Annotated in this window: 55 protein-coding genes, 1 pseudogene and 1 riboswitch (2 of these 57 cut by a window edge); of the genes and pseudogenes, 42 read left to right on the plus strand and 14 right to left on the minus strand. The window is 47.7% G+C overall.

Features of this window, described 5'->3' with window-relative positions:
- The 3 genes from dnaI to uvrC form a co-directional block, all read left to right on the plus strand.
- Nucleotides 1-563: the 3' portion of a primosomal protein DnaI gene (gene dnaI / locus BN1546_RS16495; RefSeq protein WP_013372880.1), read on the plus strand. 385 nt of this gene lie to the left of the window's left edge; only the last 563 of its 948 coding nucleotides appear in the window; the start codon falls outside the window, past its left edge; it ends in the stop codon at nt 561-563.
- A 125-nt stretch (nt 564-688) separates the two neighbouring features.
- On the plus strand, nt 689-1,006 hold the full coding sequence (gene trxA / locus BN1546_RS16500; protein WP_010347861.1) for a thioredoxin: 318 nt from the start codon (nt 689-691) through the stop codon (nt 1,004-1,006).
- A gap of 159 nt (nt 1,007-1,165) precedes the next feature.
- Entirely contained in the window at nt 1,166-3,250 is a 2,085-nt protein-coding gene (gene uvrC / locus BN1546_RS16505; RefSeq protein ID WP_090738343.1) for an excinuclease ABC subunit UvrC, read from the plus strand.
- Here uvrC and BN1546_RS16510 read toward each other — a convergent pair.
- Nucleotides 3,219-4,949 carry a CPBP family intramembrane glutamic endopeptidase gene (locus BN1546_RS16510; RefSeq protein ID WP_090738345.1) on the minus strand — a complete coding sequence of 577 codons (1,731 nt, stop codon included), beginning with the start codon at nt 4,947-4,949 and terminating at the stop codon, nt 3,219-3,221. The genes uvrC and BN1546_RS16510 overlap by 32 nt on opposite strands.
- Before the next feature lie 261 nt (nt 4,950-5,210).
- Nucleotides 5,211-5,363: riboswitch (cyclic di-AMP (ydaO/yuaA leader) on the plus strand.
- Between the two features lie 409 nt (nt 5,364-5,772).
- Here BN1546_RS16510 and BN1546_RS16520 point away from each other — a divergent pair.
- Together BN1546_RS16520 and BN1546_RS16525 are read left to right on the plus strand one after the other, a co-directional pair.
- Nucleotides 5,773-7,113 carry a TrkH family potassium uptake protein gene (locus BN1546_RS16520; RefSeq protein WP_090738349.1) on the plus strand — a complete coding sequence of 447 codons (1,341 nt, stop codon included), beginning with the start codon at nt 5,773-5,775 and terminating at the stop codon, nt 7,111-7,113.
- A gap of 18 nt (nt 7,114-7,131) precedes the next feature.
- The gene (locus BN1546_RS16525) at nt 7,132-7,809 is read left to right on the plus strand and encodes a potassium channel family protein (RefSeq protein WP_013372875.1); all 678 of its coding nucleotides are present in this window, start codon (nt 7,132-7,134) and stop codon (nt 7,807-7,809) included.
- A 5-nt stretch (nt 7,810-7,814) separates the two neighbouring features.
- Here the strand turns inward: BN1546_RS16525 and BN1546_RS16530 are convergent, their stop codons facing one another.
- Nucleotides 7,815-8,720 (minus strand): LysR family transcriptional regulator, encoded by a 906-nt coding sequence (locus tag BN1546_RS16530; RefSeq protein ID WP_058711984.1) that lies wholly within the window; start codon nt 8,718-8,720, stop codon nt 7,815-7,817.
- Between the two features lie 226 nt (nt 8,721-8,946).
- Between BN1546_RS16530 and BN1546_RS16535 the strand changes: the two genes are divergently transcribed.
- The 9 genes from BN1546_RS16535 to BN1546_RS16575 all read left to right on the plus strand — a co-directional run bounded on the left by BN1546_RS16535 (nt 8,947) and on the right by BN1546_RS16575 (nt 16,968).
- Nucleotides 8,947-9,621, plus strand: coding sequence for a succinate dehydrogenase cytochrome b558 subunit (locus BN1546_RS16535; protein WP_025674087.1), 675 nt, complete (start codon nt 8,947-8,949; stop codon nt 9,619-9,621).
- 93 nt (nt 9,622-9,714) lie between these two features.
- Nucleotides 9,715-11,460 carry a succinate dehydrogenase flavoprotein subunit gene (sdhA, locus tag BN1546_RS16540; RefSeq protein ID WP_013372871.1) on the plus strand — a complete coding sequence of 582 codons (1,746 nt, stop codon included), beginning with the start codon at nt 9,715-9,717 and terminating at the stop codon, nt 11,458-11,460.
- A gap of 19 nt (nt 11,461-11,479) precedes the next feature.
- On the plus strand, nt 11,480-12,247 hold the full coding sequence (gene sdhB, locus BN1546_RS16545; protein WP_013372870.1) for a succinate dehydrogenase iron-sulfur subunit: 768 nt from the start codon (nt 11,480-11,482) through the stop codon (nt 12,245-12,247).
- A 169-nt stretch (nt 12,248-12,416) separates the two neighbouring features.
- Complete coding sequence (locus BN1546_RS16550; protein WP_013372868.1) at nt 12,417-13,226, plus strand: AAC(3) family N-acetyltransferase; 810 nt, start codon at nt 12,417-12,419, stop codon at nt 13,224-13,226.
- A gap of 68 nt (nt 13,227-13,294) precedes the next feature.
- On the plus strand, nt 13,295-14,239 hold the full coding sequence (locus tag BN1546_RS16555; protein WP_090738351.1) for a metallophosphoesterase: 945 nt from the start codon (nt 13,295-13,297) through the stop codon (nt 14,237-14,239).
- Between the two features lie 105 nt (nt 14,240-14,344).
- Nucleotides 14,345-15,085 (plus strand): metallophosphoesterase family protein, encoded by a 741-nt coding sequence (locus BN1546_RS16560; protein WP_090738353.1) that lies wholly within the window; start codon nt 14,345-14,347, stop codon nt 15,083-15,085.
- 52 nt (nt 15,086-15,137) lie between these two features.
- Nucleotides 15,138-15,746 (plus strand): GNAT family N-acetyltransferase, encoded by a 609-nt coding sequence (locus BN1546_RS16565; protein WP_013372865.1) that lies wholly within the window; start codon nt 15,138-15,140, stop codon nt 15,744-15,746.
- 293 nt (nt 15,747-16,039) lie between these two features.
- Nucleotides 16,040-16,315: an MFS transporter gene (locus BN1546_RS16570; protein WP_013372864.1), complete on the plus strand. Its 276-nt coding sequence runs from the start codon at nt 16,040-16,042 to the stop codon at nt 16,313-16,315.
- Between the two features lie 233 nt (nt 16,316-16,548).
- Nucleotides 16,549-16,968 carry an alpha/beta fold hydrolase gene (locus BN1546_RS16575; RefSeq protein WP_058830432.1) on the plus strand — a complete coding sequence of 140 codons (420 nt, stop codon included), beginning with the start codon at nt 16,549-16,551 and terminating at the stop codon, nt 16,966-16,968.
- A gap of 2 nt (nt 16,969-16,970) precedes the next feature.
- On the opposite strand, the gene BN1546_RS16580 is transcribed toward BN1546_RS16575, so the two are convergent.
- The 3 genes from BN1546_RS16580 to BN1546_RS16590 all read right to left on the minus strand — a co-directional run bounded on the left by BN1546_RS16580 (nt 16,971) and on the right by BN1546_RS16590 (nt 19,675).
- Nucleotides 16,971-17,711, minus strand: coding sequence for a GTP pyrophosphokinase (locus tag BN1546_RS16580; protein ID WP_013372861.1), 741 nt, complete (start codon nt 17,709-17,711; stop codon nt 16,971-16,973).
- A gap of 191 nt (nt 17,712-17,902) precedes the next feature.
- Nucleotides 17,903-18,712: a histidinol-phosphatase gene (locus tag BN1546_RS16585; RefSeq protein ID WP_090738354.1), complete on the minus strand. Its 810-nt coding sequence runs from the start codon at nt 18,710-18,712 to the stop codon at nt 17,903-17,905.
- A gap of 60 nt (nt 18,713-18,772) precedes the next feature.
- Complete coding sequence (locus BN1546_RS16590) at nt 18,773-19,675, minus strand: LysR family transcriptional regulator (RefSeq protein ID WP_013372859.1); 903 nt, start codon at nt 19,673-19,675, stop codon at nt 18,773-18,775.
- A 424-nt stretch (nt 19,676-20,099) separates the two neighbouring features.
- Between BN1546_RS16590 and BN1546_RS16595 the strand changes: the two genes are divergently transcribed.
- The 5 genes from BN1546_RS16595 (at nt 20,100) to BN1546_RS16615 (ending at nt 24,882) form a co-directional block, all read left to right on the plus strand.
- Nucleotides 20,100-20,558: a chemotaxis protein CheX gene (locus BN1546_RS16595; RefSeq protein WP_025365744.1), complete on the plus strand. Its 459-nt coding sequence runs from the start codon at nt 20,100-20,102 to the stop codon at nt 20,556-20,558.
- 40 nt (nt 20,559-20,598) lie between these two features.
- Entirely contained in the window at nt 20,599-21,378 is a 780-nt protein-coding gene (locus BN1546_RS16600) for an SDR family NAD(P)-dependent oxidoreductase (protein WP_013372857.1), read from the plus strand.
- Between the two features lie 121 nt (nt 21,379-21,499).
- Nucleotides 21,500-22,891, plus strand: a complete 1,392-nt coding sequence (locus tag BN1546_RS16605) for a DEAD/DEAH box helicase (RefSeq protein ID WP_040102951.1) — start codon at nt 21,500-21,502, stop codon at nt 22,889-22,891.
- An 18-nt stretch (nt 22,892-22,909) separates the two neighbouring features.
- On the plus strand, nt 22,910-23,656 hold the full coding sequence (locus BN1546_RS16610; RefSeq protein ID WP_013372855.1) for an ABC transporter ATP-binding protein: 747 nt from the start codon (nt 22,910-22,912) through the stop codon (nt 23,654-23,656).
- Nucleotides 23,657-23,658: 2 nt separating this feature from the next.
- A complete protein-coding gene (locus BN1546_RS16615) occupies nt 23,659-24,882 on the plus strand; it encodes an ABC transporter permease (protein ID WP_013372854.1) in 1,224 nt (407 codons plus the stop codon).
- Nucleotides 24,883-25,003: 121 nt separating this feature from the next.
- On the opposite strand, the gene BN1546_RS27605 is transcribed toward BN1546_RS16615, so the two are convergent.
- The gene (locus BN1546_RS27605) at nt 25,004-25,120 is read right to left on the minus strand and encodes a hypothetical protein (protein WP_013372853.1); all 117 of its coding nucleotides are present in this window, start codon (nt 25,118-25,120) and stop codon (nt 25,004-25,006) included.
- A gap of 206 nt (nt 25,121-25,326) precedes the next feature.
- Between BN1546_RS27605 and BN1546_RS16620 the strand changes: the two genes are divergently transcribed.
- Entirely contained in the window at nt 25,327-26,604 is a 1,278-nt protein-coding gene (locus BN1546_RS16620) for an ATP-binding protein (RefSeq protein ID WP_090738355.1), read from the plus strand.
- Nucleotides 26,605-26,708: 104 nt separating this feature from the next.
- Here the strand turns inward: BN1546_RS16620 and BN1546_RS16625 are convergent, their stop codons facing one another.
- The gene (locus BN1546_RS16625; protein ID WP_025674060.1) at nt 26,709-28,007 is read right to left on the minus strand and encodes an aminotransferase class I/II-fold pyridoxal phosphate-dependent enzyme; all 1,299 of its coding nucleotides are present in this window, start codon (nt 28,005-28,007) and stop codon (nt 26,709-26,711) included.
- A 180-nt stretch (nt 28,008-28,187) separates the two neighbouring features.
- On the opposite strand from BN1546_RS16625, the gene BN1546_RS16630 reads away from it, so the two are divergent.
- A complete protein-coding gene (locus tag BN1546_RS16630; protein ID WP_090738356.1) occupies nt 28,188-28,973 on the plus strand; it encodes a helix-turn-helix domain-containing protein in 786 nt (261 codons plus the stop codon).
- A 141-nt stretch (nt 28,974-29,114) separates the two neighbouring features.
- Here BN1546_RS16630 and asd read toward each other — a convergent pair whose 3' ends face one another.
- Both asd and BN1546_RS16640 read right to left on the minus strand, forming a co-directional pair.
- Nucleotides 29,115-29,912: an archaetidylserine decarboxylase gene (gene asd / locus BN1546_RS16635; protein WP_025679164.1), complete on the minus strand. Its 798-nt coding sequence runs from the start codon at nt 29,910-29,912 to the stop codon at nt 29,115-29,117.
- A gap of 88 nt (nt 29,913-30,000) precedes the next feature.
- Nucleotides 30,001-31,128 carry a YheC/YheD family endospore coat-associated protein gene (locus BN1546_RS16640; RefSeq protein WP_090738357.1) on the minus strand — a complete coding sequence of 376 codons (1,128 nt, stop codon included), beginning with the start codon at nt 31,126-31,128 and terminating at the stop codon, nt 30,001-30,003.
- Between the two features lie 206 nt (nt 31,129-31,334).
- On the opposite strand from BN1546_RS16640, the gene BN1546_RS16645 reads away from it, so the two are divergent.
- From BN1546_RS16645 to BN1546_RS16660, 4 genes are all read left to right on the plus strand, one after another.
- On the plus strand, nt 31,335-32,498 hold the full coding sequence (locus tag BN1546_RS16645) for a glycosyltransferase family 4 protein (protein ID WP_090738358.1): 1,164 nt from the start codon (nt 31,335-31,337) through the stop codon (nt 32,496-32,498).
- Nucleotides 32,499-32,612: 114 nt separating this feature from the next.
- Nucleotides 32,613-33,395, plus strand: a complete 783-nt coding sequence (locus BN1546_RS16650; protein WP_058830438.1) for a WIAG-tail domain — start codon at nt 32,613-32,615, stop codon at nt 33,393-33,395.
- A 335-nt stretch (nt 33,396-33,730) separates the two neighbouring features.
- A complete protein-coding gene (locus BN1546_RS16655; RefSeq protein WP_090738359.1) occupies nt 33,731-34,321 on the plus strand; it encodes a sensor domain-containing protein in 591 nt (196 codons plus the stop codon).
- Nucleotides 34,322-34,325: 4 nt separating this feature from the next.
- On the plus strand, nt 34,326-36,116 hold the full coding sequence (locus tag BN1546_RS16660) for a helix-turn-helix transcriptional regulator (RefSeq protein ID WP_090738360.1): 1,791 nt from the start codon (nt 34,326-34,328) through the stop codon (nt 36,114-36,116).
- A 165-nt stretch (nt 36,117-36,281) separates the two neighbouring features.
- Here the strand turns inward: BN1546_RS16660 and BN1546_RS16665 are convergent, their stop codons facing one another.
- Nucleotides 36,282-38,060, minus strand: a complete 1,779-nt coding sequence (locus BN1546_RS16665; protein WP_090738361.1) for a M4 family metallopeptidase — start codon at nt 38,058-38,060, stop codon at nt 36,282-36,284.
- 556 nt (nt 38,061-38,616) lie between these two features.
- On the opposite strand from BN1546_RS16665, the gene BN1546_RS16670 reads away from it, so the two are divergent.
- The 17 genes and pseudogenes from BN1546_RS16670 to BN1546_RS16750 all read left to right on the plus strand — a co-directional run bounded on the left by BN1546_RS16670 (nt 38,617) and on the right by BN1546_RS16750 (nt 53,869).
- On the plus strand, nt 38,617-39,555 hold the full coding sequence (locus BN1546_RS16670; protein WP_090738362.1) for a glycosyltransferase family 2 protein: 939 nt from the start codon (nt 38,617-38,619) through the stop codon (nt 39,553-39,555).
- Nucleotides 39,552-40,487 carry a glycosyltransferase family 2 protein gene (locus BN1546_RS16675; RefSeq protein ID WP_090738363.1) on the plus strand — a complete coding sequence of 312 codons (936 nt, stop codon included), beginning with the start codon at nt 39,552-39,554 and terminating at the stop codon, nt 40,485-40,487. Before BN1546_RS16670 ends, BN1546_RS16675 begins: the two co-directional genes overlap by 4 nt.
- The gene (locus tag BN1546_RS16680; RefSeq protein ID WP_013372837.1) at nt 40,484-41,284 is read left to right on the plus strand and encodes a glycosyltransferase family 2 protein; all 801 of its coding nucleotides are present in this window, start codon (nt 40,484-40,486) and stop codon (nt 41,282-41,284) included. Before BN1546_RS16675 ends, BN1546_RS16680 begins: the two co-directional genes overlap by 4 nt.
- Nucleotides 41,281-42,012, plus strand: coding sequence for a sugar phosphate nucleotidyltransferase (locus tag BN1546_RS16685; protein WP_090738364.1), 732 nt, complete (start codon nt 41,281-41,283; stop codon nt 42,010-42,012). The genes BN1546_RS16680 and BN1546_RS16685 overlap by 4 nt, the downstream gene beginning before the upstream one ends.
- Nucleotides 42,013-42,084: 72 nt before the next feature.
- Nucleotides 42,085-43,547 (plus strand): annotated as a pseudogene (locus BN1546_RS16690) (glycosyltransferase family 2 protein).
- Nucleotides 43,548-43,665: 118 nt separating this feature from the next.
- Complete coding sequence (locus tag BN1546_RS16695; RefSeq protein ID WP_013372834.1) at nt 43,666-43,953, plus strand: hypothetical protein; 288 nt, start codon at nt 43,666-43,668, stop codon at nt 43,951-43,953.
- Nucleotides 43,954-43,982: 29 nt separating this feature from the next.
- The gene (locus tag BN1546_RS16700; RefSeq protein ID WP_013372833.1) at nt 43,983-44,315 is read left to right on the plus strand and encodes an alpha-helical endospore appendage domain-containing protein; all 333 of its coding nucleotides are present in this window, start codon (nt 43,983-43,985) and stop codon (nt 44,313-44,315) included.
- Nucleotides 44,315-44,665 carry a hypothetical protein gene (locus BN1546_RS16705; protein WP_013372832.1) on the plus strand — a complete coding sequence of 117 codons (351 nt, stop codon included), beginning with the start codon at nt 44,315-44,317 and terminating at the stop codon, nt 44,663-44,665. The genes BN1546_RS16700 and BN1546_RS16705 overlap by 1 nt, the downstream gene beginning before the upstream one ends.
- The gene (locus BN1546_RS16710) at nt 44,613-44,972 is read left to right on the plus strand and encodes a FliH/SctL family protein (RefSeq protein ID WP_155617182.1); all 360 of its coding nucleotides are present in this window, start codon (nt 44,613-44,615) and stop codon (nt 44,970-44,972) included. The genes BN1546_RS16705 and BN1546_RS16710 overlap by 53 nt, the downstream gene beginning before the upstream one ends.
- A gap of 181 nt (nt 44,973-45,153) precedes the next feature.
- Nucleotides 45,154-46,245, plus strand: coding sequence for a CgeB family protein (locus tag BN1546_RS16715; RefSeq protein WP_090738365.1), 1,092 nt, complete (start codon nt 45,154-45,156; stop codon nt 46,243-46,245).
- Nucleotides 46,246-46,278: 33 nt separating this feature from the next.
- Nucleotides 46,279-47,412: a CgeB family protein gene (locus BN1546_RS16720; RefSeq protein ID WP_090738366.1), complete on the plus strand. Its 1,134-nt coding sequence runs from the start codon at nt 46,279-46,281 to the stop codon at nt 47,410-47,412.
- Between the two features lie 59 nt (nt 47,413-47,471).
- Complete coding sequence (locus BN1546_RS16725) at nt 47,472-49,097, plus strand: glycosyltransferase (RefSeq protein ID WP_090738367.1); 1,626 nt, start codon at nt 47,472-47,474, stop codon at nt 49,095-49,097.
- A gap of 145 nt (nt 49,098-49,242) precedes the next feature.
- Nucleotides 49,243-50,334, plus strand: coding sequence for a non-hydrolyzing UDP-N-acetylglucosamine 2-epimerase (gene wecB, locus BN1546_RS16730; RefSeq protein WP_040102964.1), 1,092 nt, complete (start codon nt 49,243-49,245; stop codon nt 50,332-50,334).
- On the plus strand, nt 50,327-51,313 hold the full coding sequence (locus tag BN1546_RS16735; RefSeq protein ID WP_013372825.1) for a polysaccharide biosynthesis protein: 987 nt from the start codon (nt 50,327-50,329) through the stop codon (nt 51,311-51,313). Before wecB ends, BN1546_RS16735 begins: the two co-directional genes overlap by 8 nt.
- A complete protein-coding gene (locus BN1546_RS16740) occupies nt 51,310-52,164 on the plus strand; it encodes a dTDP-4-dehydrorhamnose reductase family protein (protein ID WP_040102965.1) in 855 nt (284 codons plus the stop codon). Before BN1546_RS16735 ends, BN1546_RS16740 begins: the two co-directional genes overlap by 4 nt.
- Nucleotides 52,125-53,153: an NAD-dependent epimerase/dehydratase family protein gene (locus BN1546_RS16745; RefSeq protein WP_090738368.1), complete on the plus strand. Its 1,029-nt coding sequence runs from the start codon at nt 52,125-52,127 to the stop codon at nt 53,151-53,153. Before BN1546_RS16740 ends, BN1546_RS16745 begins: the two co-directional genes overlap by 40 nt.
- On the plus strand, nt 53,150-53,869 hold the full coding sequence (locus BN1546_RS16750) for a glycosyltransferase (RefSeq protein WP_090738369.1): 720 nt from the start codon (nt 53,150-53,152) through the stop codon (nt 53,867-53,869). Before BN1546_RS16745 ends, BN1546_RS16750 begins: the two co-directional genes overlap by 4 nt.
- Nucleotides 53,870-54,017: 148 nt before the next feature.
- On the opposite strand, the gene BN1546_RS16755 is transcribed toward BN1546_RS16750, so the two are convergent.
- The 4 genes from BN1546_RS16755 to BN1546_RS16770 all read right to left on the minus strand — a co-directional run.
- Nucleotides 54,018-54,407 (minus strand): hypothetical protein, encoded by a 390-nt coding sequence (locus BN1546_RS16755; protein WP_040102968.1) that lies wholly within the window; start codon nt 54,405-54,407, stop codon nt 54,018-54,020.
- 211 nt (nt 54,408-54,618) lie between these two features.
- On the minus strand, nt 54,619-56,013 hold the full coding sequence (locus BN1546_RS16760) for a glycosyltransferase family 2 protein (RefSeq protein ID WP_090738370.1): 1,395 nt from the start codon (nt 56,011-56,013) through the stop codon (nt 54,619-54,621).
- A 12-nt stretch (nt 56,014-56,025) separates the two neighbouring features.
- Nucleotides 56,026-56,742, minus strand: a complete 717-nt coding sequence (locus BN1546_RS16765; RefSeq protein ID WP_090738371.1) for a glycosyltransferase — start codon at nt 56,740-56,742, stop codon at nt 56,026-56,028.
- Nucleotides 56,743-56,986: 244 nt separating this feature from the next.
- Nucleotides 56,987-57,671: the 3' portion of a glycosyltransferase family 4 protein gene (locus BN1546_RS16770; RefSeq protein ID WP_176702336.1), read on the minus strand. The gene runs 518 nt beyond the window's last position; the window shows 685 of its 1,203 coding nt (coding positions 519-1,203); its start codon lies off the right edge, out of view — the gene reads right to left on this strand; its stop codon occupies nt 56,987-56,989.

Genomic DNA, 57,671 nt, shown 5'->3' on the forward strand with positions numbered 1-57,671 from the left:
TGTTGGAAGGCTATAATGCCGTTGAAATTGCGCGCAAGGATTTGCAACGCGTGCCTGCAGTAAATCAGGTATTCCGCTATATTGAGGAAACCAAAAGTCAGGGTTTATTAAAAAAAGGGCTGTACCTGGAAGGTACGTTTGGTACGGGAAAAACCTTTTTGATGGGCTATCTGTTGCACGAGTTGGCTCTGTCGGGTTTCAACGGTGTGATTGTGTACATGCCTGATTTTGTGGAGGACTTAAAATCCATGATTCAGGATGGACAGAAGCTCAAGGAAACGACTGAAATGCTTAAAAATTGTGATCTACTTGTATTTGACGATATTGGTGCTGAAAATTTGAGTCCATGGGTACGGGACCATGTAATGGGCTCCATTTTGAATTACCGAATGAACCGCAAACCGACCTTTTATACTTCCAATTACTCGCTGCAAGGGCTAGAGAAGCATCTTAGCTTTACAAGCAAAGACGGAGAGGAAATGTACAAGGGACAACGCTTGATGGACCGGATTCGTCCTTTTGTAGATGTCATTACCGTCAAGGGGAAAAATCAGCGAGGATAAGCGGTCATCTGCCTACTCTTTTGATATCTTACAATTAAAAGACTATTGTGATATAATTAAAAGGTGTCGAAACAGACATTACAGGTTATAATAATGTTGACTTTTCTATAAAGGAGGAACATACAATGGCAATTGTTAACGTGTCCGATCAATCCTTCAACGCAGAAGTCGAAGGCACAGGAACCGTTTTGGTTGATTTTTGGGCGCCATGGTGCGGTCCTTGCAAAATGATCGCTCCAATTCTGGAGGATCTGTCCACAGAAGTTGGCGATAGTGTCAAAATCGCGAAGGTGAACGTGGATGAAAATCCAGAGTCTGCTTCCCGTTTCGGCGTGATGAGTATTCCTACCCTGATCGTCTTCAAAGACGGACAGCCTGTTGATAAAGTGGTAGGCTTGAACTCTAAAGAAGCATTGAAAAGCATGCTTACTAAACACCAATAATCATGGAATGTGACCCATGCTCCTGCGGGGGCTTGGTGGAGCGCCATGAACAGTCAATGCCTCCGGTTATATATACCGGGGGCGTTTTTGTGCATTATTCCTATATAATATAAGTAGTTAGTTGAGCAGTCATTAAGAATGGAAGGAGGAACCGGGCGAATGAAATCCTATGCGGAGGACTTGCAGAACCAGGAGAAGGCGCTGGAGAATATACGGCACAAATTAGCATTGCTGCCGGATGCATCAGGCTGTTACCTGATGAAGAACAGCGAAGGCACCATCATTTATGTCGGCAAGGCCAAAGTGTTGAAAAACCGGGTCCGTTCCTATTTTACAGGTAGCCATAACGGCAAGACGCAACGACTGGTTGCCGATATTCGTGATTTTGAATATATCGTTACAGGCAGCAATATGGAGGCGCTCATTCTGGAGTGCAACCTTATTAAAAAGCACCAGCCGCGTTATAACGTGCTGTTGAAGGATGATAAAACCTTTCCGTACTTGAAAATTACGAACGAGGCACACCCCAAGCTGGAGGTAACCCGTCGCGTTCTGAAAGATAAAGCGAAATATTTTGGACCGTACCCTAATTCCTACGCGGCACATCAGACGAAAAAACTGCTGGATCGTATGTATCCGCTACGCAAGTGCGGTGTGATGCCAAAAGAAGTGTGTCTGTATTATCACATGCATCAGTGCTTGGGACCTTGTGTGAAAGAGGTTGAGAAGGAAACATATGACCAGATCAGTCAGGAGATTGGTTCCTTTTTGAGTGGAGGACATGAGGAAATTAAAAAGGATCTCCAACGTAAAATGCAGGAGGCCGCAGAGGAATTGTACTTTGAGCGTGCCAAGGAGCTGCGGGATCAGATTATTAGCATCGACGCGATGATGGAAAAGCAGAAAATCACCACATCTGATGCGAAGGACCGGGATGTATTCGGCTTTTCGGTAGATAAGGGCTGGATGTGTGTACAGATTCTATATGTCCGTAAGGGTAAAATGATCGAGCGCCATATGTCGACTTTCCCTTTCTACGGTGAAGCTTACAGTGATTTTATGTCCTATGTGACGCAATATTACAGTGACAACCCGGCAGTGCCGCAGGAGATATTGTTGCCGGATTCTCCTAAGCTGATGAAAGCAAAATCGGCTGATGTTGATCAACCGATTGCAACAGAAACTGAGCTTTACAGTGCAACTACAGCTGAGACTACCGGGATTACAGATGAGGAAGCAGTACAAACGGAGTCAGACCGTTCTGCTGACCCACTGCGGGTAGCCGAAGCACGAGCAGCTTATGCAGAAGGAACGAATCAAGCTCAAGTTGGTGACCAAGAAACCGGGGAAACAGAAACAGAAACTCAACTATCCGGTGGATTGGAGGACCCATCTGCGGCAGCTCTCGCTCTGGCTGAATGGTTGGATATAAAAGTACTTGTGCCACAACGTGGGTTGAAAAAGCAAATGACAGGTATGGCGACGGAAAATGCACGTGTTGCTCTGGATGAGAAGTTTAAGCTGATCGAGCGGGATGAGGAACGGACATCCAAAGCTGCAAGTAATCTGGGACGTGCCATTGGGCTGGATAGTCTGCATCGGGTAGAGGCGTTCGATAATTCCAACATTCAGGGTTCTGATCCAGTCTCGGCTATGATCGTCTTTATTGATGGCAAGCCTGCCAAGAAGGAGTATCGAAAATACAAGATCCGTTCTGTGCAGGGACCAGATGATTATGAGACGATGCGTGAGGTTATTCGGCGTCGATATGAACGTGTGCTGAAGGAAAATCTTGAACGTCCCGACTTGATCATTGTCGATGGTGGGCGTGGACAAATTAGAGCGGCAACCGATGTATTGGAAAATGAGTTGGGTTTGTTTATACCTGTGTGTGGTTTGGTGAAAGATGCCAAACACAGAACTTCCCAACTACTGATGGGAGAAACATTTGAGGCCGTGACACTTGCACGCAATAGCGAGGAATTTTATCTGCTGCAACGGATCCAGGACGAGGTTCACCGTTTTGCCATCACGTTCCACCGCGAGCAGCGCGGCAAATCTATGGTAACTTCCCAGTTGGACTCCATTCCAGGCATCGGCGAGAAACGGCGTAAGTTGCTGCTTAAGCATTTTGGATCGCTCAAAAAAATAAGAGAGGCCAGCGTCGAAGACTTCCGGCCTCTCTCTATTGGGGATAAGCTTGCTCGTCAGATTATAGCTGCCCTTCGGGAGGAGGAGTCGTAGAATACGGCTCCTCTTTTTTCATGGGTTCAAACATGATTCGATTAGGTTTTTTGGGACTAAACCAGTAAATGATGTAGCCTACAATAGCCGGAAGTAAGATCCAGAATAGGCCGGCGCTCACATTCACGGTGTCTCCCAGACTTATCACACTAAGCCCCATTAATATGCTGTCAAAAATAACGTGGCTGAACATGGCAGCGATAAAGCCGTAACGCAGGAACACGAAACTAAACAGCAAACCAAGAAAAGTCAGTTCAATAGGTCTGGAAATCACCGGATAGATCGGATAAAGCGTATGTCCCAGTGCCCAAATAAGCGTAGTGATCAGACAAGCAACAAACGTATTCTTGACTATTTTTTTTACCATCGGAATACCAAATAGACGGTAAACAGTTTCTTCTCCAATACCTGCCATCCAAGCCATAATCGGCAATAGCCATGGATAAGCCATATTGTAAGGGGACTGCGTGGCGTCTGTAGTGGAGAACGTATTAAATGTGCGCTCCAATACAAAGAACAAAATGGATTGTACGCCCAGTAAAATGAAGGCCCACAAGTAACCGACATACATACTGCGAAGCACATACAATCCGTAGCCCGGCTCTTTAGCACGTGGCCATGCATTTAGTCCAACCTGACGCATAAGCCCGTCGCCGCCTACCAAGGAGAAATAGAGGGCTACAGCCATGAAGAAGGTAACACCAACCTGGAATACCATAAGAAATATAAGCATGCCCTTACTGCCTGCTTCAGCTTGCAATAAAGGCAGCATGTTCATTGTCCCAGCTATACTAGCAATAAAGTATACAATGGACAGAATAATACCGCGCACAAATGAAGTATGTCGTCGGGTGAGTGACGCATATACAATGGCAAGTACGCTCAGGACAAAGCTAAATAGGGCATAACCCGCATAAGTCATCCAATTCGCCCAGTATGTTTGCTTTTTAACATAGTCGGTATAGGACGAAGGGGCCGAAAAGCTTTGGGTAAACGAGCGAACATCCCCGTCTTCAAAAGTAAAAGCCAGCGTAAGTACCGAGGCGCCGATTTTCTTTCCGTCCACGGTATATTTTAATCCACCTTCCCCCTCAGTGGTCGCGAGCTTCAATTCAGATGGCTTAAAGCCAAAGCGTTTGATCCATATTGCTGCAGCCTGTTCCTTGGCTTCGAGCGTCATGTCACCCTCAGCTACACGTACAAGTCTGCTTCGTGCTTGTTCATCTGTAGAAACATCAGCCTGTGTGTAATTGGTGCTGGAGGTGATCCGTTTAAAGCTAACGACCTTCCCAGTGGATAAATCCACATGAATTTGCAGCTTGCCCTTCGCCGAGGAGTCAGGCAAATCAACCCGAAAGGTTTCATATGGATAATTTTTTTTCCATGTACGATCGTACTCTTGAACCAATTTTTCTCTGGATAAATAACCGTACAAATCTGTTTCAGCCTGATAGGTTACGACGGGCTTCTCTGGCTGTGATTCCGTATAGCCCAACTCGGAACGGGCGAAGTCCAGGGCGTGTATGACCGCTTCTTGTTTGCTGATGACCTTTGCATTCATCAATGATTCCGGACTTGGATTGCTAAGCGAGGGAATAAGCAATTGAAAGATAAAAAAGCAAATCAGGCCAACCCCGCCCAGCAAGCCTAATTTTTTGAAGTTGGCCGTGAGCACGACCGGTTTCCCGATAGGATTCATGAGTTTCCTCCTTAATCTGTAAATAAGAACATCCATTAAAGATATCATACTGCACAGGTTCCCGCCAACAGACCAGCGATATTCATGAAAACAGAGTGAAAGCACTTTAAAGTTTTAATAAAATTAGATAAGCTGTGATTAACCGATGTCTATTCGCGAATTAAAGCCAATTTCACGTTTTTTCGGCGAAATCGATTTTGTGATCTGGATAGAGAAGGATTATAATCTTGAGGCAATGCCTATGAAATATATGGGTAATGATATACATTTAAGCCGAATTTCTATGAGAAAACGGGGGAACCATGTTACTGGGGTGAATTTTACAGCCGATCCTGATGGACCGGAAGTGTAAATAGGGCATACTGTGCTGTCCGAATCCGTCAGCTAACCTCGTAGGCTGTGGGCAGGAACCAAGTCAGGCACTCGGTTTTCCGGTGTCTTTTTTTGTGTGTATAAAAGTGTTTGGATTGGTTAGACCGCTGCGGGTTCAGATTATTCTTCCGTTTGCTGTTATCCCCGGATTTTTTTTGATTGTATAAACCCTTTAATGGTTAAAATCCGGAGATAAAGGCAAACGCTTCGCTTCTTCAGAACAATTCTGCCCCCTTCGCTGCTGCTCGCCAATAGCACAGGGAGCCGAGTAGTGTTTGACATGCATTCTTCCTGTATTCAGGGAATGTTAATTATAGCTACTTAAGGTTTGGAAAATCAAAAAAATCAGGGGCAACGACGATCGGAAGATAAATGGAACGCGTAGCGGGCTTACACCGTATTAAGTCACTGTTTTTATAGTTTTAAGGATTAGGAGAGAAGTGATGAATAGATGAATCCCAATGCACGCTGGCTTCGGCTTTCTCCACCGCAGATATTCGTTGCAGGCTTTGCCATTATCATTCTAATAGGTAGTTTATTGTTAATGCTGCCCATCTCTAATACAACAGGAAGACCACTTGCGTTTATAGACGCTTTGTTTACTGCCGCGTCCGCGACCTGTGTAACCGGGCTTGTCGTTAAGGATACAGGGCTCTTTTTTACAACCTTTGGTCAAATCGTTATCGTTGCGCTGATCCAGATCGGTGGTCTTGGCTTTATGACCATGGCTACCTTGATTGCGCTGGTGTTCAAACGTCGCATTTCCTTGCGGGAGCGCCTTATTTTGCAAGAAGCGATGAATCAGACCTCTGTCGAAGGAATTGTTGGATTGATCCGCAAGGTGCTATGGTACTCGCTGATGATTGAGGGAGTATGTGCAGCTATTTTTTCGATTCGCTGGTCATTTGATATGCCTGTCGGCAGGGCGATTTATTTTGGAATTTGGCATGCCATTTCCATGTTTAATAATGCTGGTTTTGATTTATTCGGTGAATTTCGCAGCCTGACAGGTTATGTATATGATCCGATTGTTAATTTTACAGCCATGTTTCTCATTATTTCGGGTGGTATTGGTTTTGTAGTGATGTCAGACCTGGCAGATTATCGTAAGCGTAAGAGACTATCCTTACATACCAAGGTGGTACTCAGCATGACAGCTGCTCTGATTGTCGTCGGGACGCTCGTCATTTTTGTATTTGAGTTTACGAATCCAAAGACGCTTGGCTCGCTTGATTGGGGTGGTAAACTGCTGGGTTCTTTATTCCAGTCCGTTACTCCACGTACCGCAGGTGCCAACACGCTGGACATTGCAGGCTTGCGGCAGGCTACGCAGTTTTTTATCATCATACTCATGTTTATTGGAGCTTCGCCTGGCTCCACTGGGGGCGGGATTAAGACCACTACATTTGCCCTGCTCATTGGAGCGGTGTTTTCGATGCTGCGGGGACGGGAAGATATTGTGCTGTTCCGGTACCGACTTGCGCAGGCACGAATTTATAAGGCTTTGACCATTACCTTGCTGGGGCTGCTGTTCGTGATTGGGGTGACGATGATTCTGTCCGCAACCGAAGATCATCATTTTCTAATGATCTTGTTCGAGACAGTGTCTGCATTTGGTACAGTAGGGCTGTCTATGGGGCTTACACCTGATTTGTCAGTTGTAGGCAAGCTGGTGATTACTCTGACGATGTTTGCAGGCAGGCTGGGTCCACTCACGCTAGCTTATGCACTGGGACCGAAAAAGGGTAAGGAATTGTATCGTCATCCAGAAGGTAAAATAATTATAGGGTAAGGGAGTTTTCGAGTAGATATGAAAACGCAGCAGTTTGTAGTCATTGGCCTGGGACGGTTTGGCTCAAGCCTGGCTTTGCAATTGGTGGATATGGGGTGCGAGGTGCTGGGCATTGATCGGAATGAGGATGTTGTAGACAGTATGAGTGAGATCCTGACACATACTGTCGTGGCGGACGCTACAGATGAGGATGCGTTGCGGTCACTGGGCATCCGTAATTTCGATTGCGGCATTGTTGCAATTGGTGATGATATTCAGGTAAGCATCCTGACCGCCATTTTGCTGAAGGAGCTGGGTGTGAGAAAAGTCGTAGCCAAAGCTATATCTGTACTGCATGGGCGTGCGTTAGAGAAGCTTGGGGTGGACCGAGTCATTTATCCGGAACGAGATATGGGTATTCGGGTAGCGCATCAGCTGGTCACGCCTAATCTGCTCGATTATTTGGAGCTGTCCAAGGAATACAGCATTGTGGAACTCAATGTGCCTGCATGTCTGAATGGCAAAACGTTAGCAGAATTAAATGCTCGTACCCGCTTTGGTTGCAGCATCGTGGCACTTCATACGGCGAATGGTATCTTGATCGCGCCGACAGCTATGGATCGGCTGAAAGCAGACGATATTATGGTCATTATCGGCTCCAATGACAATATCGGCCGCTTTGAGGATGAGGTCGTTAATGTCAATGAAGAGGGTTAAATTCTCTACACCATACGGTAGCCTGCAAACGAAGCGCGTGTCTCGCTAATCCAGCGTCGTGCTGTCGGGCCGAGATCGGCCGTTTCTGAGTATATGAGGGAGGTCGTTCGGCGTGTCTCCTTCAAATCAGGCAAGTACAATGCAGTAAGTCCATTATCTCGCAGCAGTTCGCTGCGCAAGTAGGATTTGGGCAGCAAAGCGGATGCCTTGCAGGTTGGAAGCAGGCGTACAATCGCCTCGAAGGAGTCGATTTCCATGCGGATATCCGGCATAATGCCGCTGCGCTGGAACAAGTCATCCGTCAGGCTGCGGTACCAGGTTCCTTTGGAGAAAATGATCATCGGCAATCCTTGCAGGTCCTTCATTGAAGCCGTTCCTGTCTTGACAGTTAATTCATGCCCGATGGGGACGACTAGCTCCAAATGATCGTCAAATAACGGAATGCAGCGTAATCCAGCTTCATGAATGGCAGACCCGACAACGCCGGCGTCTGCTTTTTTGTCGCGTACAAAGGCGACGATTTCATGCGTTTTGCCGGTGAGCAGCTTTAGCTCAGTCTGAGGATGCTTGCTCATGAAAGCCTCGACGAGGGTAGGCAACGTCGTTTGGAGTGTCGTAAGACTTGCGCCCAGAGTAAGCATGCTCTGGGCTTCATTTTTGTGCTGTGACAGCTTTTGTAAGAAGCGAAGCTGACGTTGCCGTTGCTCCAGCGCGAAAGTATATACAAATCGGCCAGTCGATGTAATTTCGAGCCGTTTGCCCCGACGATCAAAGAGATGGACACCCAGCTCTTCCTCCAGCTTGGCAATTTTGCGAGACAGGGCGGGTTGGGACAAATTCAGCAGTTTGGAGGCTTTATTCAAGCTGGACTGCTCGACAACGACGGCAAAAGCGTTCAAATCCTCAAACAAATCTTCCACTTCCTCTCTATATGCAAAAAAGACATAATAATTAATACGTATATTGCAATTCCATTATAAGCCGAAAAGGAGTAACATGAAAGCGACACAAGATGTTCACACTTTTGTTTTTCCTTATAAGGGACACCTTGTTGAACATTCCCTGTCGGGAACTGTCATTTTATATGTTATATTACTGTTGAAAACGCTATTATTGGGAGAAGGGAGCATGACCTAGATGAGAGGATTTTATTCCAGAAAGCTGCATTCGCTTCTTGGCGTCATTCCGTTGGCTCTATTTTTTGTTGAGCATTTGGTGACAAACTTCACAGCGGTGGAGGGCGGTAAGGAAGGTTTTAATCGCAGCGTGGCCTTCCTGAATGGTTTGCCGCTGGTTATTGTGTTAGAAACGTTATTTATCTACTTGCCATTACTGTTCCACGGAATCTATGGCTTGTATATCGCTTATCAGGCTGATCCGAATGTCAAAAGGTTTGGCTATTCGCGTAACTGGCGCTTTTTGTTCCAGCGTATTTCCGGCGTCATTACGTTTGTATTTATTATCTGGCACGTATACGACACACGCTTTCAGGTGGCCCTGGGTAATGTCACTCATGAGGAGCTAGGCGGCGTAATGCATGGCATAGTGACGAACCCAGTCTATTTTATTTTGTATTTAATCAGTGTCGTTTCGGCATCATTTCACTTTGCTAATGGACTGTGGGCATTTATGGTCAGTTGGGGGATTACCGTGGGACCACGTGCCCAAAAAGTATCTTCCTATATCTGTATGACCCTGTTCGTGGTGGTGTCGATCGGCTTCGTTGCTTCCCTGCTTGCATTCCGTAGCGCGGAATTCCAAGAAACGGCAACAGCCTTGGTGCATTGCAGCGCTTTTAAACAGCTACTGTAAACGAGTTATTTAAATTATACATCGTGTTGAGATTCTATTTTGAATGGTAAAAGGGGATTTAGTACAAATCCTGAAAAGAAGGAGTGAGCAGAAATGGCAGCATCCAATATTATTGTCGTGGGCGGCGGTCTGGCAGGTCTAATGGCTACGATCAAGGCGGCAGAGGCGGGAGTCCACGTTCATTTATTTTCTTTGGTTCCGGTCAAAAGATCCCACTCCGTTTGTGCGCAAGGCGGCATTAACGGTGCGGTAAATACCAAAGGTGAGGGAGACTCACCTTGGATTCACTTTGACGATTCAGTCTATGGCGGTGACTTTCTGGCAAACCAGCCGCCGGTAAAAGCGATGTGCGAAGCGGCTCCGGGAATCATCCATCTCATGGATCGTATGGGGGTTATGTTCAATCGGACACCAGAAGGACTGCTGGATTTCCGCCGTTTTGGCGGTACCCAGCATCATCGCACAGCCTTTGCTGGTGCGACGACAGGACAGCAGCTCCTGTATGCTCTCGATGAGCAGGTACGACGCTGGGAATCTGCTGGTTTGGTGACCAAGTACGAAAACTGGGAGTTTTTACAGGCTGTACTGGATGATGAAGGCATCTGTCGAGGGATTTGTGGGCAAGATTTGCGTACGATGGAAGTGAAGACTTTTGCAGCGGATGCCGTTATTCTGGCATCTGGTGGTCCCGGGATTATTTTCGGTAAAACCACAAATTCCGTCATTAATACCGGCACGGCTGCCGGTGCAGTGTATCAGCAAGGCGTTCGCTATGCGAACGGTGAGTTTATACAGATTCATCCAACGGCTATACCTGGTGACGACAAGCTGCGTCTCATGTCCGAGTCGGCACGGGGAGAGGGCGGTCGCATTTGGACGTATAAAGACGGAAAGCCATGGTATTTCCTTGAAGAAAAATATCCGGCTTATGGAAATCTGGTCCCTCGCGACATTGCGACACGTGAAATATTCAGCGTATGCGTTGATGATGGACTGGGTATTAACGGCGAGAACATGGTCTATCTGGATCTGTCTCACAAGGACCCGAAAGAGCTGGATGTAAAACTGGGCGGCATTATTGAGATTTATGAAAAATTTGTCGGCGACGATCCGCGTAAAATCCCAATGAAAATATTCCCGGCTGTTCATTATTCAATGGGCGGCATGTGGGTCGATTATAACCAAATGACAAATATACCGGGTCTGTTCGCAGCTGGTGAGTGTGAATTCCAGTATCACGGAGCGAACCGCTTGGGTGCAAACTCGTTGCTGTCGGCTATTTATGGTGGGATGGTGGCTGGGCCAAAGGCTGTGGAATATATCAAGGGCTTGAAAAAGTCTGCACAGGATGTAGCTTCTTCGGTATTTGATGCGGCAGTCAATCAGCAGACGGAGAAGTATGAGCGCATTTTGCATATGGACGGAAAAGAAAATGCCTATGTTCTTCACAAAGAGCTGGGTGAGTGGATGACGAACAATATGACCGTGGTTCGTTATAATGACAAGCTGGAAGCTACGATTCACAAGATCAAGGAGCTGAAGGAACGTTACTCGAACATTAACATTAATGACGCTTCGCGCTGGAATAATGCGGGTGCGGCGTTTACACGACAGTTGTGGAATATGATGGAACTGGCTGAAGCGATGACCAAAGGGGCGCTACTGCGCAACGAAAGCCGCGGGGCCCATTACAAGCCGGACTTCCCGGATCGCAACGATGAAGATTATCTGAAAACGACGATTGCAGATTGGACACCGGAAGGACCACAAATTTCGTATGAAGAGGTTGATGTTTCACTGATCAAGCCGCGTGTTCGAGATTATTCCAAGAGCAAATAACAGAAGGGAGTGTATTTAGATGTCGGAGCAAGCAGTGAAGTCGAATAAAACAGTGAAGTTCGTGGTTACTCGTCAGGATGAGCCTAATGCCAGTTCCTATACGGAAGAATTCGAATTGGCCTACAGACCGGGAATGAACGTGATCAGCGCGCTGATGGAAATTCAGCGTAACCCGGTAGACAGCCAAGGTAAAGAGACGGCTCCGGTGTGCTGGGAGTCAAACTGCCTGGAGGAAGTATGTGGAGCTTGTTCTATGGTGATTAACGGCAAGCCACGTCAGGCATGCGCAGCGCTCGTCGATAAGCTGGAGCAGCCGATTACGATTGCGCCCATGAGTACATTCCCGGTAGTACGGGATTTGGTCATTGACCGCAGCCGGATGTTTAACGCGCTCAAGAAGGTCAAAGCGTGGATTCCGATTGACGGTACCTACGATCTGGGACCGGGTCCTAGAATGGCAGAGAAAAAGCGTCAGTGGGCGTATGAGCTGTCCAAATGCATGACCTGTGGTGTCTGTCTGGAAGCATGCCCGAACGTCAATGAGAAGACGACGTTCATCGGTCCTGCGGCGATATCTCAGGTTCGCCTGTTTAACAGCCATCCGACAGGGGAAATGAATCAGGAAGAGCGCCTGGATGCATTGATGACGGACGACGGGCTAGAAGGCTGTGGTAATTCGCAAAACTGCGTACGCTCTTGCCCGAAAGGCATTCCGTTGACAACTTCTATTGCCGAAATGAACAAGCAAACGACTAAGCATATGTTTAAGCGCTGGCTGACTGTGTAGCAGAGCCAGCCCATAGGTTGTACTCAAACAGGCTTCTTCCCAACCGGAGAAAGCCTGTTTTTTTGCGCTCAGGAATGATGGAGGGTAACATGGAGGAAGGAGCGAGGGACAGCACTTATGGTATAATTATAATATTGTGTATCGTTTTGGAGAAAAGGAGGCTGGACAGGTGACTGTGCAACCGATAACGAATCGACCTGTCACGAGGTCGGATGTAATGAAAGGATTAAAGGAGCTGGGAGTTCAGAGCGGCATGACATTGCTTGTTCACTCGTCGATGCGCAGCTTTGGGCGCTTTGTTCCAGGCGGGGCCTCCACCATTCTTGCCGCATTAACCGAAGCGATTGGCCGGGAAGGGACGCTGGTGATGCCAACACAGTCACACGACTTGACAGATCCGTCCACCTGGATGAACCCGCCTCTGGATGAGTCATGGTGGGAACTGGTACGTGAGGAAATGCCTGCTTATGATCCGGCCTGGACGCTGACCGGAGGGATGGGCGTCATTGTAGAAACGTTCCGTGGCCTGCCGGGAACAGTGCGCAGCGGACATCCGCACGTTTCTCTGGCGGCATGTGGACCTGCTGCTATAGGCTTACTGGAAGCGCATGAGCTTGATTTTGGGCTGGGTGAGCATTCGCCCTTGGCAAAGCTGTATGAGGCAGATGCCTATGTACTGCTGCTGGGCTGCGGACATGACAGCAACACCTCCTTACATTTGGCAGAATATCGAACAGCCTACAATGGACGTGAAGTTGTCACGCATCAAGCCCCTATGATGGTGGATGGGACCAAAACGTGGGTGTCTTTTCAGGATTATAATATTACCTCGGATGATTTTGAGCAGTTGGGACTTGATTTTGAACGGGAATGTCCCACATCCTTTATGCGGGTGAACATTGGAGAGGCTTCATGTTTTTTCGCAAGGCAACGGGATTTGGTTGACTATGCAGAGCAGTGGTTGTCCACTCATCGCTAAAGCTTCTGGACAGTAGGAAATGCTGAGAAATGAGATAGAAAGGACAGAACGCAAGGGGGGAACGCATAATGAAGAAGACGTCGCAAATCCGCCGCGAGAGTCAGGATGGCCCACATCAGGAGGCCACTATCCCTCCCGGTTCTTCGCGGCGTTCCTTATCAAATGAGCCAGCCAATCCTTCCCGCCGCCGTTTTTTGAAAAAAGCGGCTTTAGCCACAGCAGGAACTGCACTATTGGCTGGAGGATATGCCTCCTTATGGGAGCCTAATCATTTGGAGATTACACGCTTCAACTTGTCCCTTCCTCGTCTTCCGTCTGCATTTGACGGAATTAAGGTGGTGCATTTCAGCGATGTGCACTTGGGGTTTCACATGGATGAGCAGGATCTGAGCGAGCTTGCGGACCGAATAGCAGGTCTGGAGCCGGATTTACTCTGTTTTACAGGCGATATTGTAGATGATTTTTCAGTATCTATGAAGGCCGCTGTTCCAGTTATGGCTTCCATGCACGCTACCCTTGGTAAATTTGCTATTCTGGGCAATCATGATTATAGAGGCTTACCCGCCGGCGTTCAGGAACTATATCCAAAAACCGGGTTTACACTGCTGAGAAATGAGCATGCGGTTGTAGAGCGCGCGGGACAACGTGTGGCCATTGTCGGCTTGGAGGATAACATCATGGGCAAGCCCAATCCGCAGCGTGCAATCCACGGACTGCCTGATGAGATGTGCAAGCTGCTGCTGATGCATGAGCCGGACTATGCAGATGTGGCGGCACAAATGTCCTTTGATCTTCAATTGTCAGGACATACACATGGGGGACAGGTACGTTTGCCTGTCATTGGAGCACCGATGCCACCCCCAGGTGGACGCAAGTACATTCAGGGATTATTTCATGTGGGAACGAATAGAATGCCACTGTATGTCAGCCGAGGCATTGGTATGACACATTTGCCAATACGAGTGCTGTGCAGACCGGAGCTTAGTGTTATTACGTTAAAATCTGGCCAATAGGTCATGATCCTTTTTTCATCTTCATCATATATGTTGGAACTACATAATGTTGGCTTGAATGTAGTGTAGAGATGTAGCCGTTTCGGACAAAGGAGTGAGATTCAGATGGATCGTATTGCTGTCATTTCAGATATTCATGGCAATTGGCCTGCTTGTGAGGCGGTGCTGGAGGATATTGCTTCCCGAGGCATTAGCCGTGTGTTTTGTTTGGGGGATCTGATCGGCAAAGGGCCTAGTCCGTGCGAGGTTCTGGATGCTATCCGTCAACATTGTGAAGTCGTCGTTCGGGGCAATTGGGATGAGCTGGTTAGCATAACGGATGATCTCAATTTTAGCTGGCAAGCCGAACGTTTGGGTGCAGAGCGAGTGCAGTATTTGGCACAGTTGCCGTTTCATTATGATTTCAGAATGAGCGGACGTCGTATCCGCTTGGTGCATGCCTCGCCGCAAAGTGTGTATCACCGCGTACAACCATGGGATGAGCCAGCCAAAAGGCTTGCCATGTTCGATCCGCTAGCTGAAGAAAGTGGAAAAGTACCTTTTGCTCCAGAGGTTGTGGGATATGGGGATGTGCATAATGCCTTTATCCAGCATTTTCAGGGAAAAACACTTTTTAACGTTGGGAGTGTCGGGAATCCGTTGGATATTACCCAGGCTTCCTACTGCATTTTAGAGGGGCGATGGGGAGAGGAGCAGCTCACGCCTTTTTCCATTCATTTTGCACGCGTACCCTATGATATAGAATTGGCAGTAAAACAAGCAGAGGAGGCAGATGTGCCTTCTTTGGCATATTATATTCGAGAGCTGCGTACCGGAATTTACCGGGGAATTCAGGACCTGGATTAAGTATGGAAATATGCATGGCTAAAAGCAGAATCCATCCGCAGGAGGGAACATTGTGCTGACCAGAGAAATGCTTCGTCTCGGATTGCCGGAGCTTTACACTCGCCGAGTCCGATTGCGCCAGCTAAAAGCGGAGGATTATCCTGCGCTGGAGCGGATCTTATCCGATCCATTGGTAATCCAATATGTGAATCGAATTCGCAAGCCAGTCTATGCAAGAATGAGACGCCTGGTTGCGCAAATTAAAATATCAGCTGACTCACTGGATTCCCTACATTTTGCGGTGGAATGGCATCGGAGAAATACAGGAGAGAGCAATCTGCATGATGAATTCAACGAACGGTCCTCCTCACCGTTGCTCGGTATTGTTTCTTTTCAGCAATGGAATGAAAGAACGGGTGAGGCACAACTGGGCTATATTCTGGATCGGCCTTTTTGGGGACAGGGACTGGCTACAGAAGTCGTAGGAGAAATGCTGAAATTTGGTTTCGAGTCTTTGAAGCTCAAGCGGATCGAAAGCCGTTGCCAAGAGAATAACCAGGCTTCTATGCGTGTGCTTATGAAAAATAAGATGCGCCTGCTGCGCACCATTGGTGCCTATGATCCCTCAGGAGAGGTGCCGAGTGTATTGGTATTTTCGCTGACCCAAGGGGATTATGCATAGAAATAACATTGGAATATTTTGTTACAAAGATGAAATATAACTGCAAAACAACTCTAACACAGGACGGGTACAATACAGACATGACCCCCTTTTGAATAATATATGTTGCTGGGACCCGATCATTCGGGTCCTCTTTTTTTTGTTATCCTATAGTTAGAACCAATCAGGAAAGAAGGGCTAACTCACGATTCCGCCTCATTTGGGAAGGGAAGGGATCGTTACATCTAGATACAATCCATTTATGTCATATTCAAAATATCATGCTACTAGGTGTATAGGGTCTAGGTCTCGGGATGACCACAACGTCACTGGCCCATGTCGTCCTTGGTGCTGTATCGGCTGAGGAGGCAGGAACGGGTTCAGGCTTGTTTACGACCTTTATGTACTTGGCTAATTCGTTGGGTGTCGCTTTGATCGGTATCTTGTTCTTATCCTCGCTCAATCACACGCTTTCAGATGCTAATCTGTCCGATTATATCAGGGCATTCATTATTTCTGTGGCGGTGAGTGGCCTTCTTGCCTTGGCTGCGCTCATTTGTATTTCATTTTGTTACAAAAATGAAATATAACTGCAAAACTACTTTAATATAGACTGGGTACAACATAGATATGACCCCCTTTGAATCATATAAATTGCTGGGACCCGAAGCTTCGGGTCCTCTTTTTTTTATAATTCATAGGTACGGTTCAGGCTGGTTACCAGCTCTGGAAGCCATTCATTTAGGGAGAGAAAGGAGTATCCCTCTGACTGGGCTTTGGACGTATCCATGTACCACGATTGTGTAATACCGAATGGAGACATGTGCTCGCTATTGGCTGTAGTGGAGTCACATGTCCTGAGGGGGCAGATGAGTTTGAGCCGGAGGGGCTCATCCAAAACGAATGTTATGAAATGATCCATCAAATGATGGAACGCCATGAGGAAGCGCATAAAGGTAATTGGCAGGAATTTATGCGTCAGAGCGCTCAGGATTGGCGCCAATATCCGCAATTGACACGTAATGAGTTAAGCCGCATTACGTGCCCTGCATTATTTATTGCTGGTGAACATGACGACTTTGCCACAGAAGAGCAGCTTCAGGAATTATGCTCATGGGTCCAAGATTCACGTTATCTAGTTGCTCCGGGTTGTAGTCATCGACCGCACATGCTTAGAGAACAGCCCATTTTAATCAATGATTCTATTCTTCAATTTTTGATAAACATGCTAGTGGTTGATTAAAATTATTCCCCTAGAAGCTTCAAAAAATTGGCTGGCACCGTAATTTGCTGATTATTAATCATAATCTTTCGAAGCTCTTCCATAGAGTCTTCTTCACCTCTGGCATCTTTAATCTCCTTGATTTCACGATGCAGACGTTCCATTTGCAGATCCAGCGCATTAGCGGAATCCGCGGCGTTCTTTAATTCACGTGTCAGACTCTCGGGAACAGACTGGTTGTATTTATAAAAGATTTTATGCTCCAGGCTTGCCCAAAAATCCATCGCAATGGTTCGAATCTGCACCTCTACGCAGACTAGTTCCTCACAATCCGACATGAATACAGGAACTTGAACCAGCAAATGCAGACTCTGATAACCATTCGGCTTGGGATTCTTGATGTAATCCTTGATTTCCAGCACCTTGAGGTCACTCTGTCTCTGAAGCATGTTACTGACATCATAAATGTCAGAAATAAAAGAACAAGTAATACGTAAGCCCGCGATATCCTTGATAGAATCTTTGATAGCATCCAGCGATAACTCACTATTTTTACGAAGCATTTTGTTCATGATACTCTCAGGAGATTTAAGGCGTGATTTGGTATGCTCAATAGGGCTGTAATCGTGCAATGCTTGAAATTCCTGCTTTAATATTTCAATCTTGGTTTCCATTTCGTCGAGTGCAAACTTATAGATGAGCATAAATCGCGTGATATCATGCTTTAGCTTTTTGAGCTTGTCCATAGGATCTTCCAATTGCATATGTAATTCTCCTCACACAAAGATGTTGTTTATTTAAAATAATGGAGTTGTACGGTTTAAGGCGCTTGGTAGCAGAGCGAGGATTTGAATCTGGAGAAGCGTTAGTGTTCGCCTTTGCAATGGGATTGTTACTCTATATAACGATTTCCCAAGAATCCCATTGCAACAGCGATTCCCACCCTTAATACATTTTAAAGCGCCACAGGAATTTTACGTTTTTCTTTAAAATAAACCCATTCCCGGAAGCCGATATCCTTCAGCATCGCTTTTACGTCTTCCCAATCGTCGCCTACCCGTGAAGGCTTATGGGCATCCGAACCAAAAGTGACCTCCACACCAAAATGGTGTGCTCTTTCTAAAATAGAAGCAGAGGGGTACCATCCGCCACTCAGCTTGGTTTTACCCGAAGTATTAATTTCAATCGCCACATTGGATTCCGCAATCACTCGCAAGGTTTCGTCAATGGCTTCATCGGCAGGAATGTCTGAAAAGGCAGGGAAATTCCCTTTCATTGCGTCAATATGACCTAAAATCTGAAACATGCCGCTTCGCGCAGATTGCTGAATGAGCGCATAGTAGGCTTGTTTGACCTCGACTTTACGAGCGTCACTTAATTTTTTCCAACGGTTGCGGTTAAAAATGCTATCCCCTTCGACATTGTGAATCGACCCGATAAGGTAATCAAATGGATAAGGAGCCAAAGTAGAACGATACAATTCAGCAAAATCAGGGAAATAATCCGTTTCCAATCCAAGGAGCACGTCAATACGGCCCTCGTATTCCTTCTTAAGCTCCTGTACTTCTTTTACATATTCAGCAAGCTGTGACTTAGCCATATAAATTTTAGGAAAGGCCTGATCCTTTTCGCTACATAGGAAGGGGGAATGGTCGGAAATACCAATAGCTTGTAAGCCTGATTGAATACCTGCTTCGATGTAATCCCGAATGTTGCCGTCTGCATGACCGCAGCGGAAATGATGGGTGTGCAGATCAAATTTCATGGACTGTCTTCCTTTCGTAACCAAGGTTTATATTGTGTATGTTGTTCATAGCGAATTACGTTATTCAGAATTGGTGAAATTCGTCTCCGGCATCCCCTTCAGATCGCTCAAAAATTGCTGCATTGCTGAGTTTAGATAACGGCCGGACTTATAAATCACCCCTACCGGATGACTAACTTCCAGCTCGGGAATATGGATCATTTTTAATGTGCCTGTACGCAGTTCAGAAGTGACTGAAAGTCTGGAAATTATGGCAGCTCCGAGATTGATTTCGACCATCCGTTTGACTTCCTCACTGCTGGACAACTCGATCACGACATGGGGCACAATTTGGTGCTTTTTAAAAACATCGTCCACGAATTTCCGTCCTACCGTATCGGGAGAGAGCAGAATGAGCGGAATTTCCCGAAGGGCTTCAATAGTAGCGTGTGGTTGCGAGGCCAGCGGATGTGTAGGAGACACGACAAGCTCAAAAGAATCATAATACAGGACTGAAGTGCTTAGATTGGGATTACGTTCGATCAGATAACCGATACCAACATCAATAAGTCCGTTCTCCACCTGCTGATAGATCATCGAGGAGGCCATGGATTGAATGGAGGTTTTGATGAGAGGGAACTGATCCTGAAAGTAGGAGAGCACACGCGGTAAAATTTGAATGGCGATGGATGTTGTGGTACCCAGCGCAATGTGACCCTGCGGTGTTTCGTTCAAGTCATACAATCTCTGTCTTAATTCCTCAACAACCTCCAATATGCGCTCGGCGTGTTCCAAAAAAACAACTCCCCGGTCGGTCAGGGTGACGGGCTGGTTGCGGTCAATCAGAATGGTTTTGAACTCATCCTCTAGACTTTTGATTTGGGCGGACACCGCCGGCTGCGTCAAATTGAGAAGTTCTCCGGCTTTACGGAAGCTCATCGTTTTGGAAATCATGATAAGTGTTTCAAGTTGACTGATGTTCATGAAGTTCCTCCTCTCTTTTCTTTAGCTTGTCGCAGCTGTATAAACTGAGTTTAGCCAATCTACTTGTTTATATGTAAAACCATCGTTATGCTTTATTTCATTAGATTATAGGTTATTCGAGCAGGAAGGGCAATGAATCGAAGCAGTACACCGTAAAGTGTGGTATATTGGGAAATAAAGACTAAAGTCCTGATATACTTTAAAAATAACCAGTCTAGATTCGGGTTGAAGTAAAGATATAGGACATTATTCACATTTTTTGTGCTTTAGCTATAAAAAATTGCCGGACTGCTGTCGATAAGTGATAGAGAGAGTATTTTATTGCAGGTTGAGTCGTTATCCAGCATTATTTAAATAAAAATTCAAATTTAAATGGGACTTTTGTTGTGTGTCTAAAAGCCCATCGTAAAGGGGCGCAATGATCGTGAAGGCAGAAGTAATAAATCCTTTTTTGGAGTCGGCGAGACGGGTCATTGAACAATTGATCCAAGTATCTCCTTTACCCGGAAATCTCGGTGTGAAAAATGTCGAGTTGGTGGACGACCATATCTGGATTATGATCGGGATGACCGGACAGCTTAGCGGAAATATTGTGTTCGGCCTGAATGAACAGGTGGCGCTACGTATGGTATCGGCGATGATGGGCGGATTTGTGTTGACTGAAATTGATGAGATGGGAAAAAGCGCAATTTCGGAATTGGGCAATATGATTAGTGGCAATGCCAGTACAATTTTGTCCAGTCAGGGAATTGTCGTGGATATCACCCCTCCGCAGGTCATGAAATCAGAAAACTTGACCACTTTTGTGCCCCAGCGCGCCCTTTGTATTCCGCTTTCGGTGGAAGGAATCGGTGAGCTGGATATTCAGGTGATGATCTCTTAATATTAAAGGAGTAAGTTTCTTTAATTGTGGAGGGATGACCATGAGTACATTGCAGGATAAGGTAATTGTGATTACAGGTGCATCCAGTGGGATTGGCGCCCTTTGCGCTCAGTTGTTGAGTGCAAAGGGCGCGATTCCTATTTTAACAGCACGTTCGCAGGAGCGATTGAAGCAAGTATCTGCGGGAATCAGCGGCAGGCATGAGCTGATCCCATTGGACGTTACCTGCCAGGAGCAGGTAGAGGCTGTTGCTGCACGGGTATTGGAAGAATACGGACGGGTTGATATATTGCTCAACAATGCAGGTTACGGAAAGTTTGAGTATTTTAATGAAACCGACCTGACAGAGTTTGAACAAATGATGGACGTGAACTATATGGGGGTTGTTCGCTGCATCAAGGCGTTTCTGCCGCAAATGACAGAGCGGAACGATGGGCAGATTGTGAATGTAGCATCGATGGCCGGTAAAATCGGGACAGCCAAATCGGCTTCTTATACGGCCACAAAGCATGCGTTGCTCGGTTTCAGCAATGCGCTCCGGCAAGAACTGCGCGGAAGTGGAGTGACCGTAACGACGATTAACCCCGGGCCGATTGATACACCGTTTTTTGAGCTGGCAGATCCTTCAGGGGGTTATGTGCGGAATGTTGGCTGGTTTATGCTAAAACCTGATAAGGTAGCACAGCATATCGTAAGGGCGATGGAACTCCGCAAGGAGGAGGTTAATCTGCCACAGTGGGTATCTCCTTTTCTCAAGCTGTATCAATTAGCTCCCAGACTGATCGACAGGCTGGGGCATGGTGTGATGAATAAGAAATAATAGATGTCCCGTAGCCATTAGGTGTGGTGAGGGACATCTTTTATTTTTGTGATTTGGTAACAGGGCTATTTTCGCATATAATGGAGAGTAACGAATTTACGTATAGGGGTTGGACCTTTTCATGACATTGAATTTTGAAGCGCTTGGCGTTGAACAAGATCTGTTAGACAAACTGACCGAGCATGAAATTACACAGCCTTCGCCAGTTCAGGCAGAGGCTATACCGGAAATAATGAAGGGAAAGCATGTATTGGCGCGCTCACAAACCGGTACAGGAAAAACACTGGCTTATTTGCTACCGCTGCTACAAGCCATTGACCCACAGAAAAAGGCTACGCAAAAGCTGATACTGGCTCCAAGCCAGGAATTGGCCATGCAAATTGTACGTGAGGGTCAGCGCTACGGAGAGCATCGTGGAATCCGTGTACTAGGTCTGATTGGTGGGGCGGCAATCAAGCGACAAATCGAAAAGCTAAAGGATCATCCACAGCTTGTGGTAGGCACACCAGGACGTGTACGGGAACTCATCGCTTCGAAAAAGCTGAAGATGCACAATATTACAACTATTGTCATTGATGAGGTGGATCAGATGTTCCAGCTCGGCGGAGCCGGCGATGTGACCCATATACTGGGCTCTGCCCAGCGTGATCGTCAATTGGTATTCCTGTCCGCAACGCTGAATAATGAAATTCAGTCATTGGCACAACGGGAGATGCCTGATTACGTAGAAATCGGGATTGATCCTGACCAGAAGACGGCCAGTGGACTGGAACATTACTACTTTGTATCCGAAGAACGGGATAAGGTGGATATGCTGCGCCGTCTGGTACGGCATTTTAATCCGAGAAAAGCGCTGGTGTTCGTAAATACGACCAATGCCATCGGGGAAATTGAAGCCAAGCTCAAGCACATGGGCCTAACTACGGCATCCTTGTATGGAGATGCAGATAAAGTCACGCGCAGCAACGTGTTGGCTCGGTTCCGCGAGGACAAGCTCAAAGTGCTGGTCGCTTCGGATGTGGCAGCCCGTGGTCTGGATATTGAGGGGCTTGAAATGGTCATTCATTTTGACCCGGCTACGGATAGTCAAGCTTATGTTCACCGCGCAGGGCGGACAGGACGTATGGGACGCAAAGGACTGGTGGTGTCGGTGGTGACCGACCGCGAAACGTTCATCATGCGTAAGTTTTCCCGTGAGCTGGGAATCGATATTGCAGAGCGTGCGTTGTACGGAGGTCGAGTTGTAGTGCCGCGCCCGGCGGATGCCAAGCGTGCCCCTGTAAGGCCATCTGAGACTAGATCCATTTCCAATGGAACGGTGACGGAAAACCGCAAGACACCTGTTCGGACTGAAGCAGGGCGTCCAGGCAGGAATTCCGTGAACGGTTCAGCTCCAGGCAAGAGCAAAGGAGCAGCCTTATCCAAAGCAGGAAAGGCACAGCGCGAGCGTGATCGTAAAAACAAGGGTGCGCCAAGATGGCTGAAGGAAAAAGGATCAAAACCGAACGAGTAAGGGAGAAGAGGGGAAGCCATGGAACAACAGCCTGTGTTGCAAATTAACGGACTGACCGGTGGATACAGCGCCAAACGCCCGGTGCTGCATCAGATTTCGCTCGATGTGAAGCCGGGCGAAATGGTGGGACTGATCGGTCTGAACGGGGCCGGGAAAAGCACGACCATGAAGCATATTTTGGGACTGATGACACCGCAGGCCGGAGAAATTCGCGTACAGGGGCATAAGCAGGATGAGAATCCCGAAGCGTATCAGGGAGCTATTGCTTTTGTACCTGAAGCTCCAGAGCTGTATCCTGAAATGACAGTGATGGAGCATATGGAGTTTACGGCTAGAGCATACGGAGTCAGCGAAGCAGATTTCCGGACGCGCAGCGATCAAATGCTGGACTTGTTCCGTATGCGGGATAAAAGCGGAAGTATGTCGATGCATCTCTCCAAAGGGATGCGCCAGAAAGTGATGATTATGTGTGCATTTTTAGCGGGGCCGCCGTTGTATGTCATAGATGAGCCTTTTTTGGGTTTGGACCCGCTCGGCATTCGTTCCCTGCTTGACTTTATGTTGGAGATGAAGCGTTCGGGTTCGTCTATTTTGCTCAGTTCTCATATTTTGTCCACGATTGAAAATTATTGCGATCGTTTCATTGTGCTTCATCAGGGTGCCATCATCGCTCAGGGTACGCTGGACGAAGTGACAGCACAGGCGGGTAAGCCGGGCATGCCGCTGGAAGATGCATTTTATGAGCTGGTACAGGGCAGGGAATGAGCATGGATTTGCAACGTTTGCATAAAGAAAGACGTCTAGCGTTTTGGGGACAGGTGCTGCCTTATCTGGGCTATGTCATTCAGAGCGGCCTTGCAGTGGTCTTCGGCTTTGCGCTGATTGCCTTTGCCGCTTGGTACACGTCCTTGCTGATGCATATTCCGCCGGATTTGCCCATCCGCTGGATCATGCTTATTGTAGCTATTCCAATTGCGCATGCGAGCTTTCGAACGTATTTGAATGAGGCAGATATTGTCTTCCTTCGTCCCCAGGAGCACGCGATGCCCCAGTATTTCAAGGCCAGCCGGATTCGAGGCGTGGTATATAAAATATTCGGTTTGCTGCTGCTGTCCATTATTTTGTGGCCGCTGTATATTCGCAGTGATGCTGCGCCTAAGCCGCTGCTATTGACTCTGCTGCTGTTCGTGCTGCTGAAGCTGCTATTTAGCTACGGCGGCTGGCAGGAGCTTCGCATGGTATCGGTTGGCGGGAGCGTAGGCTATCGTCTCCTGCGGTGGGTGCTGGCTGTGCTGATGGTAGCCGCATGGCTATGGCAGCCTCCGCTACACAGCTTGCCATTTATCGTGTTGGTTGGCGTGGTGTACGTGCTTGTTCTGCGTTTACCGGTCAAACTGCTAGTGGCTTGGGAAAAACTGATCCGCACAGAGGGCATGCAGGCTGCTCGCGTGATGCGTACGTTGGGCTGGTTTGTCGATGTGCCTGCCCTTACGCAGAGAGTGACGCCGCGCCGCTGGCTGTCCTGGCTGGGTGGTAACATACCTTGGAACAGAAGGGGAGCGTATCGTTACCTGCTGTTTAAGACGTTCTTGCGTACAGAGCCAGCAGGCATTGTCATTCGGTTAGGTATTCTGGGTCTGTTAATTATATATATCACCCATGCTAGCTGGATTGGTATTGCCGTATATTTATTTTTTATATTCCTCATAGGTGTTCAGATCACTTCTTTAAGACAGTATCACAGGGATTCGTTGTGGCTTCAGTTATATCCGATTCCTGCGCATAGTCGCCGTGCGTCTTTTCTTGACTTTGTTGTTCGGTTGACGTTGCCGGCTGCGGTGGTGCTGTGGCTTCCTTTTCTGGCAAAAGGAACGGAGGATCTACTGTCTACAGTGCTTATATTGGTTGGGGGAGTCCTTGTTGTGTTCCTGCTCCGTGGTACTCAAGCCAAAAAATGGCGTTTGGATGGACAGGATGAGGAAGAAGTGTGACCCATATCTGTGTGAATAAAGTAAAGGCTAATTCGCAAGCAGCAAAAGCTGAGCTGCCTGCGGATTAGCCTTTTTTGTACGTTCGCTGCTATGGTAGTCGTGGGTGCAGATATCCGTCTGCTTAAACGAAGATCGTTTTGCTGATGATAACTAATAAAATGAACAGTACCAAAATTGTTCCTGTGCTTGTGAATGCGCCATAACCACCGTAACCGCCTCTTGTTTCTTCTGCTCCCATGCTCATTCTCCTCTCGGTCATTGTGATAAAGGATACATCGTATCTTATGAATTGGGTTTTTGGATTGCGTGGGCCAATGTTCTGGTGTGTTGCCGAATCGCCCTATATTTTTCATCAGATGCAGGAGATGAGAGAGGAAAAGGTACGTATTATCGAGAATAGAAGAAGTATGTAATCATTATCACTTGGAAAGTGGGAAAGACGAGATGCTGGTAGATAAGCTGCTCGTGAACATATTTCTTGTGTTTGTACCGTTACTCGTATATAGCGCTTTGTCGGATCATCGGCATAGGAAGCATACCCCGCTGCTTATGGGAGGGGTGCTGGGTGTTTCTTCTGTGCTTTGCCTTATGTTTTCGTACATTTGGTACGGATTATATTGGGATCTTCGCTATGTTCCTTTGATCCTTTCTGTTTTATATTTTGGTCCTACGGCAGGTCTAATGAATGTGACGCTAATGGTAATGGCTCGCATGTATGTAGGCCCTGAGTCTATGGTGGTGGGGCTTCCGAGCATGATGTTGTGTTATTTGGGACCTCTCTTGGTAAGAAACAAATTTATGCAGCTCAAAAGCATGTTGCTTCGAGTGGGCATGAATATGGTAATGAGTATATGGATTACTGGGGTCATGCTGATTTTTCTTTTAATACATTCTTGGATCAATGGCAGACTGGATGAGGATGAGATTGAGCTGATCCGTTCAATACTCTGGTTCGGTGTGATTCAATTCCTAAGTATTGGAGCTTCTTCTTTCTGGATGGAGTTTAGTTTGGAGCGAGAAGAAATGAGAAGAAAAATTAAATATGCCGAGCGTCTGAATACGTTGGGTGAACTGGCAGCCTCTATGGCCCATGAAGTACGGAATCCTTTAACCGTCGTAAAAGGGTTCCTGCAAATGGTCCAGTCAGGATTAGAAGGGAAAAATCGCAGATATGTTGCTTTGGCACTGGCAGAAGTGGATCGGGCTGAAAGAATTATTAGCGATTATCTGAACTTATCCAGACCGCAGATTGGAAACACAGAACGGATGGATCTGTCTGGCATGGTTCAACAGATCGTTTTGCTTCTGAAGCCAATGGCGACCAAGCAAGGCGTAAGGCTGTATACAGAGCTAAGGAATGAAATTTACATACATACAGATCGTAACCAGCTGCTACAGGCGTTAATACATGTGACGAAAAATGCGATTGAAGCTGCGGAAGATGGAGGCAGGGTATACATAAAGCTGTCGGTTCAGGAAGAGCAGGCATGTCTAAGTATTAGGGATACTGGAAAAGGCATGAGCCAGGAGCATCTTGAACGAGTGGGTACATTGTTTTTTTCAACCAAAGAGGTAGGAACAGGACTGGGAACGGTCGTTTCCTTTCGAATTATTGAAGCCATGAACGGGAGTATACGCTATGAAAGTGAGCCCGGAGTCGGAACGGAGGTCGTCATCCTCCTACCACTGGCACAGGAATCTCTGCTCGCTGCGGAAGGATAATTGTGCGGACGTGTGATGGACAATAGTCAGCCAATCAAAAGCGGTATGCCCTAATATCTGGCATACCGCTAGTTATGCTATATATTTAACCTGATACAGACAGATTAGGCGTTTAACAAATCTTGTGCGCCACGATAAACAATGTCATATAGGTCTTCCAGATACTCTTCTTCGATACATGAGAACGCAATACGGAGATCGTATTCACCCAATGCAATCGTGCCTACCCCATATTGCTCCAGCAAATGAGTGCGCAGTCGTTCAGCAGACAAGCCGTTCAGCTTGAGACACATAAAATAGCCTGAATTGAAAGGATAGTAGCTCCATACATCCCCGTATTTTCCGCTATCGAGCAACGCTTTGACTTTATTAGCCCGCCCCTTCATAATTTGGAACTTTTCATTCTTCTGTTGCTCAAAATCGGGTGATTTGAGGGCATCCAGTACGAAGGTTTGAGATGGGTGAGGCCCGCTCGAAATCGTTGCCCGGATAATCCCTAGTGTTTTTTGTTCAAGCGCACTCAGTACATCCTGATGCTCCGAAGCAAAGGTAATAAATCCGACACGGAAGCCCCAAACGAATTCTTCTTTGGTAGCTCCGTCAATTTTGACTGGTAAAATTCTCGGATGAAGTCCGGCTAGCTGACCGAATAATGATTCATGCAGGGAGTCCTCGAAGAACAGGCCAAAATAAGCGTCATCTGTCACAACTACGACATTGATGCCTGCTTCCGCCGCTTCCTGAATGGCAGCGACAATAGCTTTACCCTCTTCAATGCCCGGTGTATAGCCTGTCGGGTTGTTCGGGAAGTTCAGTACAACGATCGCTTTGCCGTATTCTTTCTGCGCTAGTAGCGCCTCGCGTAAACCCTCACTATTAAAACGGTGATCCTCTGTGAACAACGGAAAATTCACCAAACGTCCATGACGGCGAATACCGAAAGTCAGTTCATAGTTCTCCCAGTTTTTATCTGGATAAATGACAGCATCTCCTTCATCCGTAAACAGGTCGGCAACGATGCTCAAACCGTGGGTCAGCGCGTTCGTAACTACAGGAAGGCCGTAGCCTTTTCCAGCCAGCGAAGGATTTTCTTTCAGCATTTTGTCACGCCATACGCTACGAAGTTCAGGTTTGCCCGCAGGGGGAGCGTAAGGATATAAATCCTTAGGACTATAAGCGGACAGCTTCTCCTGAATTACCTCCAAATGCATAGGGCCATTACCTTCAGTAGCAATCCCGATCGTAGCATTATATTTTTTAGCAAGTTTCCCTGCCTCGGCAGATTGACTCAAGATCCCTTCTTTTGGAAAATAAATCTCTTTACCTAAAAGAGAAAGCATTTGATATACATGCTCGTTGCCTGTCTGAATGTTTTGATTTAACTGCGCTGCCAGTGGATTCATTCCCGTTTCATCCTTCCAAGTCATTTTGATTACATATTATAGCATTACACACGGTAAGCGTCACGCACAAGCATTAGGGGGCATAAGAGCGTATTTTTTGCTTAATCGTGGCGCTGCGCTTATATTATAAAATAACGGGATAACAGGACAACCAGAGATGAACAAAAGGAGGTGCAGATTTTGCTGGATACATCTGCGTCATCGTTTATCCTGCTGCCGGCCTTTGCCAAAATTGTGTGCGAGCCGGGCTGGAAATGGCAGGTACGCGAGAAGCCGATGCCAAACTATGATTTATTTTATGTATGGAGCGGAGAAGGGACGGTTGTATTAAATGGGGAAGCCTATCCGGTGAGCAAGGGCAGCTGCTTTCTGTTCAAACCGGGAGACGATACCCATGCCACACATAATCCGCAAAAGCCGCTCATACTTACTTATATTCATTTTAATCTCACCGAACAACCCAAGCAAATACCAGCCAGCTACCGTATGCTGGAGGAAACGTTCGAGGTGGAGCATATGCTTGCCAGATATGTCCGTCTGCGTCTGGAGCGTGCCTATGGGGCTGATGAGGAGGGCAGGCTGATCCTAAAGCAACTGATGATTCATCTGCTGCGTGCAGACCGGAAGGAACCGCAGGAGCAACAGGCCAGTAACCAGCTCACCGAGGTCATTCGAGAAACGGCTAACTACGTGCGGCAGCATCCGGGACTTCCACATCGAGTCGAGGATTTGGCAGCAAGAGCAGGGCTGTCACCGCGTTATTTTTCGATAAAATTCAAGGAGCTGCTAGGTGTTTCTGTGCAATCTCATATTATCAGCATGCGGATTGAGCGCGCACAGCACCTACTGCTACATGCCGGAATGAATGTGACTGAGGTGGCGGAGGCTTTGGGATACCGCGACATCTTTTTCTTCAGCCGCCAATTCAAGCAGTATACAGGAAAAAGTCCGTCTGAGATTCGATAAGGCTATTATCGCATGACGAATATAAAGGATAAATCAAAAAGGACCGAAGCAGTTACGCTGGGTCCTTTTTCATATGAGCCATTTGAATCATTCGATCCCAATGCTCAAATGTGCAGCTATTTTTTTGTTACAATCCTTCATTTATGCCTTAGGATCGTGTCGAAAGCTACCAAGACGTTGTCCCATTTTCACCACATCCCCCAGCTTCAATGCGGGGTCTGGCTCAAATGTGCCGTTTTCAGTTAGCAAAACGACGGTTGAGCCAAATTCAAAATAGGCGAGATCGTCACCTTTTGTCCATGAAGTCGCTTGTTCATCCGTATATTTGATGCTGCTCACATTCATTGCGCCAACCTTGACGACTGCCACCTCACCATATTCGTGGGCCATGTACGTAATCTGTCGTTCATTGCGGCTAAGAACTCCCCTCATATGCTGCAAGCCGAAGTCATTCACTGGGTATACTTTACCGCGCAGATGCTCCTTTTCTACCAGTGTACCGGATACCGGTGCATGAATGCGATGATAATTTGACGGGCTGAGATAGAGCACAAAAGCATAGCCGTGTGTGTACTTCTCAAGACGCGGAGAGCGATTAAGAAGCTCTTCCAGCGTATAGTCTTGCCCCTTGACATTCAAAAGAGTGCCAGACGTAATTGGGCCGGTAAAAGTAATCCGTGCATCCACCGGACTGGTCATCACCTCGGCGTTCGTATCAATCGGGCGCATGCCCGCTTTTAATTTGCGTGTAAAATAGGCGTTCAGGGAGCGATATTCTTTCCAATCCTGTTCCGCCTCATGCGTCTGGATCTGGTACGTACGTATAAAGGTGGGGATAAAAAGTCGGCTTGCACCGCTTTGCGCGAAGGAGCCCACAATCCGGCACACCCACTTGCGCGATGATAGCTCCGTCATAAGCCGCAGCCACTGTTTTGCCATTACAGATCCCCCTTGTTCATTTCCGAGCCGTCTTGGCCGGAACCTGTCCGGCCGCTCTGAACTATATTGACACAGAATGTGACGTAAATCAATACAGGGGACGGCCTGGTGAACGTTCAGTGCCTGACGAAGACATTCGTTCGAGAAGCCAACGTGCGTAAGCCATTGGCTGAGCGTACGTTTCTTTCCAGACATTACTCATGCCTGCCTGGCTAAAGCCATAGCGCTGATCACGACCATTGCATTCGATAAAAACAATCTTGCCTTCATGGGTAATTCCCAGATCCAGTCCGACATCGGCCAGACGGGGCAGGTGTTGTGCCAATCGGTGGACGATTTGCAATGAGAGTCTCTCTAGCTCATTCATCAGCCGGGCTATGTTTGAGTTCTGCACAGTCTCTGTTCGTGATAACACCTCTGGTAGGGAACAAGCCGTACCGCCTTGGGCTACATTCGAGACGAAAGTGTGGGATGGAGCAATTTTGGCAAACATGCCTGTCACCCCCCAGATTCCGCCATATCCGCGCTGAACGGTCACACGGATATCAAATGGACGATTGTCGCACAAAGCAAGCGGAATGGTTTCCTGAACGATATGAGGAACATGCATCAGTCGCTTATGCAGAAATAAAGGGAGCTCTCCGACCTTCAACCGTATTGTGGACCAACGTTCAGGTATAGTTGGATGAGCACATTGCAATGTCCAGCTTCCGCTGGAATGCCTCAGCCGCATAATTCCTCTACCTATGCTACTGCTACTGGGTTTAATTACAACATCCCCGGTTTGCTCCATCAAGGTACGGATGGAAGACAGGTTGCCTTGCAATGTTTTGGGAAGGTGGGGATGTAGCAGAGGATCTTCCTGTAGAATTGCATGTATATGGTCTTTGCCGAAACGGTTTTGTTCATTAAAAATATAGAATCCCTTGTGTACCAGCCTGTTGATATCGCGGGCATTTTCATTTTGCCGATAGAGAGTCCGATTGTGGATGACTGGCGGCAACGGAAGAGTCATCTGCCGATACTCGTTACCGTTTTTAACAAAAGCCCGGCATGTTCCGGTCGACATATGAATATCTTCCAGACGAAGAAAGCAAGGGATTAGCTCGTAGCTTAACCCGGCTTCCTCGTAATTGGCGATAGATTCATAACGCGTCCTCATGACGGGAATGCCCCGGTAAGTTGCCGGGTTGAGCATGACGCCGACATGCAACATGAGTATGTCCGCCCTCCTTATCGTCAATCCAACTGACCATATTGTGATTCTAGTCCATCATATGTATCAAAGATCGGCCAGGCATGGACGCTAGCCTTGCGATATGCCCAAAGTAATAAGCCAAGCACCTTTCAGAGCAAGAAACGATATGATACAAGATGAGTGTTGAAGGGTGAGGGAATAAGGTAAGGAAAGTAGGTGAGGTGATGCAGAGGCTGAAGGTAGCAGTCATTACACCGGGATCTTTTGTTATACCTTCGCCCCGCAGCAGTTCAGTGGAGCGGGTAATTGCTCGTATGGTACCGCTGGCTAGCCATAAGCTTCAGGCACAGATCTATGGCATAAGAGGAGCAGAAACACCGGATCACGGCGATGTTGACGGAATTCCTTGTAGGCGCTATACGCGGGGGGCAGGTTATATTCCCGAGGTAATCGCTGATTTGAAGAGATGGTTACCTGCGGTAATAGATGTACACAATCGCCCCACAGTTGCGTATGCCATTCGCGAGGCTTTGCCCGATAGCAAAATTGTGCTGACTTTGCATTCCACCACGTTCATCCGGGAGCCTCACCTCAAACGGAAGGACATGGGTAGGCTGCTGTTGTCGATGGATCGTATTATTGTGAACAGTGCGTATTTGGGGGCAATCGTGGCCTCTGACAGTCCCGATGCGGTCAGAGAACGCATCGTCATCAACAAGTTGGGTATTCATCCTGGCGATTTCCTGCCACGGTGGACTCCTGCAGCAGAAGCGATCAGGTCGGCACGATTGGACGATTTCGGCTGGTCATGCCGCCGAATCGTGTTATATGCAGGCAGACTGATGCCAGGAAAGGGAGTTCATCGGCTGCTAAAGGCCCTGCAGCGTATCGTCCATACCTGTCCAGACGTGCTGCTGCTCATAGCAGGGAGTGCCTATTACGGTCACGACCGCCTCACGCCGTACACCGCAGCATTGCATCGGCAGATCCGTAAACTAAGGTTGGCGAGGCATGTGCACTTCCTCGGCTATGTGCCGCATCCGGCATTGGCCTCGTTATATCAGTTAGCCGATGTAGCCGTTGTTCCTTCTATTGAAGCTGAAGCCTTCGGGCTGGTCAATCTGGAAGCCATGGCGGCAGGAGTACCTGTGGTAGCATCACGAATCGGTGGTATTCCGGAGGTTATACAACACGGCAAGACAGGCTGGCTTGTTTATCCGTCACGCGGCGAGCAGGAAATGGCCGACGCCATCACCAGGTTGCTCCAGCAGCACGACTTACGGCGACAAATGGGAGAAGCCGGGCTGGACGAGGTACGGAGGCGATTTTTATGGCAGCACTCCGCCCAACGCTGGGCTCAATTTATAACAGACTGCGCAACTGAGTGACGTGGTCGCGGTTACGTGCATAGGCTATCTCATAGGCATTAGGCCCTGATTCCCACCTGGGTGAATGAAGCGGAGCGACCGCTGGTTCACTCCTGTGTCAAAGGAGCGGTCATCATGAACCATCGCACGAACCATAGCCCTAAGGATAAAAAAATAGCACGGCGTAACCTTTCCAATACAGTCCCCTCTCCCCGTGTAAACAAGGAAAAAACGGCTTCGCCTGCTGGCAGTCCCAGACCCACTCAGCGTGGAACGGCAAGGGTACCTGTTCCCGTAGAGAAGGATACCCCGGTGCAAGCTATAGAGGAAGCAGCATGGAAAAAGCATAAGCTTCCCAAAACGCTGGAGGAAGCGATGCAGATGAATCGAGCATCTGTGCTGCTGTTGTCTGTGCCTGACTCAGATACCGAATACGGAACGGATCACGACATGGCGTCTATGAAGACGGAAGGTCAGACCGAGCAAGATTCGTTATTGGATTGCTCTATAACCAGTATTCATATTGCGGAAGGAAGACAGCGTCCAAAGCAGCGAATGCGCTTGCCAGAGCAAGATACCCATCTAGTTTCTCAGACTGAAAAAGAATTAGGTCGGAATGCCATTCATGTTGGCTCAGTGACCGATGACGGGACTACTGACAGTGAAGTGACTTTACCTCAATTTGGCAGCACTTCTTTTTATCTTTCTGCACAAGAAGTTACAAGCAAAGTGAACGTTGTGTTTGATAAGCCTTTTATAGACACGCAATATGCAATCACCGCCAATGCGAGCGTACCGGGAGTGATAGTGTCCGTCACACAACGACAGAGGCATTCGGCAGTGCTTACAGTGGAACGCAGACAACCGGGTCAGATATGTGAGGGATGGATTCTCTGGATTGCGATGGGGACATCATAGATAATAAATATACACAGCTTTTGTTTATGGTAATGTTAGAACAACCTCAGACACTGAAACAGGAATGAAAAAACGCCATTCTTTCCTATGATTATAAGGAAAGAATGGCGTTTTTTTACTTTTTTTAATCGGCAGAGCATAATAGCCAAAAGCTAAATCGAGCGAAGGTAAAGGAGCTAATGCATGACATAAAAAGAGCTTAGTACAGCTTGTTTTATAGTCATGACCTACAAATATGACACTTTGACACTACCGTATGTGACAGATAACAAGTTAGATTCGAAGGGCAATTCATAACGTATTAGCAAATAAAATAAAGAGTAGGAGAGAATCAAATGACGAAAGAATCAGCTCGCAAAAGGTTGCAAGATTTCTACTTTTTGTTGTTTACCTTCGGATCGGGACTGTTTTATTTTTGCTTCTATTTGGTCAGTATTACATTTGCGTTGGGGATGGCGGTTATCTTCGTGGGTATTCCCTTGTTGGCGTGTGTGTTGCGAACAACTCACACGTTTGTCCAATTTGAACGCATTCAGACGAAGGTTTATACGGATATATCGATAGAGCCAATCCTGACAAGGACAAACAGTGGAAGGGATAAATGGATAAAAGCGAGAGAAGCTATTCTTAATAGTAGCAATTGGAGGGCGGTTTTTTGGCTTATGCAGAAATTTTTTATTGGGGTGATCAGCCTTATATGTGCCGTTATACTGTACATAGCTCCGATCGTATTTATCGTTACACCGATACTTTTTCAACATCTTGATATATACTTATGGGGATTCGCTGTAGATTCATGGGAAAAGGCTATATGTGTCATGCTCGCTGGGTGTATTCTCGTCTGGATCAATACTCGCATTGGAAACAGCTTAGTTCAAATAGTCGGAATGTACACGCATTCCATGTTTAAAGCTATTAAGAGGTGATAATTTGTTTACAACCTGGAAACAATGGCTCTGGTATGACTGGTTATTGCTTTGTATACGTTTTGTCATCTGGTTTTCATTGATGATAACTACTATCCAACACCAAGACCATTTAACTGTGCCCCTTTGGATCATCGTTCTTTGGGAAATTGCCGCATTTTCAATACCTTGGATTTGTTTAATGTTCAGTTATCGCTACTATCTGCTTACTGAGATGGTTTTGTTTGGCGGAGTGTGCTTTTACTTAACCTTATTATTTCCGGCGGCATATCTTGCATTTTTAATGCCAACTTTCATGATCGCGGCAAATAGTGCTCATAAATCATTCCGTTGGTCGAGTTCTATCACGGTTGTTTTGTTTCCATTGCTCGTTGCAATATTTTCCCCAGGAACAGATCTATGGGCGATTATCCCACAAATCGGTCTGGCTTTTGCGATAGGATTTTCCTTCCACTTACTAGTTTCTAATTACCGCCAAAATGAAATTATACGCAATCAGAAGCTTGTGCTGGAACAGTACCTATCTCAGATTGAGCAGATTACTTTGTTAGAGGAGCGCGACAGACTTTCCAAAGATTTGCATGATACGATGGGGCATTCCTATACCTCTATCATTATGGGGTTGGAAATATTGCGTACGGAATTAGCAACAAAAGATGGAGAGCAGAAAATCGACTCATTATTGCAATTAGCCCGTAACAGTATGGAGGAAGTGAGAGCCTATTTGCATCAAATAGATTCACCACAAGAATCGCTTCCCTTGACTGTTACTTTGCAACAATTAGCAGAGGAGTTCCAGAAACATGCAAAAGTAAATGTACGCACTCGAATAATAGGAGAAGAGTACATAGTCTCCAAACAAGCGAAAATGACGCTCTATCGGTGCTTGCAGGAATCGCTGACTAATGCTGTGCGCCACGGACAATCCACCGAAATCATTGTGTCACTGCATTTTGAGCCGCAACAGACGAGATTGGATGTACAGGATAATGGTGACGGAGTGGAGGAGTGGAAGGATGGCTTCGGATTAACTGCAATGAAAGAACGTGCGACACAGTTACAAGGGAGAGTCACTGTATACTCCGAAAAGGGCGAAGGGACGTTCATCTCATGTGTGTTACCCAGACTGATACAATTGTCCGATGAACGAATCCGCTTGTGTATCGTCGATGATCATTCGTTTATCCGAGACAGTCTCCATACCATCTTGGACGGACAGGAGGACTTACAGGTAGTGGGGGTGGCTGAAGATGGAGAACAAGCAGTGGAATTGTGCAGAAGCCTGAATCCAGATTTGATATTAATGGATTTGGAGATGCCCAATCAGGATGGGATTCGTGCGACCAAAATAATCAAGGAAACATGGCCTGACATTCGTGTCCTCATCCTGTCAACGTTTCAGGATACAGAGAGGGCGAAGGAAATCATGCGAAGCGGTGCTGACGGGTATTTGCTGAAATCCATAGAGTCGCGTGAACTGGCTGAAACGATTCGCCTCGTCTATCGGGGAGGCACGGTAATTAACCAAGATTTGTTCCATAGAATGTGGGACGGAAATGATGAAGAAGAGTCAGTCGGACCGAGGTCAGATGGAGAAGAGTATGGCTTAACGAAACGTGAACTAGAGGTTTTGAATCTTTTATCTCAAGGAAACCGTTATAAAACAATTTCTGAGAAACTTTACCTATCCAACGGCACAGTAAGAAATTACGCCTCCACTCTCTATGACAAGCTGGGAGTCAACAATCGAGAAGAAGCCGTGCAAAAAGCAAGAGATACAGGATTACTTTTGTAAGAGAAAAGGGCGCCCCCTTGAGGGGGCGCCCTAAATAAGGGGGGGAAGGGGTGCAGACTTGTACACTGCACCCCTATTTTTCGTCCAAGGTATGGGCAGGGCCAAGTAACAGTTGCACAACGGCAAAGGTCTATGGACGAGAATCGTGAAGAGGATGGATATGATTTAGTTTACGCCTACAGCGTCAAAAGACTTGGCAGCTGCAGTTGCTTCTGCTGAGTTCGCCCCGTACAGATCTTTTGCGGCTTGGATCACAGCAGCACGTGCGTTGGAGAAGTCAGAGGAAGAAGTCAGGTAGTTCGTAAAGGCACTGTAGTAAATTTGCACCGCTGCATCACGGCCAATTCCATTTACAGTTACGCCATGGAAATTACCACCTTGTGCTAACAAGTAGTAAGCTTTATTGATAATACCGCTGTTGGTATGAACACCGCCGTTATCCGAGCTGCCTCTGTACAGATCTGAATAGTGATCTGGTTGATCGTACAGGGTAGGATCGGACATTGAGCGAAGGGCATCGCCTGCAATGTTTGGCGTATAAATATCATCGCCTACAAGCCAGTTTTTGCGCTGAATGTCATTACCGATAACGTCTGAGAAAGCTTCATTCAATGCGCCGGACTCTCCGTAATATTCCAAATTCGAAGTATACTCTGTGACACCATGCGTAAGTTCATGTCCTACTACATCAGGGTCCCCGCTGAAGGCGATAAATGTGCTACCATCTCCATCTCCATAAGTCATTTGGGAGCCGTTCCAGAAGGCATTGTTATAGCGACTACCGTAATGGACCGTCGAACGAAGTTGCAGACCGCGTCCGTCAATGCTGTTGCGTCCAAATTTGGCTTTATAGTAATCATAGGTTTTAGCAGCATACGCATGGGCGTCCACACCAGCTGGATCATTCCATACATTATCGGCATCTGTCAAAATGGTACCTGGGATGCTTTGACGGTTGGAGGCCGTGTAAGTCACGATTCCGTTACCGCGTGTTGTATCTTTTAACTGGTAGCTACTGCCGGAAGCGGTAGTAGTGAACGATTTGGAATCACCAAGCACACCTTTACCTGTGCCTGTCGCTTCATTAATGATGTCATACTGGAATACGATGCTGCCGTCATTGGCATCAATAATGTAGCGGGTACGCAGTGGGGCAGGTTCTAAAACATTAACTTCTGTTACATAAACCAGCAGCAGGTCATCCCCCTTAGGGTAGTAGTAGAGTTCTGCTTTAGGATCTACTTCAGGCTGCAGATTAGCGATTTTGGCAATGGAACTTTTTTCTGGTTCCACTGCTTCAATTTTGCTATCTTTCAGGACAGATGCCTGATCAAGACTCAGCTCGTCCTTATCAACAGAAAGCGTTTTTTCGTTGTTAGCTGCTTCGGCGTAAGTATCTTTACTTACACTGCTTGGCTCCTCAGCGTCTTTAGAAATAGTATCGTCGGAGGTAGGGAGGGCTTCAATCCGTGCAGCTGCTTCTTTATATGCGGTGTAGACCGCTTCAGAAGCGCTGATTTTTGGAGTTGTACCTTGCGTAGCTTCTGCCTGCTGATCCTCATTAACCACCGCTCCTAAGTAAGAGGTGACCTCACCAGATTTGCCCACATGAATAGTTTGTTCAGCTCCATACACGGGAATTCCGTTTACATACTGCTTCAGTCGATAATGGCTTACACCGGATTTGTCGCTTGTGCGATCAACGATTCGGAATTGTTCACGTACACTGGAGCTATCCACACCCAGCAACGATTTCTTTTGTCGATTTAAATAGCTCCATACAATGTCATCCCCCGATACCGAGGTAGGTGCTTTCCATTGCTCGGCGTGGAAGGTCGGTGTAAGCTGAGCTGGCCCCGAAACGGAACTCTCCGCAGATGCACCAGACGCGACAGACCCTAATAACATAGCTCCTCCAAGAAGCGAAACCCATACTTTTTTCATTAAAATTCACTCTCCTCGATTAATGTCAGGATGAATTATCCTGTTTTGAATAAGGCATTACGCCATTTATGTAGGTCGTGTTGTCGTCTGGGGTAGAAGAATGGAACATGAAGAGAAATACCGAAGTGTTATTCATGAAGCGTGCGTGAAAAGAGGGTACTGCATTTGAAGCAAGTAGCCTAAAAAGGTAACAAACTCCTCCCTTCCTGTCGTATACAAAGATAGTGGAATAAAAGCGGATAATGGAAAAAAGTTGCCTTATGCAAAAAAAACAAAAGTTGATTTTTCGAACTCCCATCATCTGGCTCTGATATTAGCACAGAGAATGACGGACGAGAAGATCTATGTAACAAATTTATCCAAAATGATTCTTTAGGCCCTAAAAACTCATTTATTTAATAGGAATAATAAGTTTTGTAAAATAAAGTCGAAAATTGCTGTGTCGAAAAGACTCCACGCTTGCCGTTACACACGGCGTTTGGACCGCATAGGTTATGTTGAACTGTCCTAATCATGCTGTTCATCTATACAGCAGCAAGGGGGGTGAGACGGGAGCATGAAAAAGCGTGGAAGAGCTGGATTCAAGATCAATCGGAGGAGGCATTCCAGGGATTACTATCATTCTAAGATGTGGCTGCCATTCCGAATGCCGAACATGGATAAGAAGCCGATAACCCCTGATAAGAGCGAGGTTCTCGATACGGAGAGAGGGACACAGATCGGCGGAGCGCGGCCATCTGAACCGCCATCAGTGGGAAAGGTTCTCGTATCTGTCATTATTCCGGCCATGAATGAGCAAAGAACAATCGGAGCTGTGATTCGCGAAGCGCGCCATGTCCATCCACAAACAGAGGTTATCGTTGTTGAGAATGGATCACACGATAGAACGGCGAAGGTAGCTGCGGCGGCGGGGGCTCGTGTACTTTCCTTCCCGGAACCGCTCGGACATGATGTTGGCCGTCGTATTGGAGCGGAGGCAGCATCCGGACAGATCCTGCTTTTTCTGGATGGTGATATCGTCATTCCCTGCGTCAGACTTCGGCCATTTATACAGGCCGTATGTGCAGGAGCGGATGTGGTGCTGAATGATTACCATGGACCTGTGAATCGCACGCCCATACATCCTGTAGTTGAGGCAAAGCATGTATTGAATATCTTGTCGAATCGTGCTGATTTAGGGGGAGCCTCTATGACTGGTATTCCACATGCCATAAGTCAAAAGGCTTTAAAGGAAATAGGTCTAAAGTCCTTGGAAAAACCTCCGCTATTTCAAGTGATGTCCATCGTCTCCGGGTTGCGAGTGGTGACTGTACATGGAATAGCTGTCGGTAGAATGAACGCAACACGTAAAAAACAGAACGGCAAGGACCCGCTGGCAGGTGTAATTGTCCAGGATCACCTGGATGCCATTGCCTGGCTTACATCACGTCTGGGAGCACGTGCGGGATATACGGATTTGGAGCGCAAACGGATCAGAGATGAGGTGAAAACGTGACTAGAGCGTATCGCAGAAGAAAGCGTGAAGACCCGGGCTGGGGGCTAAGACGTGTACAGCGAAAACGAGAAACGACGGCTTCGATGCATAGCCGCCGGGTGAGAAAACCCACCCCTCGGGCGCAAGAAATACCCGAAGTCAATCTGACCGAGGAACGTGAAGCCCCCAGTGATATAGTATTGCAGGGGACTGCAGCAGCCGTGGTCAGCGTCTGTAATGAGGAGGCTACGATTGACCGGGTACTGGGCGAGCTGGAGAAACTTCCGCTTGCGGATATCATTGTCGTATTGAACGGCTGTACGGATGGTACGCGCTCCGCCGTAGCCAAACGTCATCCTGGTGCGACTCTCGTTGACGTACCGGATCGCCTGGGGCATGATGTAGGCCGTGCGATAGGCGCACGTCTGACGCAGGCTGATATTGTGCTGTTCGTGGACGGAGATTTGCCGATCCCAGCGTCTGATTTGCTGCCTTTTCTTCAAGCGGTCGATCAGGGAACGGATGTGGCGCTTAATGATCTGGGCAGACATTTGCCTCCTTATACCCAGCAGGACAGCGTAACACGGTGCAAAGGGTTTCTGAACCGAGTACTGCGCAGGTCGGATCTTGGAGCAAGCTCATTGACCGCTGTACCGCATGCATTATCACGACGTGTGCTGAATCAACTTGGGCCAGCCGTGCTTGCGGTACCGCCGAAGGCCCACACGATGGCGATTCTGCATGGCATGATCGTGGCAGCAGTACATGCTGTCGATGTGATTAAAACAAATCGCAAGCGGACCTTCAATGTCGGGAAAGGGAACGCTATGGAGCAGTTAATCATCGGCGATCATGCAGAGGCGCTGACGGCAGTGTTTCAGGTAGCCGGGTATTCTCCGCTCGGGCCTGTTCCAACACGGGTAGACGTTGCCAAAGGGAGGAATGCACGATGAGTCTGACGAGCATCATTATTCCGACTTATAATGGCCTTCATTTATTAAAGCCGTGTATCGAGGCGATTCGAACACATACGATAGATGCACCGTATGAAATTATTGTTGTGGACAACGCTTCGAATGACGGGACGGATGATTTTTGTGCATCCGAGCGGCTAATCAGCATACGTCTTCCTGAAAACAGGGGCTTTCCGGCAGCTTGTAATATGGGGCTCCGTCTGGCTTCGGGCGATCAATTCGTCATTTTAAACAATGATGTGACGGTTACACGGGGATGGCTATCGAATATGTTGGCTGCTTTGCACAGTGAAAGCACAGTGGGACTGGTGGGACCGGTGACGAATTACATCAGCGGTATTCAGCAGATTCATGGAATAGAAGGAGATTTCGCCAGCTGTCTGAGGTATGCGGAGCAGAATAATGTAAGCAATCCCTCCAGATGGCAAGAGGTCAAGCGGCTAGTCGGGTTTTGTCTGTTGTTCCGGCGTGAGCTGCTGGAACGGATTGGATGGCTGGATGAACGATTCAGCCCCGGACATTATGAGGATGACGATTATTGTCTGCGTGCACGCGTACATGGCTATAAGCTGCTCATGTGCAACGACTGTTTTGTCTATCACCAGGGAAATGCGAGTTTCTCGCGCTCGGAAACTTCTTGGCTCGAAGAGCTGATCGAGCGGAACTATCGATTATTTATAGAAAAATGGAGCATAGATCCCAGAATGTTCATTGAAACTGGGAACGCTGCGATCCCATGCACTGAACATGCTGTCGAAGGAGGAAGGAAGATATGAAAGGGATTATTCTCGCAGGAGGAACCGGGTCGCGTCTTCATCCGTTGACTACATTACTCAACAAGCATCTGCTTCCAGTCGGCAAGTATCCCATGATCGTATATGGTATCGAAAGGCTACGGCAAGCGGGGATTACCGATATGCTCATTATTATTGGTAAACAATCGGCCGGACTGTACACTGATTTTTTAGGCAGCGGCAGTGATTATGGTGTCCAATTGACATACCGGATTCAAGAAAAAGCGGGCGGCATTGCGCAAGCTCTCGAATTGGCAAGAAGCTACATGCAGTCAGAAGAGAAGTTCACTGTTTTGCTAGGTGATAATTTGTTCAAGGAAGACTTGGGACCTGTCATCGAACGCTTCAAACAACAGCCACCGGGGAGCGCCAGAGTCTTGCTGAAAAAGGTGGCAGATGCCCGTCGTTACGGGGTACCCGTGTTTGACCCCGAGCGCCCGGAGAGTATTACGCGGATTGAAGAAAAGCCGCAGCATCCCCAATCCAAATATTGCGTTACGGGTATCTATATGTACGATACTGCCGTATTCGATAAGATCCGGGAAATAGCGCCTTCGGCACGTGGTGAGCTTGAGATCACAGATGTTAACAACTGTTATGCTGCTGAAGGTAAGCTGGAATATGACATTTTACGGCGCTACTGGAGCGACGCAGGAACCTTCGATTCCCTTCAGGAAGCTGGAGTGAAAATGAAGGGACTTCTACCTTGATTTCAATGAAACACCATCCAGCCGGGCCAGGCATATACTATAGGCATAATGCCACCCGGAGGAGTGAACGGCATGAAACGCCTGAGTACGCAAAGGAAACACAGCAAACGGCTCGGAAAGAAGGGCTATTGGTCAGGATATAACAGGGGCCAGGAGCAAGGCAGGAAGTTGGGGCAGGCTTCGTTCGGCAAGATTTTTGAAGGCGTAAGTATTATCATTCCGTCCTGTAATCAGCTTCAACAGCTCCGTGCTTGCATTCACCATATTGAGGAGAATACGAGCCATCCTCACGAAATTATTGTGGTAGACTGCGGCTCGACGGACGGGACACCTACCTATTTGCTCCGTAAAAGCATCGCTGTACGCTATGCGCTGTTAACAAAGGATGTTCAGATGATCGGCAGTCTGAATCAGGGACTGATGATGGCAAAAGGTACAACTATTGTCGTACTGGACCCAAACTCGATGGTGACTCCTGGCTGGCTGGACCGGTTGATGAGCTGTTTATACAGCGATTCGCGTATGGGAGTTGTCGGTCCTGTAACGAATGGTCCATTCGGAGAACAGCAGGTTGAGGTTCCTGATATGAATAAAAATGAAGTGCGTCCATTTGCCATGGCCCATAATATTCCCAACCCGGATGCATGGCGAGAGACTGAAAGCCTGGCCGCATTTTGTCTACTACTACGTAGAGAAACTTTGGTAAAGACGGGATACTGGGACGAAGGATGCCACAGTATTGAGGAAGCCCATGCAGATTGGTTGCTGCGCGTACGCTTGTTGGGGATACGCATGACAATTGCCGGAGATGCGTTTATCCATTTTGTAGAAAGTGATCGGGATACGGTTTATGGTTTTCCTCAAACGACCGAAAGAATCGGTTCAACGGAGGAAGGAAGCCGGAACCGATCCTTTTTTGTCCAAAAGTGGGGGGACGCGGATAAGCTGTTCCACCACCCGGAATTTGGAACAGCAGAGCCAGACGGCCAAGGTTTATCAAGTAAGGAAGCACACTTATCAGCAGCAAGCTTTTATCCCGTCGGAGCGCTTGTTGAGGGACCGTCCGGTGCAGTATTTCGGATAGAGCCGGGAAGTAGGCTGCTGCTGCATGGAGCCAGTGCTGCGGGAGGTAAATACGTGCGTCCCGTTAGAGTGTCTCAGCTTGATTTATTGGCGCTTCCCTTGGCAGATGAGCCGGAGGCGATGGTGTCCGGCGCCGCTGATACCCCCCTGTAGCTGTGGCGCATGAGGAACCCTTGCCTGTGCTGGCGGCTCCTGAGCTGGGAAACATGTCCATGTTGCCCACACTTCATATCCCGGCTCAACGCAAGCGATGGATCGAGTTACTGTATGCTGAAGGTGGGCAACTGTACCAAATCGGCAACGGTTGGAAAAGACCGTTTCTGACCCTCTACGCTGTGATGAGCTGGCGGGCTGAGGACTATCCAATTCAGTTTTTGTCCTCCGAAGAATTGTCGGCATTGACGGAGAAGCAACCTATTATTGCTCCACCAGTGCTACGAGGACATTTGTGATGATCGAATAGGCTTTTTTAGGCGGAACCGACTACTCGCTGCGGCATACGCTGTAGTAGCGGAAAGCCCGTAGGTATTTCGTGCGTTCCGCACGGCGGAACACATAAAGGAGGGGCTTATGCATAACGAGTTAGATGATTTGCTGATCCATATTTCGCACTCGCAGCAGCAGATGTCGAGGCTGCTGGATGCGGAACGGCAGGTGGTCGTGCGCATGGCACAGATCATACATGAACTGCCGGATGAGGAGCCGCGTTTTGATGGAATTCCGGGCATTATTGATAGCTCGGGACAAGTAAACAAAAGCATTGTTGCCTATTTGAACGGTATTGCCGACCTTCAGGAAGCAATGGCTGAAATGCTCGTTCGTGTCGTGAAGGAGACGGCATACCCGGAAGAGGAGTAGTGTAACAATCGAGGGTAGGGAGTGAACACATGAGTAGGGAAAAAGCAATGATTCACATGCTGGACGCAGCCTCCAAGATGCAGCGGAATGTGTCTATGATTCTGGAGGCCAAGGCGGTCGAAGCAGAAAAAATGCGTAATTGGACGCTGAACCATCTGGCGCCTCACGCATTTGACACCGATGAAGAGCAGTTGGGACGGCCTTTGGAAATTCACGAGCAGATGGTGGAAATGCTGGAGGGATTAACCCGGCTTCAGACTGGACTATGCAGTAATCTCAAAGCATTGCTGGACCAGGATGAGCAGCAGGGTGGCGGAATGGAAGGGATGATGGGAGGCATGGGCTCGGGGGATATGAACTAATGAGCATGAGGCGTGAACGTGAGATTAAGCTGGATATGATGGAGTCTATTGCTGCCAGCCAGCACGCCGTTGCCCGGATGCTGACCAGTCTTGCGGACTTGACGCCCCATGCGGATATGTCGGCTCCCCGTCTGGAAGAGACCATCCGTATACTCAGCAACTACCAGGGAGAAATCACGAAAATGTTGGCGGGTATTCCTTTAAGAAGACAGGTATATGGGAAACCAACGAAGCCATGGCTCCATGTGCCTGTTCAAAAAAATGAAACCAAGACGAGAAAGCAAAGGAGGAATGAAAATGAGTACAAGGTGGGAACGCACAGCTCGAGACAAAGCCCGCAAAAGACGTAAAGATGCCCGGCGTTCTAGCATTCGTAGATTAAAACGGAGAAGAAGACGTCTGCTTGCTCTTAGACGCCGTAAAAGGGGGCTTAATTCAGTACGTAGAAGACGTTCTCTTCTGCGGCGGCGGAAAAAACCTCAAGCTAACCCGGCCGCAGCTCCTTCTGCGGAGAACCCACAGCCCGTTCCTGTTGCATTAGAGCATGACCCGCAGGCATTCCAGCAGGGATATGATGCTGCTTACAATGAGGGTTTCAATTCAGGCTTTGCCAAAGGTTATGAAGATGGCCACCAGGTCGCTTACAAGGCACAGTAAACTATGAAAATCATCTATTACGGTTAACCCCCCGAAGCCTAGCAGCTTCGGGTTATTTGCGTTTGGGCAGTTGGACGGGCAAACGCCAATTTTGTCCGGGCAGTGGCAGTCGTCCATGATGCGTTTGACCCCTGTGCATATAGTTTAGGAGTGACAGAAGTTTATCCTACAACAGGACAGGGTGAAGGATGTGAATGATCAACGAAGCGGAAATGAACGCGAAGCATACCGATGTGGCTATCGGGAAGGACGCAGAATGGGCGGTTGCACGGCTGCTCTGTCACAGGTCGTGGCAATACAACCTGCTGTTCGCCAGTTGAAAGTGTTGTATATTCCGCAAGGTTTCGCAGCTATAGACACAGGTGTGCAAGAGGCATTAAGTCAAGTATGCAGCTCATGCGCCGTCGGTACTCCTGCCACGATGCTTGCTGACGCTAAGGCTCACCGTCCAGACCTCGTACTGGTCATGAACGGGCTGCATGTGTTTCCGGACGATCATCTGGAGCAGGTACAACAAATACGAGCCATGGGCATTCGGACGGCCATATGGTTTGTAGATGATCCCTACTTTACGGAGGATACGGCGTTGATCTGTCAATCTTACGATGTCGTTTTTACGCATGAAAATTCTTGTCTGCCGTTTTATCGTGATCAGGGAGTAACGAGGGTTCACTATATGCCGCTTGCTGTGTCAGCCCGTATCTTTTATCCCCGGCGGGTAGAGCGTGAGCATCAGCATGATATTTGCTTCATAGGAAATGCCTTCTGGAACCGTGTGAAGCTGTTTGACTATCTTGCTCCCTTCTTGGCGGATAAAAGAGTGCTGATCGTAGGTGGACACTGGGATCGGCTGAGCCGGCTGGATGTGCTGGAACGCTTTATCCGTCCGGGTTTTATGGAGCCGGAAGAGACCGCTCAATATTATAACGGCTCCAAAATTGTCATCAATATGCACCGCCCGACAGACCTCGGACTGGATAATCGAAATACACACCAGTTGTCAGCGGAGTCCATCAATCCTCGGACATACGAAATTTCTGCTTGCGGGACGCTTCAAATGACGGATGTGCGGAAGGATCTGAGCCGTTATTACCAACCAGGCTATGACATTGAGACCTTCTCGGGAGCAGAGGAACTGAAAGTGAAGCTGGACTATTATCTCAGGCATGACTGGGAACGCGAACGCATAGCCTGGCGCGCACTGCACACCACCATGCAAAAGCATAGGTACTCGAATCGTATGGAAGAATTGCTGGACAAGGCGATGGCCTAAAGTAAACACCATAAACAGTGAGGAGTGAAAGTGATGACGATATCTACGACAGGACCGTATGACCCAGCTGTTCACCAGACGGCGGCGGCCTCCTGGGAGAAGGGGAGAGCTGCGGGGATCCATGACGGATACGACGAGGGATACCTGCGCGGACGCGCTAACGCGATTGTCTCGCGAACAAAAGCAACGTTCCCTTTTCGACAGATCCATGTACTGTATGTCGTCTCGGGCAAAGGCCTTCCGTATTCTCCGCTGGATGAGGCGGTCATTACCACATTGCAGAGTATGACGGCTCAGGTTACCGTAACAGACCCGCGCCAGCCGGTAGGAGATATTGCTGCTCAGCTTCGTCCGAATCTGATGCTGGCACTGGATGGGATGGATCTACCGTTAGAGCAGGTTGCTGCAGTACGCCAGTTGGGCATTCCCACTGCCATCTGGCTGACGGACGATCCCTATTACACCGATACGACGACCAAAATGGTGACGAATTATGATTATGTGTTCACCTTAGAAATGAACTGTATAGAACTGTATCGTCAGTTGGGCTGCACGTCGGTGCACTACTTGCCATTCGGGGCATTTTTGACTCACTATTTTCCACTCAGCTCGCCTGCTTCAGTGCGACGTGAGATTGGATTTACAGGCTCAGCCTACTGGAATCGCATCTATTTCTTCAATCCGATTATGCCGCAGCTCATGGCCCGCAACATTAAAATCAATGGAATCTGGTGGGATCGTCTTCCGGATTATCAGTCGTATGGTGACAAAATTGAGCTGGGCCGCTGGATGTCTCCGGGCGAGACCAATGATACGTATAACGGCAGCAAAATCGTAATTAATCTTCATCGTTCCCATCAGGATGATTCGGTGAACAACAACTCACTGAAAATTCCGGGGATTTCGCCAAATCCCCGCACGTTTGAAATTTCCGCCAGCGGGACGTTGCAACTGACGGATACAAGAGACGATCTGGCTCGTTTTTACAAGCCAGGGGAAGAGATTGAAACTTACAGTTCTCAGCAGGAACTGCTGGAGAAGGTTGAGTTTTATTTGACGCATGAAAAGGAGCGCCGTGAGATTGCTCTGCGTGCTCTGGAACGAACCCTGCGGGAGCACACGTATGGTCACCGGATTGACCAAATGCTATCGGTCATCTTCCCATAAGATAATTCACATGACGATGGTTGCTATTTTAAAGGAGGTGAACTCCAATCAAGCCGAAAATGATGCTATTCAGCCATGTCAGCAACGTCCGCAGTATTACAGGGGCGGAAAAGCTGCTACTGCATTTTTGTCTAGACATGCGTACGTATTTCGATTGCATTCTCGTAACGCCTGGTGAAGGACGGCTGACCTCAATGGCCCGCAAGCGCGGGATAGCTGTTCAGACTCAGAATTTGTTCATGCTGCATGGCATGTATACCCCCTATGAGGGATTGGCGCAGGATGCGGAGAATTTGCGGAACCATGTGGCGTATGCACCACTGCACCAGATGCTTCGGCATGCTCGACCTGATGTGGTGCTGGTCAATACCTGTGTGAACGTCATGCCCGCAATGGTTGCCCAAGAGCTTAATATCCCGGTCATCTGGAAAATAACCGAGGTCATTAACCAGAATGCGCATACGCCGATTGCTGTTTCGATTATCGAGCGTTATAGCCAGTGGGTCATTGGCATTTCGCAGGCTGTTATGCGCCCTTTGCATGGCGGGGGATTGACACGTCCGCATACGATGTTGCCTCCTTGCCGGGATATGAATATGCCGTCTCCCAAAGAGTATGTGCTGGAACGGAGAAGGAAACGTGAAAAGCTGGGACTGCGAGATTTTCATATCTGCATTGGTTATATTTCTTCCTTTATCTACGAAGCCAAAGGGCTATTGCCTTTTGTCCACATGGCTCTAAAGTTGTGTGAAACCAATTCGCGGTGCCGTTTCTGGATCATCGGCAGCTCAGTGGATTCCGAGTATTACGTAAAATGTGTCTCTTTGATTCGCCAGTCTCGTTATAGCCGCCGCTTCCAATTCAGTTCATTCGAGGAATCTGTTTCAACAGCCTATAGCGCAATGGATATTGTGGTGATCCCTAGTATGGTGGAGGAAGGCTTTGGTATGACGGCTCTGGAGGGGCTGGTGTACGGCAAGCCCGTAGTAGCCTTTGCGCAGGGCGGACTTGTGGAATTAATGGAGGCGACCGGAAATGCAGATTTTTTGGTAGAGCCAGGTAACAGCGATATGCTGGCGCAAAAAGTAGGCTATCTGCTCGATCATTCCGAGGAAGCGGAACGAATTGGTGTGCGTAACAACAGTGCGGCTACGCGTGTCTACGGACCTGATTCCTACCGAAGCAGTCTGCACGTCATGGTCAGTCAATGGGTATGTCATCATCCGCATTGGTTCCCGTTGATTCAGCAGCCGGGTGGTCCTGTATGGACGAGGGAAGGCGAAGGCCTGCGTCAGGTCACTGCAATACCGGAGGCTTATCTCAACACCGTTCGAGAATTTCCCGAATCGGTCGTTAATCAACTGCCGGTGCTGGGTCTGCCGCCAATCGAATATGCAGCCATTCAGGGTTTGCCACAACCAGTCCCCCCTTTGCCTGAGCCAACATCTGAGTTGCCTCGCCGCAAACGTAGTATTCGGGCAAGATGCCCAAAGGGCCGCAAGCATACCAAACTGCGGAGTCGCAGGTACAAGAGAAGCGCTGGCAGAAGGCGTCTCAAGAAAATTCACGGGTCCCCATTATATCGAAAATCCAAGTCCAGACAGAAGCTCAAGCGGAAATTCAAGCTCCAGTCAAGGCGATCGAAAGCGCACAAGCAGAAGCGAGTCACACTCAAGGCCAGATAGCATTCCAAACAACGGTCCGGGTGAAATACGCCGGACCGCTTGAGATGAACGATAAGTCGGAGCGCAGCCAGTCTGCTGGATGGCTATTATTCATTGAACTCCACAATTCAATGAAACAACGACAGCAAAGGTGGGTTCCAAAACCATGAAAATATTGACCGTGCTCGGCACAAGACCGGAGATTATACGGCTCAGCCTGATTATTCCGAAGCTGGACCACTATGCAGATGAACATGTGCTTGTGCATACGGGCCAAAATTATACGGAAAGCTTAAGCGGACAATTCTTCCGCGAGCTGGGTTTGCGCGCCCCGGATTATGTGCTTCAGGAGAAAGCGGGAACGCTGGGCAAACAACTGTCTGCCATGTACTCGCAGATGGAGGACATTTTAAATAAGGAACGCCCAGATCATGTACTATTGCTCGGTGATACGAACAGCGCCTTATGTGCCCTGCTAGCGGAACGTATGGGTTACCCAGTTGTGCATATGGAGGCTGGGAACCGCTGTTATGATCTGGATGTGCCGGAGGAGAAGAACCGGCGCGTCATCGACGCGATTTCTACTATTAATATGCCGTATACAGAGCAAAGCAAGCAGCACCTACTGCGTGAAGGCTTTCCAAGCCAACGAATTATACTGACTGGAAATCCGATCTATGAAGTCATGCAGCACTATGAGAAAGAGATATCTGGAAGCGAAATTTTGAAAAAGTTAGGATTGTCGCCGGGGAAATATTTCTTGGTCACTGCCCACAGAGCTGAAAATGTCGACCATCCGCCACATTTGCTGGCTATTTTGGATGGTCTTAACCGGGTAGCCCGGCAGTTCGGGCAGCGGGTCATTTGCAGTATCCATCCCCGCACCGCCGCTCGGATCGCAAGCCACCCGCCGATCCAGCTTGATCCGCTGGTAGAATTTCACGAGCCGTTCGGCTTTTTTGACTTCGTTCTGCTGGAGCGGCATGCCCGCTGCGCTTTGACGGACAGCGGCACCGTACAGGAAGAATGCTGTGTCATGGGGGTGCCGACCGTCACGATGCGTCGTACGACCGAACGGCCGGAAACGGTAGATTGTGGCAGCAATATCGTGTCCGGTCTTGATGGCGAGGTTATAGCAACCGCGGTAGCTATAATGACCGGGATGAACCATAAGTGGCAGTGTCCCGCAGGCTATCTGGCGGAAGATGTATCGGATAAGGTAGTCAAATTTTTGCTTGGAGGGAAACGGCATGTTTGAAAACCAACGTATCTTGGTTACCGGCGGTACCGGCTCTTGGGGGCATGAGCTGGTTACCCAGTTACTGCCGCGTAACCCCAAAGAGGTCATTATCTATTCACGTGGAGAATCGAGTCAGGTTGCCATGAACAGGCAGTTTGAGGATGAACGGCTCAGCTTCTGTATTGGAGATATCCGGGATAAAGACGCGCTGGTTACCGCTTGTCAGGGTGTGGACTATGTGTTTCATTTGGCGGCTCTCAAGCACGTACCTGTCTGTGAGGATCAGCCCTATGAAGCACTCAAAACCAATGTCGTAGGCACCCAAAACGTGATTGAGGCCGCTGTCGCCAATCAGGTAAAGAAAGTTATATATATATCGACTGACAAAGCCGCGAATCCGTCCAATTTTTACGGTATGACCAAGGCGATTGGAGAAAAATTGATTGTCTACGCCAATCTGCTGAATAGTGATACACGGTTCGTGACGGTGCGAGGCGGTAATGTATTGGGCACAAACGGAAGCGTAGTGCATCTGTTTCAAAACCAGATTCGCCAAAAGGGGAAGGTTTCTATTACGGATATGAAAATGACCCGTTTTTTCCTGACCCTGCGTGATGCGATCAGTCTCCTGTTCAAAGCTTCGGTGGAAAGTGTCGGCGGGGAAATTTTTATCATGACCATGCCAACCTGTCGCATTTTGGATTTGGCTGAGGTGCTCATTGAAGATTCGGGCGTGGAAAACGTAGAAATTGTAGAGCAAGGTGTCCGTCCCGGCGAAAAAATTCATGAGATTTTGATGAGTAACTTTGAAAGCCTGACAACGGTTGTGTATGACGAGCAATATTTGGTCATTCTCCCAACGCTGAACATCCCCCAATTAAGAGACCGTTATAGTCAGTGTCCTCCGGTATCATTCAGCAGCTTTAGCTCGGAGTTTAATCTGATGTCAAAAGAGGAAATTCGAACTATCCTCCGGAGCGGGGGGTTCATTAAATGAAGCTGCTTATTTTGGGTGGTAACGGCATGGCGGGCCATGTCCTGGTCGATTATTTTCAAAATCAGGGCGGGCATAACGTCTTCTATACCACCCGTGATCCCGAAAATAAAGGCGGTCTGCTGCTGGATGTAAGAGACAGCTTTATGGTAGAGCAGTTGGTTCGCAGTGTGCGGCCAGACGTCATCATCAACGCGGTGGGTGTGCTGAATCAGTATGCCGGGGAGGATCAGATTACAGCATACCAAATCAATGGACTGTTGCCGCATCTTCTCCGGCGGACGGCGGACAGCATCGGTGCCCGACTCATTCATATCAGCACGGATTGTGTATTCGAGGGAAAGCGTGCTCCTGGTTTGTACAAGGAGACGGATCAGCCTGACGGGACAAGCGCCTATGCTGTGACGAAAATACTCGGAGAAGTAAAGGCGGCAGGGCATCTGACTATTCGTACCTCTATTATCGGTCCGGAAATTCGGAGGGAAGGCATTGGTCTGCTGCACTGGTTTTTGCAGCAGAGCGGAGATGTTGACGGATATCGCCGTGTCTTTTGGAACGGAGTCACGACACTGGAATTGGCTAAAGCGATACAGGTGCTTATGAATGAGCCGCTAGACGGACTCATTCATCTGGTTCACCCCGAACCGATCAGTAAACATGATTTGCTACTGCTGTTCAAAGACATCTGGAAGAGGGAGGATATTCGGATCGTGCCGAAAGATGAGCCGGTGCAAGATCGGACGCTTCGTTCTACCCGGGCCGATCTGCTCTACGATGTTCCTCACTACAGCATCATGCTGAAGGAGCTGCTGGAATGGACAGAAGCACAGCGGAACAACGTCGGCCTGTCATAGTCATTACCGGAGCGGCAGGCTATACCGGGATGCACGCCTGCCTCTATTTTGCAAAGCTCGGCTGGGAGGTGGCGGCGCTGACTCGCACTGCCGCTTCCGCATCAAAGCTGACCTCACTGGCTGGAGATGATGAGTATCCTAGTCCGGATGTCGGCACTCACGTCTGTATCACGCCTTATGTATGTGATTTGCTTGATAAGAAACGTCTTGGCGAAGTAATCCGCCAAATTGCACCGGATTATGTGCTTCATCTGGGGGGTAAAAATTCGGTGCCTGAATCATGGCAAAGTCCACTACTGTACATGGAATCCAATGTACTGTCCACATTGTATCTGCTGGATGTACTGCGCTCTTTCCCCAAAGTCCGAATTGTAGTGGCGGGTTCTCGCCTAAAGACGGCTTTGCAGGCACCGTATTATCCTCCGCACCCGTACAGCCTCAGCAAAAGCCTTCAAGAGGCAGTCGCGCTTTCGTGGGGTGCGCTGTTCGATCAATCCGTCATGCTGGCGGAGCCTTGCAATCTGATCGGCCCGGGTCCCTCCACCGGTTTCTGTGCACTGTTGGCAGGCTTTATCGCACGCACCGAGCAGAGCGTGCGAGACGTGCAGAATGTAGAGCCCCCTGCCCTTGCTTCCGTTTCTGCACCGACTCCGTTTCAGGTTTCTTCACGGCATGCGCAGCGAGATTTTCTGGACGTGCGCGATGCTGTCCGAGCGTATAGCGTGCTACTGGAGCGAGGTGTTCCGGGGCGTGTATACCCCGTTTGCTCAGGCAAGATGATGCAGTTGGGGGACATCGCAGAACGCATGATTGCGTTGGCAGACACCCCTGTTGCCATACAATGGGGAGATGTGGCAGAAGAGGCGACCACGGATGTATATCAGGCAAAGGAACTAGAGGAACTGGGCTGGATGCCAACCATTCCGTTAGGGCAATCACTGAAGGATATGATTGGCTACAGTCGAGCCAGAAAGGAAGAAACGAGATGAGACCGAGTGTAACGATCGTAATTCCATTTTATAACTGCAGGTACGTCGATCAGGCACTGCAAAGCGCACTGGAGCAAACCTACGGCCCGCTTGAAATCATTGTCGTCGATGATGGTTCAACCACACATACTGAAATGCTTCATCCTTACCGTAAATATATCTATTATTTAGGTAAATTAAACGGTGGAACGGCCAGTGCACTTAATCACGGCATCCGACATGCCAACGGTGAATACATTGCGTGGCTCAGCTCGGATGATACCTTCCACAAGGATAAAATTAACAATCAGGTTTCCTTTATGCTGGATCAAGGTGCACATATCTCCCACACCAACTTCAACTTAATCAATGAATACAGCCAAATCACAAGATACCAGGCGGGACCGGTACTTCCGTCGATACAGGAATTTTATCGTTTTTTTCTGAAGGGTAACCCGGTAAACGGATGCACGGTTATGTTCAAAAAAGAGCTGTTTACGGAGATAGGGTTGTTTAATGAGCTGCTGACGTATACCCACGATTTGGATATGTGGTACAGAGTTATACTGGCAGGATACGAGTTTCCTTTTTTAAACGAAGTGCTGGTAAACTACCGTTGGCATGATGAGATGGGAACGAACAAGCATCGACACGTCATTGAACAGGAATATTTAATTACCCAGGCACGCTACAGAACCAGCTTAACTGAGCTGCTGAACAGATTTGCAGCTATGTAGTACAAATCAGAATATTGAAAAATTTTCAGCCTGTGACCTGCAGTGCCTGTATAGAGCACGCAGATTCACAGGCCAATTACAAATCACTAGTGATGGTAGGGAGAGTCATCTTAGTTAGGAAAATAATACTTTGTCATGATGCAAACCGTTACACAATAGATACCGATTCCCAGTCACCGGACGGGAATGTATGCTCTGGTACGTTATTGCCAGCAGCATCTTTTCCTTGAGCCTCAATGGAGATGGCACTTATGAATCCGGCTGCGACTGGAGATGAAACTCTAATTTCATATGCTGGCACTACAGTAGGAATCGTAAGTGTAACAACTGAATTTGGCGCACCCAGGGCAAATGTGGTTGTGAAATACAAGATTGACACCGTACCTGTCGGTGGGCTTCCGGGCGCACTGTACGCATTCACAATGATGGGTACAAGTGGAGCTGCTGTTGTATTACTGATACGTATTACAACAGAGCTCGAAATGAAAGTGCCATCTGGATTAAGGTTTTCAACGGCTCCTAACGAAAAAACGGCCATATTTCTCACCTCCTTGTAATACCAATATATGAAGAAAGAGTAGTAATAGAGTGTGTTAATATATAGAGGTGTTTAGTACAAATTAAGGAATCACGGCTTGTCCAATACCCGCAATTAACATTGCCCATCGACTTTTATTACCGCTGTATGTCGCGAAAAGATGATTAAACTACAGGCTGGTTCTATAAAGAACCAGCCTGTAGTTTAATCATCATAAAGCCACGATCATTGGACCTTGTGGGCTTCGGTTAAATACATCCGTCGGAAGGGGAATAGGAGGCTGTGTATGCCACCTGAACACATGAAGCTCTCTGTTACTGGGGATGGGGCGCAAACATCCGCCCTCTGCATAATACAGTTCGTGATCCGGGCCCATATACAGCCGGTAATCGATCAGCTCATGCTCTTCGAAAACATTGGTATCAATAGGTGGACCAATAGGGAAAGTCTCCAGCTGCGCGAATGAAAGAGGAATCGATTCGTTGACCTCATAGCCCAGCAAACGGAACGATTCGAAATCGCGGAAGGGATAGCGCAGACCATGGCTGATCAGGTGCATACCGTTCATGGGATCTCTGGCGATGTAAACCGCTGGGAAATGCTCTCGAAGTTGGCCATTATGCAGTAACGGCTTGCCGTCGGGGATGCTGGTCACCGTGGTATCCGACAACTGGATTACCCGATCAAGACGAAAATGAAGAGCATGAAAAGTATCAAGCGACTCGACAGGCCGCTTCAGTCCTTTCTCGATTTGATAAATATTTCCTTTGGAGTCTCGAATGAGTATTCCATTAGGTAAGGAAGAATCCTTAGGTCGATGATGCGGATGCCCCGTAGTAAACTGTCCGGGGAAAAAGTATTCATCTAATGTGTAAATGAGGCGTTCAGGGTTAAAATGCCATTTTCTTAGAAATATTCGGCGATTTCTCTGTCCCCATTCAACTATATCGATTGAATTATGTGTAAAACTTGCGTTACCCTCATGATGGACATGACTGTCTCCTGCGATGAGGAGCCTTAATCCCTTTTTTAGTGTCCGGTACCCGAAATCAATATCTTCATAGCCACCTCCCGGGAATGCTTCGTCTAAATACCCGATCTGACTTATCAATTGACGACGGAACAACATACAAAATCCGCTTAAAGCCGTTGCATCCCGCCAAAGTGAGGGATTAGTGACATTAAAATTTTTGCTGAATTCATGATATGTCTCTGTGGTTGAATAGGACATGGGAAGGCGTTGCATTGGCATCACCATATTGGACACAGGACCGACAATGCCAATATCCGCTGAGCTAAAAAGTGCATGAATTAAATTTTCCAGCCAATGGTGAGATACCATCGTGTCATTATTGAGCAGGAGAATAGTATCCCCTATAGATGCCTTAATACCTTGATTACAAGCTGCTGCAAATCCACGGTTAGTTTCATTCTCAATTAAACGTACATTCTCCCGACGACGTAGTTGATGTTGAGTACCGTCTGTCGATCCATTGTCAATACAGATCAATTCGTAAGGAATGGTAGTGTAGCGCACGATGCTATCCAGACACCGTTCTGTTAGTTTCCAGTTGTTTAACGTAAGGATAACGATACTGACCAGCATAAAATTCTCTCCTTAAAGAGTATTCAGAACCACTTGTAATTGGTTCTGATATGTCTGTCTGATGGTTTCTAATTCCTGTACAATAGCTTGGTAATGCTGGACCGTACCCATTTGTTCATGACGACGGTAGGCAGTGAGAGGCTCATCTAAATAGTGAAATTCTGTATGGTTCAATACTACACGAATCCAAAAATCATAATCATGAGTGTATAACAGCTTCTCATTGAAGTATCCAATGTTACGAACATAATCCTTTTTCATCATCACCGTACAGCCATTTAACGGGCAGTAGGAAGAAAATGCCTCAATAAAGGAACGTACTGTCGTAAATTTGGCAGTTGCATTGTGACATATTACCTCGTTTGCTTTGTTAATGACATGATAATCAGTGAAACTGACCTCGGCTTGATGTTGCTCCATAAAATTCACTTGACGTTCAATTTTGGTCGAATAAAACATATCGTCTGAACTAAGCCAAACAGTATACTTTCCGGTGGACATTTGTATACCATAATTGAGCGCGGTTGCCGTGCCGCCGTTCATCTTTCCTAGATAATAAATGCGATCCATATAAGGGATCAAACGTTCCTGGTGCATAGTTGACCCATCATCTACAACAATAATTTCGATATTCGGATAAGTTTGATTTAAGACGCTGGCTACAGCCTGATCTACGTACGGACAGTTGAAAAAGGGAATGATGACACTCACTTTCGGCAACGATTCCACGTTTCCTCACCCCGCAATCTTCATGTGCTTTCTCCCCACCATACGGTATGTTAAAACGAATTCATAATTGTGGACGATTGCCCGTGGTACTTCATTTTGGGGAGTTTATTTAAAGGAAAAAGAGGCAATTTACATCTCATTAATGTAACTGCCCCTTTTTTAGATTAGAGTGCTCAGATGTACGTTATGATCTAATTGGTGAAAATCCTAAAAGAGAACGTTCGGAATACCTGGATTGAACTTTTTATTGCTGGTTCAAACCATAAACGACAGCGTCAATTTCCTGAAGCAAGTTATTAAACCGGTTTTGGAATTTATCTATGCCGAAAGATTCTATGGATGCCTTGCGATTTTTAGTTCCTATTTCCAACATGCGCTCTTTATTTTGAAGGAGGTCAACAACTATTTGCCAAAGTCCGCCCACATCACCTTTAGGCACTAAAAACTTCTCATTCCCCGTATTTTTGAGTAGCTCACCAAGTCCTGCTGAGTCATAAGCAACTACTGGTTTGCCGAATATCATCCCCTCAAGAGCAGTCATTCCAAAGCCTTCATCAATCATGCTAGGTACGACTACGATATCAAGCGCAGGGTATAATTGTTCAATGTGGCTTTCGAACGAATGAAATATAATGCGAGATGGATCTAATGTTGAATACGCCAATACTTTGCATTTATTGAAGTATTCTGTTATTTCTGGACTTCCGGCAATAAGAAATTTCACTTGAGGAAAGTGTGACATTAGCATATCGGCCATATAGATAAATTGATCAATTCCTTTATGGACGGAGATCATTCCGCTTATGAGTCCTATTAGCGTTTCGTGGTCGCCGATATTATGGGCTCCCCTCAGACAACGACGATTTTCCTCCCATCTTTCAGGGTGCAATTCAGCATCATTCCAGGAAGGATATATAAGCCTATTTTTA

This window comes from Paenibacillus sp. Mc5Re-14 (genome assembly GCF_001049835.1).
Classification (GTDB): Bacteria; Bacillota; Bacilli; order Paenibacillales; family Paenibacillaceae; genus Paenibacillus; species Paenibacillus polymyxa_C.

Excerpts from the sequence above, each read along its gene's own strand:
- BN1546_RS16645 (WP_090738358.1), top strand. The coding sequence starts at position 31,335 with ATGCAGAGGCTGAAGGTAGCAGTCATTACACCGGGATCTTTTGTTATA.
- BN1546_RS16705 (WP_013372832.1), top strand. The coding sequence starts at position 44,315 with ATGAGCATGAGGCGTGAACGTGAGATTAAGCTGGATATGATGGAGTCT.
- BN1546_RS16665 (WP_090738361.1), bottom strand. The coding sequence starts at position 38,060 with ATGAAAAAAGTATGGGTTTCGCTTCTTGGAGGAGCTATGTTATTAGGG.
- BN1546_RS16620 (WP_090738355.1), top strand. The coding sequence starts at position 25,327 with ATGCTGGTAGATAAGCTGCTCGTGAACATATTTCTTGTGTTTGTACCG.
- BN1546_RS16725 (WP_090738367.1), top strand. The coding sequence starts at position 47,472 with ATGATGCTATTCAGCCATGTCAGCAACGTCCGCAGTATTACAGGGGCG.
- BN1546_RS16525 (WP_013372875.1), top strand. The coding sequence starts at position 7,132 with ATGAAAACGCAGCAGTTTGTAGTCATTGGCCTGGGACGGTTTGGCTCA.
- BN1546_RS16650 (WP_058830438.1), top strand. The coding sequence starts at position 32,613 with ATGAACCATCGCACGAACCATAGCCCTAAGGATAAAAAAATAGCACGG.
- BN1546_RS16605 (WP_040102951.1), top strand. The coding sequence starts at position 21,500 with ATGACATTGAATTTTGAAGCGCTTGGCGTTGAACAAGATCTGTTAGAC.
- sdhB (WP_013372870.1), top strand. The coding sequence starts at position 11,480 with ATGTCGGAGCAAGCAGTGAAGTCGAATAAAACAGTGAAGTTCGTGGTT.
- BN1546_RS16625 (WP_025674060.1), bottom strand. The coding sequence starts at position 28,007 with ATGAATCCACTGGCAGCGCAGTTAAATCAAAACATTCAGACAGGCAAC.
- BN1546_RS16510 (WP_090738345.1), bottom strand. The coding sequence starts at position 4,949 with ATGAATCCTATCGGGAAACCGGTCGTGCTCACGGCCAACTTCAAAAAA.
- wecB (WP_040102964.1), top strand. The coding sequence starts at position 49,243 with ATGAAAATATTGACCGTGCTCGGCACAAGACCGGAGATTATACGGCTC.
- BN1546_RS16520 (WP_090738349.1), top strand. The coding sequence starts at position 5,773 with ATGAATCCCAATGCACGCTGGCTTCGGCTTTCTCCACCGCAGATATTC.
- BN1546_RS16740 (WP_040102965.1), top strand. The coding sequence starts at position 51,310 with ATGAAGCTGCTTATTTTGGGTGGTAACGGCATGGCGGGCCATGTCCTG.
- BN1546_RS16555 (WP_090738351.1), top strand. The coding sequence starts at position 13,295 with ATGAAGAAGACGTCGCAAATCCGCCGCGAGAGTCAGGATGGCCCACAT.
- BN1546_RS16590 (WP_013372859.1), bottom strand. The coding sequence starts at position 19,675 with ATGAACATCAGTCAACTTGAAACACTTATCATGATTTCCAAAACGATG.
- BN1546_RS16610 (WP_013372855.1), top strand. The coding sequence starts at position 22,910 with ATGGAACAACAGCCTGTGTTGCAAATTAACGGACTGACCGGTGGATAC.
- sdhA (WP_013372871.1), top strand. The coding sequence starts at position 9,715 with ATGGCAGCATCCAATATTATTGTCGTGGGCGGCGGTCTGGCAGGTCTA.
- BN1546_RS16680 (WP_013372837.1), top strand. The coding sequence starts at position 40,484 with ATGAGTCTGACGAGCATCATTATTCCGACTTATAATGGCCTTCATTTA.
- asd (WP_025679164.1), bottom strand. The coding sequence starts at position 29,912 with ATGGCAAAACAGTGGCTGCGGCTTATGACGGAGCTATCATCGCGCAAG.
- BN1546_RS16695 (WP_013372834.1), top strand. The coding sequence starts at position 43,666 with ATGCATAACGAGTTAGATGATTTGCTGATCCATATTTCGCACTCGCAG.
- BN1546_RS16570 (WP_013372864.1), top strand. The coding sequence starts at position 16,040 with ATGACCACAACGTCACTGGCCCATGTCGTCCTTGGTGCTGTATCGGCT.
- BN1546_RS16700 (WP_013372833.1), top strand. The coding sequence starts at position 43,983 with ATGAGTAGGGAAAAAGCAATGATTCACATGCTGGACGCAGCCTCCAAG.
- BN1546_RS16535 (WP_025674087.1), top strand. The coding sequence starts at position 8,947 with ATGAGAGGATTTTATTCCAGAAAGCTGCATTCGCTTCTTGGCGTCATT.
- BN1546_RS16735 (WP_013372825.1), top strand. The coding sequence starts at position 50,327 with ATGTTTGAAAACCAACGTATCTTGGTTACCGGCGGTACCGGCTCTTGG.
- BN1546_RS16670 (WP_090738362.1), top strand. The coding sequence starts at position 38,617 with ATGAAAAAGCGTGGAAGAGCTGGATTCAAGATCAATCGGAGGAGGCAT.
- BN1546_RS16755 (WP_040102968.1), bottom strand. The coding sequence starts at position 54,407 with ATGGCCGTTTTTTCGTTAGGAGCCGTTGAAAACCTTAATCCAGATGGC.
- BN1546_RS27605 (WP_013372853.1), bottom strand. The coding sequence starts at position 25,120 with ATGGGAGCAGAAGAAACAAGAGGCGGTTACGGTGGTTATGGCGCATTC.
- BN1546_RS16720 (WP_090738366.1), top strand. The coding sequence starts at position 46,279 with ATGACGATATCTACGACAGGACCGTATGACCCAGCTGTTCACCAGACG.
- trxA (WP_010347861.1), top strand. The coding sequence starts at position 689 with ATGGCAATTGTTAACGTGTCCGATCAATCCTTCAACGCAGAAGTCGAA.
- BN1546_RS16750 (WP_090738369.1), top strand. The coding sequence starts at position 53,150 with ATGAGACCGAGTGTAACGATCGTAATTCCATTTTATAACTGCAGGTAC.
- BN1546_RS16615 (WP_013372854.1), top strand. The coding sequence starts at position 23,659 with ATGGATTTGCAACGTTTGCATAAAGAAAGACGTCTAGCGTTTTGGGGA.
- BN1546_RS16655 (WP_090738359.1), top strand. The coding sequence starts at position 33,731 with ATGACGAAAGAATCAGCTCGCAAAAGGTTGCAAGATTTCTACTTTTTG.
- BN1546_RS16580 (WP_013372861.1), bottom strand. The coding sequence starts at position 17,711 with ATGCAATTGGAAGATCCTATGGACAAGCTCAAAAAGCTAAAGCATGAT.
- BN1546_RS16560 (WP_090738353.1), top strand. The coding sequence starts at position 14,345 with ATGGATCGTATTGCTGTCATTTCAGATATTCATGGCAATTGGCCTGCT.
- BN1546_RS16760 (WP_090738370.1), bottom strand. The coding sequence starts at position 56,013 with ATGCTGGTCAGTATCGTTATCCTTACGTTAAACAACTGGAAACTAACA.
- BN1546_RS16640 (WP_090738357.1), bottom strand. The coding sequence starts at position 31,128 with ATGTTGCATGTCGGCGTCATGCTCAACCCGGCAACTTACCGGGGCATT.
- BN1546_RS16745 (WP_090738368.1), top strand. The coding sequence starts at position 52,125 with ATGGACAGAAGCACAGCGGAACAACGTCGGCCTGTCATAGTCATTACC.
- uvrC (WP_090738343.1), top strand. The coding sequence starts at position 1,166 with ATGAAATCCTATGCGGAGGACTTGCAGAACCAGGAGAAGGCGCTGGAG.
- BN1546_RS16600 (WP_013372857.1), top strand. The coding sequence starts at position 20,599 with ATGAGTACATTGCAGGATAAGGTAATTGTGATTACAGGTGCATCCAGT.
- BN1546_RS16685 (WP_090738364.1), top strand. The coding sequence starts at position 41,281 with ATGAAAGGGATTATTCTCGCAGGAGGAACCGGGTCGCGTCTTCATCCG.
- BN1546_RS16710 (WP_155617182.1), top strand. The coding sequence starts at position 44,613 with ATGAGTACAAGGTGGGAACGCACAGCTCGAGACAAAGCCCGCAAAAGA.
- BN1546_RS16585 (WP_090738354.1), bottom strand. The coding sequence starts at position 18,712 with ATGAAATTTGATCTGCACACCCATCATTTCCGCTGCGGTCATGCAGAC.